The following is a 57671-nucleotide window of genomic DNA, read 5'->3' as shown; positions in this document are numbered from 1 at the left end:
CAGATAAGAAGGAGGTAGAAGAAGTAATTACTTAAATGAATACAGATAGAAAAGCGGCATTGTGCCGCTTTTCTTATGATTCAGTAATTGTGAAACTCGCAGTTAAGCCCACACTGAAGTTTCTGGGAAGTGATTGAACACCAAAAATAGCTCGACTATGGGTGCCTTTTTCTTCTAAAATTTTGACAAACAGATCAGATGCCCCATTCGCAACTTTGGGTGATTCATCCCAGTTCTTACTTGCTTGAAAGTAAATGTCAATATGGTTTAAACCCACTAGTCTGTTGAAGCCTACTTTGCTATTGATTTGAGCCAAGACATTCAGGGTGCATAATTCCATAGCATGGTAACCATCTTCCGTGCGGAGTTCGTCTCCTAACCGCCCTTGATATAGATACTCTTCATTTAGAATTGGAAACTGTATGGCCACATAGGCAATATTTGCTCGGATATTAACCGATACATAGTTGCCGCCAGGAGTAGAAACCTCTGGAAGCCTAAGCTTGAGTTTTTGTAAGTTTTCTAGTGGGTTCATCCGAGTTGGAAATTCTGATTGATTATCTCAAATTAAGAATACCGATCCATATCCTTCATAAAGCGTCTTCTGTCTTTACGTTGATTTCTGTTTATAATAAAGAATAGGAGTGGACCTATTAAAAAAGCTGTGAATAAAGGAAGTTGAAATACCCTGGATTGGTTGCTTTTACGGGCTGATCGCTGTTTTAAAAATTGAAGAAAACTAATGGTGTAAACCACCATAATCAGAACGCAAATAAGAATCCATGCCGTAGTGCTCATATTCAAAAATACAAACTTATTGTATTTGCGACTACACCAAAACTGTCGGATTTACATACTCTAAAGAATAGACCTTATGGCTTCCTTTCTTGCCTTTTACTTCAATTTCATATTCCCCGTTTACTACGCAGCAGGTCTCAAATTTTTTAAATAGCGCTTCGGAAATGAGGAAATCTGTATTGAGCGTTTTGTTCGCTTGTTCAATTCTTGACGCAAAATTTACAGTGTCGCCAATGGCCGCTTCTTTTTGCATGCCTTCTATGCCAATCGTGCCCCAAATTACTTTGCCCGTATGTGCACCTAAACGAATTTTAAAAGAAGAGTTCACCAAGTCATGAACTTCAGTATCAAATTTTTTTATGGCTTTTTGAAGTTCAAAACCCGCATTGATTGCATTTTTTGCATGGCCGGGTTGATGATCTAAACCGAAAATGGCCAAGAAACCATCGCCATAGTAGTCTAATATTCTGCCGTTATTTTTTTTAATAATATTGCCGGCAATGTAGAAATAGCGGTTGAGCACATGAACTACATCATAGGCGGGTGTACGTTCGCTAAATGCGGTGTAATCAGCAATATCTACAAAGAGTACCGAGGCATCAATTACTTCGCCCAAGCTTCGAGGTGCAATAGGATTGCCTGAACTTAAAATGATGTTTTCATCAATTTTGTCTAGAACTAGTCTTCTTGCTTCTACCGGTCCGCATACAGTAGTTTGGCATGCTAATCGGATTTCCGGGCCTAATTTGAGTGAATCCGCTAGTTGCTTCTCTTTCTCATTTCTAGGGCTTACATTTTCCAAACCTTTGTCGATATAAACCCTGCAGGTAGAGCATTTGGCATTGCCACCGCAGGCATGAGCATGGTTAATGCCTTTCTTAAGTGAAGCTTCTAGAATTGTTTCACCATGTTCACAATCAACCGTTAGATTATCAGAATTAAGAATTAGTTCAGCCATAAATAAGATTACATGTATTCGGAAAGCTCAAGCCAGCGCATTTCCTTCTCTTCTAAATCGTTATTTATTCTTTCTAGTTCCGTTGCCCAAGCAGTTAATTCTTCATGATTAGTAGAACCGTCTATTATTTTCTCATTCAGAACCGCTTTTTGCGCTTCTAATTGAGCCATTTCTTTTTCTAACGTATCGAATTCTAGCTTTTCCTTATACGATATTTTTCGCTGTTCTTTTTTAGGAGCTGGTGCTGCGGGCTTCTCAACAACTTTTGGCTTTGGAGCTTCTTTGGCTGCCACTTCTTCTAAACGCCAATCGGTGTAATTTCCGTTATAATCTCTGATGTCGCCTTGGCCATCAAAAACGAAAAGGTGATCGACTAATTTATCAACAAAATACCTGTCGTGAGATACAAGCACTAAGCAACCTTCAAAATTTTCAAGGAAGTTTTCTAGCGTGTTTAGTGTAATCAAATCAAGATCATTGGTAGGTTCATCCAGAATCAAGAAATTCGGACTTTTGATTAAGATTTTAAGCAATTGAAGCCTACGCTTTTCTCCGCCACTCAATTTGCCAATGGGTTTGTATTGCACTTCTGGCGGAAAGAGAAAACGAGTCAGGAACTGAGAAACAGGAATACTTTGTCCTTTTCCATATTCCACAAACTCGGCAATTTCTTTAGCGAATTCAATGACGGTTTGAGCATCGTTAAACCTTAATTCTTGCTGACGGTAGTAGCCAATTTTAGTGGTTTGGCCTAAATCAATTGATCCTTCATTGGCTTCTAAATCGCCTACAAGTAAACGAAGGAAAGTTGTTTTTCCACTTCCATTTGCTCCAACAATTCCTACACGGTCCTTTCTTGGAAAAACGTATGAGAAATTGTTGATCAGCTTTTTGTCGCCAAAACCGTGGCTAATTTCTTCAATTTCTAATACCTTTTTACCCTGACGTGACGCTGTGGCACCTAGTTCCATTCCAGTAGCTTTAGCTCCAGAGAAGGCTTTTGATTTGGTTTCTTCAAAGGCATCAACTCTGTATTTGGCTTTTGTGCCTCGGGCCTTGGGTTGCCTTCTAATCCAGTCCAGCTCTTTTCTGTAAAGGTTCTGCGCTTTTTCTATAGAGGATGCTTCAGATTCATGTCGTTCCGCTTTCTTTTCTAAGAAATGACCATAATCGCCTTTATACCGGTATAACTTCCCGTGGTCTAATTCTACAATTTCGTTGGTTACTTTTTCTAAGAAATACCTATCGTGAGTTACTAGAATCAAAGCCATATTGGCTTGGCTCAAATACCCCTCTAACCATTCAATACTGTCAATGTCCAAGTGGTTGGTAGGCTCATCCAAAATCAATAAGTCAGGTCTTTGAATAAGCACTTGCGCCATGGCCACTCTTTTCTGCTGACCACCCGATAGCTTGCTCACATCGGCTTCCAAATCCTTCAAACCTAGTTTACCTAAAACCTGCTTTATCTGGCTTTCTTGGTCCCAAGCATTCAAGGCATCAATTCGCTCGATAACAGTTTGCATTTCTTTGTCATCGTAGTCGCCACGTTCGGCTTGCAGCATTACTTTCTGATAACGACTTAAAAGCCTAAGGGCTTCGTCATCGCTATCGAATACAGCATCAAGTACGGTTTGGTTGGTTTCAAACTTTGGATTTTGTACCAATGAGCGCACCACAATGTCGTTTCGGAATACCACGTCTCCGGCATCTTGTTTTTCAACACCAGTAATGATTTTAAGCAGGGTAGATTTTCCTGAGCCGTTAACGCCCACGAGGGCAATCTTTTGGCCTTGGTCGATACCAATGGAAATGGCATCGAGTATTTTTCTGTCACCAAATGTCTTGGTGATATTTTCTAACGAAAGGTAGTTCATTCTTGAATGGAATTCTTAGTGGGCAAAAGTAACTAAAGAAATGGGTAACAGACTGATTTTGCAAAATGAAGGGATAATAATTTCATAGAAGTTAATGGGTAGGTAGTTATTGAATACAGGTTAAGAACCAGCCTACAAAAAAAGGCTACCGTTTCGGGTAGCCTTTCAATTTTATAAACTATTGAATCTTAGTTCAAGTCAGTCACTACTTCAGTAATTTCTACTGCTGGTTCTTCAATAATAATTTCTTTTACTTCAGCTTTAGTGTCGTCAGCAGACTCTGAATGACCAGCACCCAATAGAGGGGCAATCACCAAACCAACCAAACAAGTAAGCTTAATCAAAATGTTCATTGATGGTCCAGAAGTATCTTTGAATGGATCACCCACAGTATCTCCAGTTACAGCAGCTTTGTGAGCGTCAGAACCTTTGTAAGTCATTTCTCCATCAATCATAACACCAGCTTCGAAAGATTTCTTGGCGTTGTCCCAAGCACCACCAGCGTTGTTTTGGAAGATCGCCCAAAGTACACCTGATACTGCAACACCTGCCATATAAGCTCCTAGTGCTTCTGGCCCCATAATGAACCCTACAAGAATAGGGAAGATGATGGTGATCGCTCCTGGCAACATCATTTCTTTAATGGCTGCTTTGGTAGAAATTTCAACACACTTACCATACTCAGGAGTGGCAGTGCCTTCCATAATACCTGGAATTTCTTTGAACTGTCTTCTTACTTCTTTTACCATTTCCATGGCTGCTTTACCTACGGATTCCATAGCCAAAGCAGAGAAAATTACAGGAATCATACCTCCAATGAATAAGGCAGCGAGTACATCGGCTTTGAAAATATTGATACCATCAATACCAGTGAAAGTAACGTAGGCGGCAAAAAGTGCAAGAGCTGTTAATGCTGCAGAAGCAATGGCAAATCCTTTTCCGATAGCCGCAGTTGTGTTTCCTACTGAATCTAAAATATCTGTTTTTTCACGTACTTCAGAAGGAAGTTCACTCATTTCGGCAATACCACCTGCGTTATCCGCAATAGGACCGAAAGCGTCAATGGCCAATTGCATTGCAGTAGTTGCCATCATAGCAGAAGCAGCAATACCTACACCGTAGAAACCAGCCAATTCGTAAGCACCCCAAATGGCACCCGCAAAAAGAATAATTGGTCCGAAGGTAGACTTCATACCTACAGATAAACCTGCAATAATGTTTGTAGCAGCACCAGTAGATGAGTTTTGAATAATGCTCATTACAGGTTTTTTACCAATGGCAGTGTAGAATTCAGTTAGGTAAGAAATTAAACCACCAACTACTAAACCTACCAATACGGCTCCGAATACACGGATAGAGGTAATTTCTAAAATACCTTCGCCAAAGAACTTCATTTGCATAGTTTCAGGCAAAAGAAGGTCGATAAGGAAATAACAACCGATAGCAGTTAATATGATTGAAATCCAGTTACCACGGTTCAAAGCCGCCTGAACTTCGGCTTCTTTAGCGTTGTTATTTGTGATTTTAATAAACATAGTACCGATCAACGAGAAGATGATTCCGGCACCTGCAATTACTAAAGGAAGCAAGATTGGGCCAATACCGCCAAAAGCGTCTTCAACAGATCCGCCCATGTCTCTAATGATATAGTTACCCAATACCATAGAGGCCAATACGGTCGCTACATAAGAACCGAAAAGGTCGGCACCCATACCTGCAACGTCACCTACGTTATCACCTACGTTGTCGGCAATAGTTGCAGGGTTTCTTGGATCATCTTCAGGAATACCCGCTTCAACTTTACCTACAAGGTCAGCGCCAACATCGGCTGCCTTTGTATAAATACCACCGCCTACACGGGCAAAAAGTGCAATTGACTCAGCTCCTAAAGAGAAACCAGCAAGAGCTTCTAATACGATTGTCATTTGATAAACTCCACCATTTGCCATGTCGCTATCCATAAAGAAAGCAAACAATAGAATGAAGAGCATACTTAGTCCGAAGACGGCTAAACCAGCCACACCTAATCCCATTACAGTTCCGCCAGTAAAGGCTACTTTAAGGGCCTGCCCTAAACTAGTTCTTGCGGCTTGGGTAGTTCTTACGTTGGCTGCAGTTGCAATGCGCATACCAATGTTACCTGCCCAAGCAGAGAAAAATGCGCCAATAATAAACGCGAAGATGATAAAGTAGTGAGTGGTTTCAACCAAGGTAGAAATAACACCTAAAAGTATACCAGCAATCACTACGAAAATGGCGAGTACTCTATATTCTGCCTTGAGGAAAGCTAGCGCTCCTTCGCGGATGTATTTGGCAAGGTTTTGCATTTTTTGATCCCCTGCATCTTGCTTGTTTACCCAGTTCGATTTAACGATCATTACTAACAAGCCAACTAGCCCGAGAAGTGGGACTAAATAAATCAGATTTGACATTTTTATTTATCAGTTTTATAAAAGACGTGCAAAGATAGTAGATGCCTTTACAAAAAGAAAAACTATGTGAATTAAAGAATAGCGATCATAACATGGCTTTAAAGCCTTCAATAAGCAATTTAAAGATGCCATTCGGGATAAAGCTCAAAATGAAACTGGTAATTTGGAGGCCAGCAATTTAAAAAAGTGGCAGATGATGTTTTTAATCAAGTCTTTTTGGAGGAATATCTGGTTTAGCGTATGATAACCTATTGATGCCATTGGTGTCATGGTAGCTGTCCAAACCTGTCATGGCCAACGTGTTGGCGGCTTCAATATTTAAAAAACCATCAGAAGTAATAAGTTCCTCTTCTATAATTAACTCTTTAATTTCTCCGATTACCAAAATGGTCTTGTTGGCTGTTATTAAGTGTTGTTCTTTAAACTCTAAGCCTATTTTTATTTTGCTTTCGGCTACAAATGGTGCAAAATGATTACTTGAATAATATTCTGTTAGCCCTGTGGCCTCAAACTCACTTTTTTCCCAACGGGCGCTTGTCCAGTGCGCTTGTTCCATCATTGCCTTGTGAACAAGGTTAATGGTGAATTCTTTCGTTTCTAGAATGTTTTCTAAAGTATGACGAGGTACGGAATGAGGCCGAAAGAGTACACCCATTAAAGGAGGGTTAGCCCCTACGTGCATTACCTGAGTAAATAAACCCAAATTAGTAATTCCTGATTTTGACTTTGTACCTATTAAGTGCGGGGTTTTAAAACCCGAAAGACAATTGATCAGGTTGGTTCTAAAACGCTGTTCTAACTTAAGAATATCTGAAGAAGAAAGTTGCATTTAAGTTCTTAAAGTTGACATTCCTCCATCTACTCCAATGATTTGGCCTGTTATCCAACTTCCTTCATCTGAAAGAAGTAAAGTGGTTAAATGGCCTAAGTCGGCCGGTTGCCCAAACCGACCAATAGGATGTCTTTTATTAGAAGCTTCTTTCTTCTCGTCTGATGCTAATAACCGTTCTGCTAGAGGGGTATCGGTTAATGAAGGTGCCAACACATTCACCCTAATATTCATTCCGGCCCATTCTGCAGCAAGTGATTTGGCCAATCCTTCTACCGCCCCTTTTGCAGCAGCAATGGAGGAATGAAAGTTCATGCCTATGTTTACCGCTACTGTGCTATATAGAATTACCGAAGCTCCTTCGGCTTTCTTAAGTCGCCCCATGCAAGCTTGTAATACTTTTATGGCGCCAAAGAGATTTATATTCATGTCTGCTTGAAAGTCTTCAAGCTTAATTCTATGAAATGGCTTTAAGTTGATAGACCCTGGTGCATATACTACTCCGTGTAAAACTTCCGGAAGTTCGTCAAACTCAGTGCTCATTTGGTTAACATCCAAAGAAATATAATTAGCGCCTGAAAGCTTTGGGTCATTTCTGCCAGCCACAAAAACATTAGCACTTTTTTGTAAGCTCAGTTCCGCAACGCTTTTACCAATGCCCGAACTAGCACCTACTACAAGTATATTCTTGCCTGATAGACTCATTAAGATTTAGTGTTTATGTAGCTCATCAACTCTTTCTTCGTAGAGTTTTCTTGGAATTTACCGTGAAACTGAGCTGTTACAGTGCTGCTGTTTACATCTTTCACACCTCTTGACTGAACGCAAAGGTGATCGGCATCGATGATTACCGCCACATCTTCTGTTTCAAGCAAAGTTTTCAGCTCGTTTGCTATTTGCACAGTGAGCCTTTCTTGAACTTGCGGACGCTTTGCGTAATACTCCACAATACGGTTGATCTTCGATAGGCCAATTACTTTTCCGCTTGAAATATAGGCTACATGCGCTTTTCCAATAATGGGCACAAAATGGTGTTCACAATTAGAATAGAAAGTGATATTCTTTTCTACCAGCATCTCATTGTACTGATACTTATTCTCGAAAAGCGTCACTTTAGGTTTATTAGCGGGGCTTAGTCCGCTAAAAATTTCTTTGATATACATTTTGGCTACGCGTTTTGGCGTGCCCGAAAGACTGTCATCACTTAAGTCAAGCCCCATGATTTCCATGATCTCCTTAAATTTCTTTTCAATGAGCTCTTGTTTTAAGTCATCGTCCATATCGAAAGCATTCGGAACCATTGGCGTTTCATAAGAAGTGCCTACGTGCTCATCTCCAATTTCTTCAATTCTACTAAGTACGTTAAGCGGGGTACTCGACAAAGTTCCGTTCTGTTTCATAGAGTCTTATTTTCAATTCTAATTTTTGGTCAATTTCTGGGCGCAATAAGTTGTAGATTACCACTGCGATGTTTTCTGCCGTTGGATTCAGGTTTTTAAATTCGGTTACATCTAAGTTTAAGTTTTTGTGATCGAATTTATCTGTAACATGAGTTTTGATAATATCCTTTAGGATTTTCATGTCGCAGACATAACCTGTTTCTGGGTCTTGCTCGCCCACAACTTTTACAATGAGCTCATAATTATGGCCATGGAAAGAGGGGTTGTTACATTTCCCGAAAACCTCATCATTCTTCTCTTCACTCCATTTGGGGTTATAAAGTCGATGAGCAGCATTAAAATGCTCTTTACGATAAACAGCTATTTTCATTTTGGTAATTTAAAAATGAGTAAGAAGTGTGCTTACTACTTTTTTGTTTCGGGATGCCAACATTGGGTTCACCGATTTTGTTCAAAGAACGATATAAAATAATTGAACAAAAAATCTAAAATCTAATAAATGAGTTAGTTAAAGAGGTAAGAGGCTTTGTGTACATTAAATCTTCAGCTTTAACTCTGGAGCCAATTGTTTGCTGTCAGACCGTTTAGCATGATTCTTTCGCTGAATATTCCCAACCATGTTAGTCACTCTATTTCGGCTCAGAAGTCTAGGTAAAAAAGCACTTAATTTATTCCATACGCCAGGAACAGCCACAGGCTGACCTTTAATCATGCATGAAAACGCAAAGAGCGCTACGTCTTCGGCAGAAGCAATATTGAATTTAATGTTCGGGTCATCATTACCGTTGGCTTTGGCAAAACCCGTTTTTGTCATGCCAGGACATAATACCGTGGCGGAAACGCCAGTTCCTTTCAGCTCATTGGCCAATGCTTGAGTGAATGAAAGTAAATATGCTTTTGAAGCATGGTAAGTAGACATCAGTGGGCCTGGAACAAAGGCAGCTACGGAAGCATTATTTAAAATGTAGCCTTTTTTTCTCTGTATCATGCCAGGAAGCAGCAGCTTGGTAAGGTGAGTGGTCGTTACCATGTGTACGTTGAGCATGGCTTCATCCTTTGCCCAGTCGGTTTCCAGAAAGTGCCCAAAATTACCAAAGCCGGCATTGTTGAAAAGGATTTCAATAAGCAGTTGCTGTTCAATAATGTATTGATGAATTTTCTCTGCAATGCCCTTCTCTGCCAAATTACAAACCAGTAGGTGAATGTCCGTTTGAGGGAACATGATAGAAAGCTCTGCTTTTTTTTCTGCCAATAATATTTCATTCACATCAATAAGGAGTAATGAATAATTGGCTTGGGAGGCGATTTTGGCAAATTCAAATCCAATTCCACCGGCAGCTCCGGTAATTAAAGCAGTAGTTTTCATACGGTCAATCCTTTGCCAAACGGCATGGGTTAGCGAGAATAATAGTCAGCAAGAATAACCATTTTCTTTTTTTAAGTCTAAAATCCTGCTGTTAAATTGTTAGGGTAGAAACCTTATCCCTCCTCATTTTTATTAAAAAGTAGTTTCTCGATTTGAATATCTCTCCCACATTTAAAATGGCCTTTCGGACATTCTTTGAAGCCATGCAGTCCGCAAGGGCGGCAGTCTAGCTTTTCTGAAACTTCAGCAATTCTAGCGTTTTCGGCCAAAGGCCCAAAACCAAATTCAGGAACAGTAGAGCAGTAAATGGCCGTGGTTTTAGCGTTCATGGCAGAAGCCAAATGCATGGGGGCAGAGTCGTTCACATAATTCATTACTGCGTCTTTCATCAGTGCAGCCGACTGAAGTAAATTCATTTTTCCGCAAAGGTTCTGCGCCTTTGGGTTTCCGCCTTGCGCAATGATTTCATCACAAAGCGCCTCATCATTAGGCGCTCCAATCAAATAGATATTGCCAGAGAATTCAAGTGATTGAATCAATTCCACCCATTTCTCTTTTGGGAATTGTTTGGTAAACCAAACCGAGGCTGGTGCCATGCAGACAAAAGGTTCGGTTTTATAAGCGGCTACTTTTTTAAAGTCGGAAGGTGATGGATAAAGTACCGGACGCTGAAGTTGGCCATCGGTAATGGCTTTGATTAGCTCATTGTTGCGTTCCACCTCGTGCGTTCCTTCTTCAATTTTATGAGTTACCTTTTTAGTAAAAGCCCAGGCAAAAGGATTTTTATCGAAGCCAATCTTTTCCTTCGCGCCACTAAAAGCAGTAAGCATTCCTGAATTGGCAAAACGCTGAACGTTCACCACCAGGTCGTAGTTGCCCTTTCTGATTTTACTGAGGAGCTTAAAGAGGTTACGGTATTTCCCTCCTTTTTTATCCCAAACTAGCACCTCTCCAAGTTTCGGGTGATTGTTCAACAGGGCTTCATTGCCCTTGCGTAACAGAAAGTCTATTTTGGCTTCTGGATAATATTGGTGCAGTTTTTCGATCAGCGAAGTCGCCAGAATTACATCACCAATAAAGGCCGTTTGAATGATAAGGATCTTTCCGTAAGTCATAAGCTGGCAAATATAGTGCTTTCTTCAACTCTCCAAGGGATCAGAGTCTTTGAAGAGTTTAGGTAAGCTTGAGTGGTATGTTAAATTAATTACTTGACCTCTAATCTAAATATGCTAGAAATCGCATTAAAGTACGATTCATTCAGTGACTCAATGCCTCTAATTGGGATAAATGTATGGTTGACAATGTGATTTGAATTAATAGTGAAATAGTAAGGCGCATTGGCCTCATCTACGGGGAGTTTTAATTCTCCATAATCAATAGTGAAAATAGGTATGCCAGATCCTGAAAGACCTTTGGTCATAAGTTTTAAATTCCTCTCGGATTTAAATGTTGCAAATACGGCAATCTGATTTGTACCTAATTTTGTTTTGAATGCTAGAATTTCTTCAAGTTCAACTTCAATACAAAGACCACAATTACTGTCGTTAATTCTTAAAATAGCTAACTCATTATGTGCAGCCATCAATGAATCAAACCTAATCTTGTGATCAACAGATTCTAAACTGTCTTTGATATTCAAGATCACAGAATTTGTTTTCTGTTCAAAATACAAATCAGTTGCTATTGTCTCAATTAGACCTGATTCTGCTGAGTTGACCTTGTCTTCGTTGTTATTTGAAGTACAAGCCACCAGACAAATGAACAGAAGGACTATGGTTTTGTTATTGATCATCGATATTGTTGAAATCAGGTTCTACAAATACCAAAACGGGGTTGTCATCTGGGTCTAAGCTTTTTGCTAAGTCCAAGTAGTTAAAGCCGTTTTCTTGAATGTAATTGTTCAAGTAAAACTCATACTGTTCATCTATGCTCATCTCGGGGCGGCTTTTTCCGTTGTCAGCAATGAGAGCTTTGCGTAAGGCCGTGGTAAACTCTAGATATTTATCGACCGCATTTTTTGGTTCCATTACATAAATAAGAGAGTTCCCTTGGTATCCAATTGGAGAGTATGGTATTGCTCCTGCCACTTGCATGTTGTCATCTATATCACCAAAGGTGAATCCTTTTTTTAATTTCTTATTATAGAGTGTGTGGGTGAAAGCATTGGCGGTTTCTAAAGAACTAACGCTGTATGTGTAATCTTTAGTTTCTAAAAAAATATCTGGATAAGGAAGCTGTCTAAGGCGGTTCTTCCTATTTATTTCTCTTATATCTCCATTTTGGAATAAATTTTCAGGGATTGCCCACTTCCCATAGTCCATTACATATTTTGCATGAACGCCCTTTTCGCTAAATGAATATATAGTGTCATTAAAAACCATATTGATCAGAAAGTCACCATCACTTCCCTCTGATAAATTCTGACGGGCTCCCAAGTTGAGTAGTTCTGTATTCGGGGTATGAGGTAGATGTTGCGATATTATTTTCACTCTCTTGTCTTCAACTTCTTCAGCAACCAGTAACTGGTGCCCTAGACCATTAACCTGTCCGTATCGGTCTTCATTAAAAAGGTATGGACCTAGGAAGAATAAGTATTTATTTTCGTCCAATGGCGTAAATGCCTTGAGTAGAAAGCCAAGTTTCAAGGTAGATTGGTAAATTCCAGTATTAGCATCGTACCGTTGAATAATGCCCCTTGTATTATCAAGTACTTCTATCGTGTTTTTGAATTTATTAAACCCAATATACTTTATAGAACGGTATTCTTCAGGGCCACCGCCTGATCTGTCAATTTTAAAGTCAAATTTTCCATCATGAAAAAATACCAGAATAGAATTGGTACTGCGGTCTGCAATAATGTATCGAGAATCGGTTAAGATGAATTCATCTATTTTTCCGAAGAGTGATTCGTCATTAGTCTCCAAAGGAGTAAAGCGAGTATTTTTTTTGAATATGTCTTGACTTTTGATTTTTGGCGAATTACCATCTACTTTGATAGGGGTCGGGTCAAAGCGGATATCATTATACCTGTTCGTCTCAAGGCTATTTAGGTCTAGCTGATAGCTTAAAAGTTTCTCATTATTGGGTTTGCACGATGAGAGAAGACAAAAAAAGAGTAGAAGAGAAATTTTGGGTTGCATAAAAGAATATTTTAAGGGATGAAGGTAAAAACACAGTACTTAATTATCTGTTTCGATTTCAACTAAATACTAAGTACCGTGTAGTTGTCTTTAATCAGTTTATCCTTTTGTACCCGGGGTCAATTTCACAATGAGTTCGGCATGCGTACCAAATAGAAGCGTCTAAGCAGCCACCTTGGGTACCTTCAAAGAGTATTTCATAATCTCCACTTTTAAACCGAAAGCCTGTTCTGTCTACGGCAATCTCTTCTTCACCTCGTACTCTTTGAGTTACGATACACCTCTCATTATCACCACCCTCGTTTGCAAACCACTCTATCTTGGCATCAGCTTGGTTGATAAAGTTTAACCCTAAATAAGGAATTGATGTGCAGGTTACAATTAGTAACGCAATTAGTAACGCGATTTTCTGCTTGATTTTGTTTTTCATGGCTTTGTTTTTTGTGTTTTTACATATTGATAATTAATAATTACTGTATTTATGTTTAATTAATAGATCTGAAAAATGTATTGTGTGTTAAAAATAATACTTGTATATTATATTAATGATTTAAAAGATTAAATGTCACCCTTGAAAATTGATTTTTTTATTAACTAAAAAAGTATCTGATGACTTACCTCTTGCGTTAGCTTTGATTTGCGATTGGCTATAAGTGTCTGATATTGAGTTACTTGAATTTAAGTAGGTAATGTTGTTCTTAGAATGAGGTCAAGCGTGAATTTTTACAATAAAAAAATGATTTTGGTTGGCTGAAATAGAAAACTAGCACTCAATATGAGCTTCATATTCATGCCAAATGTTAGCTTATCTGGGGATAGGCTAGTCTGTTTTGATAGCTCATCCACAGACTCGGTCACCCTGCTGTTCTCCCTTATTCAATGAATGATGTATTACGGTACTTTTGTCTTGTAAAAGCTATAGCCTGATCTTTAATATTCTTTTCTGTTAAAACTTATACCTTTGTGGTTTTAAGGAGATGCTGCGATGGTCGATTATAATGTTTTTACTTTACCCAATGGCATTCGTGTAGTGCACAAAGAGGTGAGCAATACCAAGATTGTCCACTGCGGATTTGTGTTGGATATTGGTAGCCGTGATGAGCGAAAAGACCAATTGGGGATTGCCCATTTTTGGGAGCATATGGCTTTTAAAGGCACCAAAAAACGAAAGGCCTACCATATTCTAAATAAGCTCGATGCTGTTGGCGGAGAGTTGAATGCTTACACCACCAAAGAGAAAATCTGCTTCTATGCTTCTGTGTTAGATAAGCACATGGAGTCGGCTTTTGAGTTGCTACAAGACATCACTTTCGATTCTATTTTTCCTGAAAAACAAATTGAAAAGGAACGAGGAGTGATTTTAGAAGAAATGTCCTTGTACCACGATAGCCCAGAAGACGCTATTCAAGATGAATTTGATCGTGTAGTTTTTGGAGATCATCCGCTGGGTAAAAATATTTTAGGCACTTCCGATAGCGTGAAATCTTTTCAGCGAGAAGATTTCAAAGCTTTCTTGAAAACTAATCTCAATACAGAACGAATCGTTTTTTCTTGCGTAGGCAATGTGTCATTAAAGAAAATTCAGAAACTAGCCACCAAATACTTCGAACCAATACCACATCACATAGGGCAGAGAGAACGTGTGCTTTTTGGTGACTATGTTCCCAATACCGAAGTCATTACTAGGAATATTACTCAAGCCCAATGTGCCATTGGTTGCACAGCTTACCCCATTGGTCACCCCAAACGACTTCCTTTTTATATGTTGATGAATATTTTGGGCGGTCCGGGCATGAATTCTAGGTTGAACTTGGCGCTTCGCGAAAAATACGGCTTTGTATACAGTATAGATGCCAGTTATCATCCTTTTTCAGATACAGGCCTCTTTTCCATTTTCTTCGGTACAGAAACAGGCCAAGTGGAAAGGGGACGAAAGTTGGTATTAAAAGAATTACAGAAATTAAGAGAAGTCCCTTTGGGAACTATGCAGTTGCATATGGCCAAAGAGCAAATACTTGGTCAATTGGCCATGAGCGAAGAAAATAATACGGGCTTAATGCTGATGATGGGCAAAAGCATTTTGGATAAAAACCGAATTGACAGCCTAGAGTCAATCTTCGAAAAAATTAGAGCGGTGTCTTCATCTGATCTTATTGAAGTAGCCAATGAGCAGCTAAATGAAAATCAATTGAGCCATTTAACCTTTTTACCAGAGAGCTAATGGAGTTTATTCCCGAAGATATTCAGAAATACGTTGAAGCTCACACCGATCCCGAATCGGAGCTTTTGATGGATTTGAACCGCGAAACCCACGCCAAAGTAATGATGCCACGTATGCTTTCAGGGCATTTACAGGGCAGGGCTTTGTCGATGATCAGCCATATGATCAAGCCATCTCGAATTTTAGAAATCGGCACCTATACTGGCTATTCTGCGCTTTGTATGGCTGAAGGCTTGGCAGAGGGAGGAAAGCTAATTACACTCGATAAAAATGAAGAGTTGGAAGAAATGGTGCGCGGCTATTTCGAAAAAGCGGGTTATACAAATGCCATAGATTTCAGAATAGGGAACGCTATTGAACTAATTCCTGAAATTGAAGGGCCGTTCGACCTAGTTTTTATTGATGCCGATAAAGCTAATTACTACAATTACTTTAAATTAGTGTTTGAAAAAGTTCGCTCTGGAGGCTTCATCATTGCTGACAATGTGCTTTGGAGTGGAAAAGTTGTTCAAACGGAAAAGAAAATCGACAAGGATACGCAAGCAATCTTAGATTTTAACCGTTTGACCCATGAAGATGATCGTGTTGAAAATGTACTTTTGCCGATCAGAGATGGGTTAATGGTTTTAAGGAAAAAATAAACGTGGTAAAATACATAGCGTCAATCATCATCTTTTTGATGGCTTCGTTGAGCATATTCGCGCAAGCCCCAATGGTTGTCCCTTCTGAAATGGAGTTTGCAGGCGTTAAACTCAAAATTACCAACAGCGCAAAAAAGGAAATTGAGGAAACTCTCGATTTGCTTACGCGAAGTCAATATCACTTTCAGTTATTGGTAGATCGCTCTAACCTCTATATGGGAATGGTGGAAGAAGTACTGAAAAAAGAAGGAATTCCTGACGACTTCAAGTATTTGGCCATTCAAGAAGGTCAGTTTATATCCGATGCTGTGTCTACTTCAAATGCGGTAGGTTTTTGGCAGTTCAAAAAAGCTTCGGCACAAGAACTCGGGCTTAGGGTAGATGGGGTAGTGGATGAACGCAAGCATATTATTGCATCAACTGTAGGTGCTACCAAGTATTTCAAAAGAAGTAATTTCGTTTTCGACAACTGGCTGTGGACAATGCAGTCGTATTTACAAGGCTTGGGTGGGGCACAAAGAAGTATTCCCGAGAAAGATTACGGAGCGAAAAAGGTTGAAATTGATGGTAAAACACATTGGTATTTAAAAAAATACATTGCCCATAAACTGGCTTTTCAAGATTATGTAGGACGAGGAAGGAAGAATCCTGAATTGCAATTGGCTACTTATGAGGGGCGAGGTAAAACTTTGCGCGATGTAAGTAGAGAAGTAAACGTTGATTTAGAAGAATTAAAAAATCTGAACAAATGGTTGGTGGGTACAAGAATTCCAGATGAGAAATCGTACAAAGTAATTTATCCTGTTAAGTTAGGTAGCCGCCCCATAGCCCAAAATACAGAAGAACCTAAACGTGAAGAGGTGAAAAAGACCACTCAATCTTCCCAAGCAGGTGTAACGAAACAACCCACAAAAGAGAGTAATAGTAATCGAAGTACATATTCTGGTGTTCGACCAGTTGAAGGAAATATCGGTATTTTTCCTCGTATAACAGGAAATATAGCAAGCGCATATGAACCCGATCAAATCGAAATGAACGGAATTGATGCTATTCGTGCACGATCAAACGATAATGTAAAAACACTGGCAAGTAGGGTAGGAAAGAGTGAATCGAAAATAAGAAAATACAACGATCTAGGCGATAACAGCAGGCTGAAAAGCGGAGCTTATTATTACGTTAAGAATAAGAAAAATAGGGGTAAAGTGCATTACCATATTGTACAGCCAGGCGAAACCCTTTGGAGTATTTCTCAAGATTACGGGATAAAATATAAAAAACTTCTTCAGAAAAACAGAATGAGAGAGGCCGAACAGCTTAAAGTGGGCAGAGTACTTTGGCTGAGATTTATTCGTCCTGCCAATATCCCAATAGAGTATACAGATGTGATTCTTCCAGACGACCCTACCCCTGAAGATAAAATGATCAAAGAGGTGACTCCGCCAGAGCAACCGATTAAAAAGCAGACTCAAATTATTCCTGAGAAAAAAGTGAAAGTAGAAGAGGAAGAAACGGTGGAGGAAATTGAAATGGCGATTACAAAGAAGGCCCTAATTGCTACTTCATCTGATACTATAATTACTCATGTAGTTCAACCAAAGGAATCCTTTTTTGCTATTTCTCAAAAGTATGGCATTGAATTGGATGACATCATCGATTGGAATGGACTCAACGTAATGGATGGACTTCAGATAAACCAAGAGCTTAGACTTGTAGTACCTAAAGCTTATTTTTTGAAAAAGACGGATTTAAAACCAACCGCAACGGTTAGAGAAATTTATCATGAGGTTGAAAAAGGAGAGACACTCTGGGGGATATCAAGAAAATATGGAGTAACCATTGAGAATATTCTTAAATGGAATAATAAAACAGACAATAACCTTGATTTGGGTGAGCGTCTGAAAATTCTACAAGACAACTAAGGACTACTTAAAATCATTGAATAGTTTTGGGCGGATTTTGGAGATGAAGAGAAGAATGAATCGTTACCTACTAGTTATATTTATTTTACTTACCTCAATTTCGATTGTTAAAGGGCAAGACGAGATCGAGTTTTTGTTGCCTCCTGACTCTGAACCACCACCAGCTGATACCATCAATTACTGGAAAAGTGGAGGAACCTTCAATTTTAACTTACAACAAGTAGCCTTAACCAACTGGGCTGCTGGTGGTGAGTCTTCAATTGCGATTGGTACTAAGTTCGAGACCTTTGCTAATTACGAGAAAGAGGGGGCAGTTTGGCAAAACCGATTTAAAGTTAGTTATGGTTTAATTAGAAATGGAGATGCGAGAAATCGCTTTGTTAAAACCGATGACCAAATTATTATTAATTCTAAATACAGTCAGAAATTTACCGAAAAGGTGCTTTTGACTACTTCGATAAACTTCCAGACCCAGATGGACGAAGGATATAAGAATAAAAAAGTACCAGGTACAGATCAGATTGAGCGGACGTTGATATCTAACTTTATGGCGCCAGGTTATTTACAGGCCTCTTTGGGGCTTTCATATAGAGATGAAAAAACCGTAACCGCTACTTTGGCTCCTTTTACTGGTCGTTTTACCTTCGTATTGAATGATTCTTTGTCTAATGCAGGAGCATTTGGAATTAACCCAGGAGATCAAATTAGACCAGAAGCAGGTATTAGTTTAACAGGTACTTATAAAAAAGATGTAGTCGAAAATGTTTCATTTTTAGGGAATTTCAATCTGTTTTCTAATTATGAAAAATTCCCCAATACAGTAGTAAACCTCGAGGCTTCGTTTAGGCTAAAGGTGAATAATTATCTTTCTACCAATATTAGTTCTCAGTTGATTTACGATGACGACATTACGCTCACCAGAAATGATGGCACCAAAGGGCGCGATATTCAAATAAAGAATGTAATCAACGTAGGAGTTACGCTAGGTTTCTAGCTAAAACTCCGGATCTAAACCCAGTCGTTCTTGTAAATCTTTTAAAGCAGGATACTTCTTTTTAAGATGTTCAAACTTCTCTTTATCAGTATATAGCATTTTTTCTCTTGCCACATCAACAATTTCTGATTTGAGAAGAATACTGTCGTTTTCAAGGCCATCTCTCAAAGTCATTAAAAGGTCACCTCTAAATTTTTCAAAACTAGCCTCTGAAGCTCCGTTGGATATTTTAATGGTAACAATGTTGCCTTCCAGTTCATAGGGTTCTTGCAAAAGTAATAACTCTAACTTGTTATCTTCTGCCTCTCTTTTAGCTTTAAAAGCATTCCAAACTTTATCTAAATCATCAAGAGTAAAGCTCTTATTTCGGTTCGAAACTGGTTCTGTAGGAGTTTCACCTGCTGTTGGCTCTTCTTTTTTATTAAGTTGGTTTTTTAAATCGGAAAGAGAAGGAATACTAATCGTTTTTGAAGGCGCCCTTTTTGGAGCGGGGGCTACGGAAGGTTGCTCCGAATTTGTTTGGGCAGCAGGTGTTTCTGCTCGAACATCCTTTTTAATAGGTTCGGCTTGTGGTGTTTTAACAACAGGAGTCGATACGCTGTCTACTTGTTTTGGAGTAGACTCACCTTTTTTATCAGCAACCTCTTCAGTTAGGATTTTTTTTTTGAAGCGTCTTCTGGAGTGACGTGTGCCAAACGAATAGCAGATGTTAAGTGCGCCATTTTAACCAGAGCCAGTTCAACATGAAGCCTCTGATTTTTGCTTCCTTTATAACTCAAGTCGCATTGGTTTGCAATGTTGAGTGCCGTGAGTAAGAATGAAAGCGGTGTAGCATCAGCTTGTGCTTTATAGCGCTGCTTAATATTGTCAGAAACCTGAAGTAGCTGAATGGTGGCATTGTCTTTACACACCATCAAATCTCTTAAATGGCTAGCGAGCCCCACAATAAAATGATGGCCATCAAACCCATTTTTCAGAATCTCATCAAAAGTCAGTAATACATTAGAAGTGTCTTCTTTAAATAAGTAGTCTGTCATTCTGAAGTAATAATCGTAATCCAGAATGTGCAGGTTTGAAATTGTATTTTGATAGGTTACTTTCTGCCCGTGCGAGAAAGTGACAATCAGGTCGAAAAGAGAAAGAGCATCGCGCATAGCACCATCTGCCTTTTGAGCAATCAGATGCAAAGCCTCGTCTTCCGTGTCAATTCCCTCTTTATCAGCAATCATTTTTAGCTGGGTAGAAATATCACTGACTTCAATTCTATTAAAATCGAAAATCTGACAACGAGAAAGAATCGTAGGGATTACCTTATGTTTTTCAGTAGTCGCCAAAATGAAAATGGCGTATGATGGTGGCTCTTCCAAGGTTTTCAAAAAAGCATTGAATGCTTGATTAGAAAGCATGTGAACCTCATCTATAATATACACCTTGAATTTTCCTTGTTGCGGAGGGTAGCGCACCTGATCGATTAGATTTCTAATGTCATCTACCGAGTTGTTCGAAGCCGCATCAAGCTCATATATATTAAATGTGTCGTTGCCTTCTAAAGGGTTGTCAATGTTTTGGTCATTGATCATTCGGGCAACAATTCGAGCACAAGTAGTTTTACCAACCCCTCTTGGTCCGCAAAAAAGCAAAGCTTGCGCTAACTGATTATTATCGATCGCATTTTTAAGTGTAGTGGTAATGTGCCCTTGGCCAACTACTTCTTCAAAGCCAACAGGTCTATACTTACGTGCGGAGACAACAAAATTTTCCATCGCTGCAAGATATAAATCTTCGTTAAGATGTTTCAAAAAATGACTTCAAAGATTTCTCGACTTTTCCATTAAATTTGCGCCCGGATAAATAAGAGGTAGTTAAGTCTCTTTTTTTCTTTCAATAGAAAATGTTTCAATAGTTAATCCCAGTGCCTAATTCATGAGCAAATATTGGGAAGAGATGAGCTAAGGAACTAAAAACTGCTAATTTATTTACAGAGCAACGTTGGAATTAAAAAAGCAAACTTCTATCTTTGTGTCCCTTTTCAAGCTAAGGAAGAGGTAAAGTATTAAAAGTCAATTAAATATACCGAAGTGGATACACTAAGTTATAAGACGGTTTCGGCTAATAAAGCTACTGTAGAGAAGAATTGGGTAATCGTGGATGCGAGCCAAATGTCGCTAGGTAGATTATCAAGTGAAGTTGCAAAAATGATCAGGGGAAAACACAAACCTGGTTATACCCCAAATGTAGATTGCGGTGATAACGTGATTGTAATCAATGCCGACAATGTAAAGTTGACAGGTAAAAAATGGGATGACAGAGTGTATCTGCGATATACTGGTTACCCAGGTGGTCAAAGAGAAACAACTCCAAGACAACTAAAGGCCAAGTCATCTAGATTGTTAGTGGAAAGAGCAGTTCGCGGCATGTTGCCAAAAACAAGATTGGGAAGAGCCCTTTTCAACAACCTATATGTTTATGAAGGTGCTGAGCATTTACATGAGGCTCAAAAGCCACAGGAAGTTAAATTATCAATAAGCTAGTTAATGGAAATAGTTAACAAAATTGGAAGAAGAAAGACCTCTGTTGCAAGATTGTACATGGAGTCTGGAAAAGGTGAATTCAATATCAACGGAAAATCATTGGAGAGTTATTTTCCTTCTGATGTTCTTCAGATTATTGTAAAGCAGCCTTTGATGCTCGTGGAGCAAAATGGGAATTTCGATTTCAAAGTAAACGTTAATGGTGGCGGACCAAAAGGTCAGGCTGAAGCAATTAGACTTGCCATTTCTAGAGCGCTTTGTGAAATTGATGCTGAAAACAGACCTCCTTTGAAGAAGGAAGGTTTCCTTACTAGAGACCCAAGAATGGTTGAACGTAAGAAGCCAGGAAGAAGAAAAGCGAGAAGAGCATTCCAGTTCAGCAAGCGTTAATAAGAATTATTATACAAACTTATATATGTCTAACAAATTAGAGTACAAAGACTTACTTGATGCTGGTGTCCACTTTGGTCACTTAACGAGAAAGTGGGATCCGCGTATGGCGCCATACATCTTCATGGAGAGGAATGGTATCCATATTATCGATCTTAATAAAACTCTTAATTGCCTCGAAGAAGCATCATCTGCAATTAAGAACATTGTCCGCTCAGGAAGAAAGGTAATGTTTGTAGCTACTAAGAAACAAGCCCAAGGGATTGTTGCTGAAGAAGCCGCAAGATTGAATATGCCTTACGTAACCGAAAGATGGTTAGGTGGTATGTTGACCAACTTCGCAACGATTAGAAAGTCGTTGAAGAAACTTCAGGGTATCGATAAAATGATGAAAGAAGAGTCTTATAAAAACCTTGCGAAAAGAGAAAGGTTGATGAAGACTCGTGAAAAAGAAAAGCTAGAAAGAGTATTGGGCGGTATTACCGATCTTACTAGACTTCCTGCTGCCTTATTCATCGTTGATATCAAAAGAGAGCACATTGCAGTAAACGAAGCTAAAAAGCTTAATATCCCTGTATTTGCTTTGGTTGATACTAACTCTGATCCTAACAAAGTAGATTTCCCAATCCCTGGCAATGATGATGCCTACAAGTCTGTAGAAACTATCACTAAGGCTATTGGTAGAGCTATTGAAGAAGGATTGCAAGAGCGTAAGACTGAGAAAGAGGAGAGAGATAGAGAGAAAGCAGAGCAAGAGAAAATAGCTGCTGACAAGGCAGAGACTAAAAAAGAAGAAGCTTAAATCGATTAAGATTAACTCATATAAAAAATTGAACATTGAAGCTTTTTCGGTGTTCAATTTTTGTTTTAAACCGATAAGTTTGAGTAGCTTAAATAACTCAGATTTTAGGGTGCTAACTGATTTTAGGAATAATATTTAAAATATATACAAATGGCTATCACAGCAAAAGAGGTTAACCAATTAAGACAAATGACCGGTGCCGGCATGATGGATTGTAAAAAGGCATTAGTTGAATCTGAAGGAGATTTCGATAAAGCAATTGAAATTCTTCGTAAGAAGGGTCAAAAATTATCTGAAAAAAGAGCAGACAGAGAAACTTCTGAAGGTTCTGTATATGTAAGATCTAGCGAAGATGGCTCTGAAGCTATCCTTATTGCTTTTACATGTGAGACTGACTTTGTGGCAAAAAATGCTGATTTCCAAGCTTTAGGAAATGAGATTGCTGATGCTGCAATGGCCAACAAACCAGCCGACCTTGAGGCTTTAAGAGCACTTAGCTTAGGTAACTTAACTGTTCAAGATAAAGTAACTGAGCTTTTGGGTAAAATAGGTGAGAAGCTTGAAGTTTCAGTTTACGAAAAGCTTTCTGCTGACCAAGTGGTTTCATACATCCACTCAACAGGTAAATTAGGTGTTTTAGTGGCCTTAACTGGTGTTGGTAGTGCTGATGTTGCTGAAGCTGGTAAAGACGTTGGAATGCAAATCGCAGCTATGAATCCAGTTGCTGTTGATAAGGATGGTGTCGATTCTTCGATCATTGAGAAGGAAATTGAGATTGGTAAGGATGTAGCAAGACAAGAAGGTAAGCCTGAGGCGATGCTCGATAAGATTGCTGAAGGTAAATTGAACAAGTTCTTCAAAGAAAACACTTTGTTGAGCCAAGCTTTTGTTAAAGATCCAAAAGTGAATGTTCAGGAGTACCTAAATTCAGTAAACAAAGGTTTAACTGTATCTGCTTTCAAAAGAGTTGCTATAGGTTAATTCCTATTACTCATATAGAATTAGGAAAGCCCATCTATGATGGGTTTTTTGTTTTTATAAGTGTGCTACGGTCTATTTGTTTAAGTGTGTCTCGACAGTCTCTAATAATTCTGTCAGGTCAAAGGGCTTACATATATATGCATCAGCTCCAAATTGAAGTCCATGAACTAACTCCTGACCATGGTTTTTAACCGAAAGGAATATGATGGGGGTTTTTTGTATTGCTTCATCGTTTCTTATTTTATTTAGCATTTCATAGCCATTCATTAATGGCATATCAATATCGCTTAAAATAAGATCTGGTTTTTCTGATTTTGCAAGAGAAAGCCCCTCAATGCCATCTTTGGCTGTTATCGTTTGATAACCCTCCAATTCCAGTATCTCACTGACATTGTCTAGAATTATAGCGTTATCCTCAACTAGTAGTATCTTTTTCATATTTTGGCTTCTTGAATTTAAGCCTTTTGGCGTTAAAACCTTTAGGTTTTAGAAACTTCAATTAGGTATTTTTTTATTGTAATGAAATGTGATAACGTTTACTGATTTTTGTACAAAGAGAACCACGCATCTCCTTGAAATGGATTGAACGATTTAGTTCTTAACTGAAAGTGTATACTGAAATCAAAAGCTTAATCATTCTCATTTCCCTAGAGCCTGTAATCTCTTATTTAATTAATCTTTTATTAATATTGCGCATCCTTGGGGTATTAGCTCAGTTGGTTTAGAGCGCTGCCTTGACAGGGCAGAGGTCACTGGTTCGCCCCGAAGTTTCGGGGCAGTATGTCCTACACGGGATCATATTTTTTAATTGAATTGATATCAAAGACCTGTGAAATCCGAATGAGGGTTTAGGATCTCAAGCAAGATTTACTACTACTTTCTAATGGCTGCAATTTCTTATTAAATGAATCTTTTTATTAATATTGCAGCTTCTTGGGGTATTAGCTCAGTTGGTTTAGAGCGCTGCCTTGACAGGGCAGAGGTCACTGGTTCGAATCCAGTATGTCCCACTTAAATGTGACTAATATAAATGTCACTGGTTCGCCCCGAAGTTTAGGGGCAGGATGTCCCACTTAAAAAACCAGTCATTCGAAAGAGTGACTGGTTTTTTTGCGATAAAGCTATTGAGTTTTAGCTCAAAGATTTTTCTAATTAAGAGTGATGAACTTCTTGATTGGTTTTATAGAGGCTATTTTTTAATGCCTCATCTTTTAAATACTGGCATTGAATTTTTCATCTCTAGCATCTTCAAAAATATTTTTTCAACGGTCATGTTACTTTTTGAAAATGTTGCGTCTCATGATCAAAACTAAAACCATGTATGCCTTCGGGCAACAATCAACAATTAAAAAGAGAGAATAAACAATTATGAAAATTACAAACAAATTAATCGGTGCGTTAATCATTGGTATGGTGGCTGTGACTTCTTGTGCAGATGTGCCTCAAACTGAAATTGATGCCGCTACTGCTGCTATCGAAACTGCTAAAGCTGCTGGTGCAGAGGTGTATGTTACCGAACAATACAATGCTTTGAATGACTCTATGGCCGTAGCTATGGCGAGCTTGGAAGAGCAAAAATCTAAGTTTTTCAAAAAGTATACTAAAACAGTTGAGAAACTGACTCAAGTAACTGCTATGGCGAACGAAGTTTCTGCTAACACTGAAGCCACTAAAGAAGCTGTGAAAGCTGAAATTTTAGCTTCAATGGAAGAGGTTCAAACTTTGGTGGCTCAAGGTAGACAGTTGATTACTGAAGCGCCTAAAGGCAAAGAAGGAACAACTGCTTTAGAGGCTATTAAAACTGAATTAGACGTTGTTGAAGCTTCTATTACTGAGTCAAACACAATGTTTCAGAATGGTGAGTTGAAACCGTCATTAGAAAAAGTTAAAGTTGCTAAAGAAAAAGCCAGCTCAATCAATACTGAATTAACTGAGGTGATCAGCAAATACAAGGCTGCTCCAAGAAGAAAATAATTTTAGTAGAACGATAAAGGCAAAATCCCCTGAAGGTACCAAAGCCTGAAGGGGATTTTCATTTTCTGAATAGATATGAAATTTAAATGGCTGGCCATTGCGCTGCTTACCGTACTAACTCTCATAGTATTACTATTTCCTTCTTTTGTTTTTCCTCAGCCTCCTTTGTCTGAATTGACTGAGGCACGAGAAAGGCTATCGGAAGCGGAGAAGAATCAGGCGTCTGAATATGCCCCAGATTTATATAAAAAAGCAATGTCTCTTTACGATTCTGCCATGGTGGCTTGGGCCAATGAAAATGATCGTATTTTCTTTATGAAGGATTTTTCATCCACAAAACAACTTGCTTCTAAAGCATCGGAAACGGCAATTTTAGCCAAAAGTACTGCTCAAAATATGAGCAAAAAAGTATGGTCGAATTACAGCAAACGACTCGATTTAATTGATGATCAGTTTAAACGCTTTGACCTAAAGTATAAAAATATTCCACTGAACGAAGTTTCGGTGAAACAGCTTGCGCAAACTCGCTTGCTTTATCATGAAGTATCTGCTGCGTATGAAAAGGAAAATGCCGGATACCTTAAAGAAAACCTCAGCACACTAGAAGCGAATTTGACGCAAATTATTAGTTATGCTGAAACTACTATGGCAGATTTTTTCAAAGATTATCCGCTATGGAAACAGTGGGCGGCCGCTGGAATTGAAAGGTCAAGAAAGAGTAATGAAACCGTTTTCATTATCGACAAAATGGAGAGGCTTTGCTATGTGTACGCAAAGGGCAAGCTGACACATACTTTCAATATGGAGCTTGGCGCCAACTGGATGGGCGATAAGATGCTTTCTGGGGATAAAACTACACCTGAAGGCGTATATAAAGTGGTGAAGAAAAAAGGGAATGGGCAGACCAAATATTACAAAGCTTTACTGCTGAACTACCCGAACGCTGATGACCAAAAGCGCTTTAAAGAGAACAAAGCCAAAGGCATTATTCCCAAAAACGCTTCCATTGGCAACTTAATCGAAATTCATGGCGATGGTGGAAAAGGATTGGACTGGACCGATGGTTGTGTTGCGCTGAATAATAACGATATGGACAAGCTTTTTGCTTTAGCCTCTGAAAATACACAAGTAATTATAGTGGGATCGCTCAAACCGCTTCCGACAAAATAATGGAAAAGAAAAGGAACCTAAGAAAATGGATAATACTAGGGAGTACAGCTGTGCTTCTGTTTTTTGTATTGGCCAAAATACAGACCATCATGGTGAGTATTTCCACCCAAGAAAATGCAACAAAAGTAGATAAGGAAACCGAAGCTACTTTGCTGACCGACATGCAGAATCAATTGGCAGTTTTAGATAAAAAGCTATCGGCCAATATTCCTAAAAACAACTATTTAGTAGTGAACAGTACGGTTAATGAATTCTACTTGTACAAGGGAACGAACCTGATCAAGAGCGATATCTGCTCAACAGGAAGTTACATTCTCTTAAAAGGCAACGATAATAAAAAGCAATGGATGTTTAAAACACCAAAAGGTGAATTTAAAATACTGAATAAGACCAAGGATCCAGTATGGAAAAAACCCGATTGGGCTTTTGTTGAAGAAGGTTTACCTGTTCCTTCTCCAAATCATTCTTCCCGTTTTGAATATGGGGTTTTGGGAGATTATTCACTGAGCATTGGAGATGGATATTTGATTCATGGTACACTCTATCAGCGCTTTTTAGGTTTGCCGGTAACGCATGGTTGCATTCGTTTAGATGACGCCAACCTAGAGTTGGTGTATAAGTCGCTGCCCATAGGGTCAAAGGTTTTTATTTTCTAATTGAATGGAAGCACAAGAAAAAAGCCTGAACAAAGGTAGGAGGCCAACTTTGTTATACTTCGCTTTAGCGATGATACTAATCGTCATAATTTTTGGGCTGGTAAAATACGCCATGGCTCCAGTACATAAACTGGCAGTGTGGAAACAAACTCAAGAAACAATAGCGGTTTATGATGATGCCAAATTGGATTCAATTCAACGCTTGATTGCTTTTAGAAATGCCTTGTTAAGTCTTCCTAAAAAGGATTCTATTCATTTAATCGTTAATGTGCCTGATAGCACCCTTGGCTTGTTTATCAATGGCGTATTGATTTACAATGTGAAAATGACCCGAATGAAGCTAGACCCAGTGCTCAGAAAATTACCTCAGAGTATGTATGTACAAACGTTTTCGAAACCGCTGTCTGTAGCTGCGTCAGAAGCTAGTATTGTAAAGGAGCCTATTATAGAAAAAGTAGCACCTAAAACCCCAGAAGAACTAACGGCCTCTGTTACTTCGCCCGACACTTTGGTGCACCAACCTGTTTTCATCAGGTTAATTACCGACAACGGAATTCATTTTCTTATTACACAAAATGAGAACCTGACTTCTGTAGATAAAAAGGCCAACCGTAGTTTTTGGCGGGGTAGAAGAATGGAAAGAGCGAAGTCCTTTTTCACTGCTATGGTTAAATTTCAACCCTATGAATACCAGCCCTCGGTAATTTTAGAAGCCAATGATAAAGCATTGACAGCCATTTATAGAGCTTTACCAGAACAGCCTAAAGTGGTGGTTTATTATGAGTAGAAACTAGTCATTATTGTTCCCTTCTGCATTATGGTAGCGGAGTTTAACGAGTTTACTTTTTCTTCAATACTCTTCTTACCAATGGCCCTAAGGTTAAACCTTGACCAATAATAGAGAAGACCACAATGATATAGGTAACCGTAAGAAAAAGCTCGCGTTCCATGTTGGGTTCCAATGAAAGTGCCAAAGCAATTGAAATCCCGCCACGAATTCCGCCCCAAGTCATAATCAGATTGGTTTTTGGAATGAAATCTAGTTTCTTTTTAAATAGTGCCACCGGACCCGCCAAGGCCAAATACCTAGCAAGTAATGTAACAGGAATAGCGATTAATCCGAAGGTAATGTATTCGCCATTGATGGTAATGATCAATAATTCTAAGCCAATGAGTACAAATAGGATTGCGTTGAGCAAAACATCGAGCAGTTCCCAAAACTTATCTACATAATTTTGAGTAGTTTCTGACCAAGCAATTTTGGGCGACTTATTTCCAATAAAAATACCAGCTACAACTACTGCTAAAGGTCCTGAAACGTGAATTAAGTGCGCCAATGAAGAAAGTCCCATCACAAGAGCCAGGGTAATCATTACTTCAGTTTCGTAGTGGTCAATCACTCTCATTAATTGAAAAACCAACCAACCAGCTAACAAGCCGAGGGCAATTCCGCCTACTACTTCTTCAAAAAAGAGCAAGCCTACTTCACTGGCTTCAATAGCGCCTACTCCTTGCTGTGCAATTTTAAATATTACCAAAAATATGACCACACCAACCCCATCATTAAACAGTGATTCACCAACAATTTTAGTCTCTAATTTCTTTGGCGCATTGGCGTCTTTCAGAATTCCTAAAACTGCAATAGGGTCGGTTGGGGAGATAAGTGCACCAAAAAGTAGGCAGTAGATGTAGTCGATTTGATGTCCTAAAGCCTGCACAATGTAATACATGAGCGTACCGACAATGAAAGTTGAAACCAACACACCCATGGTGGCAAATAATGCAATTGGCATTCGTTGCTTCTTTAGTCCATCAATTTTGGTATGCAGTGCTCCCGCGAAAAGCAAAAAGCTTAGCATAATATCCAGCAAAGCGGTTTCAAAATCTATGGAGTCAATAATTAAATTGGCTTCTTCTAAAATGAATGGGTTGAAATTGCCAGCAATGGTAATCACCAATGTAAAACAAATGGCAATAATCATTAAGCCAATGGTGAAGGGCAGTTTTAGAAACTTTGTATTGATAAAGGCAAAAGCAGCCGAAAGAACTGTGAGAATGGTAATAACGGTGAATATGCTCATTGACTTGATGTATGTTTTGTCTACAATGGCAAAATAAAACCTTTAATCGAATTGTGTGATAAAGACATGGAATTATCGAAACGATTATTGTGACATTACTAGATTATAGACCGACTTAGGAAGAATACTTAAAGCGAAACCTTCTATTAAACCACCTGCGTACAGAGTAAGGTGGTCTTTGTACGGTGGTCGTTCAAACACGTATTCAACTGAGTCTGTTAAATTATCACCGCTTCCTCTATTCTTTTTTCTTGCAATAAGATTACCTAAGCCAGACTGTAACCAACGCTCATTATTTTGACTGTCTGTAACTTTTAATTTCAACCCCTCAAAATCTGATCTCATGGTTCCCCAGTTTTTTAATTGGTTACCTCTCCCTTCAAAATCAAGTCTATTGATTTGGCCCTCTGCTAATTTTACTCTTGTAAGGTTGGCAATTAGGGGATTAAGGCTAGTGAGTTTCATTGCTCCTATATGTCCATTGTAAGTATGGTTATTAGGATCGTTTAAAGGTAGCTTCGCCTGAAAGGTAAATGGTGCATCCTCCATGAATACACCTTTAAAACTAGCTGTGACTACATCTCTTTTACTCTTTTCTGTGTATAGGTTCACGATTGTGGCATTCAATTGGGTGAGCATTAAATTCCCTGGTTGCAGCTCCTTATCACTATGTATTTTATAATCAATACTGCCGTTCTTTAAATACACACTGTCTATTTCAACGGGAATGGAAATATTTAATAATGACTTATGAAATAATTCCTTGTACTGGGTTTCATCCAATGGAATACTCTTGTTTCTCACAAGGTCCAAGTTCAGGTTAACCAAATGCAAGGCACTACCTTTGATGGAAGAAAGGTCTTTCAATTCCTTGAAATTTCCCGACTGATAATTGAGGGTGTCTAAGGATATATTGAAAATGGTTTTTCGATACTGACTCTCTAAGGTCATTTTATAAGGATCCCTTTTTGCAGTTATTTCTACACCGAAACACTGAAGTAATTCGTCACGGTAGTTAAAATTGATGCCGCCAATTCTGTAGTCGTAGTCAGAGTCTTTTGGGCTCAATAAAATCTCATTTAAGGAAAAAGCTACCTGTTCAACTTTTGATGTTTTAATGATGTTTTCAGTAGAATTAAGGTCAACCATTAAGTCCTCCATTTTTAGGTTAACATTCTTACCAGCATAGAGTGTGTCGGCTAAATTTCTATTGAAAACGAAGGAGGCATTTCCATCGCTGAGTTCGAAGTTTGCTACTTGAATATTTTTAATTGTGTTCTCTCCAGACTCTTCACTATTGTTTTCTGTCAAATTTTCTTTTTCTGGTATAAAGAAAAGTAGCTCAGGTTTGTCGATAGCTACTTTTTTTAGGTCAATCACAGAGTCGAAGAATAGGTTACTTATGTTGATGTTGTCTATCTTAAACGAGTTGGTTTTGAAGAAAACAGCAGGGTATCTCATCATCATGAATTTGTTCGCAGTGTCTGTTTCAAATTCTACTTTCTCAAACTCTATATTAAAGCCATTCCACGATAAGGAGGTGTAGCTGTTTTCAAACGATAGGGTATAAAAATCCCCAAATGTATCATTGATTTCCTTTTTTAAACGGTTGTTTATGATGCCTTTTAAGAAGAATGAAACGAAGATTGACAGTAGGAAAACCACTGTCAATACAGTGATTCCCGTAATCTTAAATATTCTAAGCCAAGTTTTTGATGGTTTTTCCATAGTAGATACCCTTTTAAATTACACAAAGCGTTCCAGAATGTTTTGGTGAGGGGGATGAGTTTCTTTCTATTCTGAAACAGATGCTTACAGCATGACTTAACGTTGGATATTGTGCTAACGGTTTTGCGAATGTGGTAAAGCTAGCTACTCAGTCATCCCTTGGGGATCTTTTTCAGTATTCTAAATTGCTTGGATATTGTAAGTTGTGTTCTGTGTGTTTCTGAAAAAGATGCTTGCAGCATGACTTAACTTTAAAGTTTTGCGAATGATTGTCTTTATGTATTAAAGCAAACTACGAAGTCATCCCGTAGGGATCTTTTCCCGTAACGCAGTTGTCTGTTGTTCGCAACTTGTTCTCTTGTGTTGCTGAAAAAAATGCTTACAGCATGACTTAGCTTTGAAGTTTGCACTAATGATTTTGCGGATGCGTTAAGGTTAGCTGTTTAATCATCCTATTTTGGCTAAGAGTATCTCGTCCTGAAATAGGTTGACAGGTTTAATATTTAACCCTAGTACAAGTTAACAGCAGGGTCAAGGCTGCGTTTCAGCCAGCGCTGCTGTCCCGTAGGGTTATTTTTTAGATGCTAGATTTGAACACCCCTGTTGTTTTTAGATTATGCCAAAGAATGATAAGTGTGCTTAAGTTTTCTTATTCAAAGGTGAACTCTACATAATCAACAGTGCCCGACTCGGTAATGGTAATCTCTTTCTCAGCTTTGACCTCAGAATCTACACGAATCTGAAGGGTAATGTTATAAGGCTCAAATGGAACACCCACAGCTCCACCTGAATTGTCACGATAGGTGATATTTAATTTTGTGAAAAAAGGGATAGTTTTATTGCGGTAATTCCTACTGAAAGGTAAGTGGGAATCACTGCTTGAAAAGTCAGAGATTTCTATTCCACTACCATTTATGCTGAAGGTAATGTCGGACATTCTTTCATCGTCTGTTGAAGACACGGACATTGAAATATCTCTGGTTTGAGGGTAATTGTCCCTTGGGTCGTCATCTGAAGTACAGGAGCTAAACAGAATAAATATTGTAAGAATAGAAAGCAGTTGCTTCTTAAACATAAAGCTGGTTTTTTGTTTTGGGCAAAGAAAGAACAGCCTTTTAGTTTATCAAAATCATACGGCCAGAAATTGAGAATGATAAAAGCTGTGACTCACTATGATCTCTAGGACTCTCTCCGGAGTATACCAAAGTAAAATTGCTAAACCTTGCTTGGCATACTTAATGATGAACGTTACGTTCTGGCAGGGCTGCTGCTCGGTAATAGTTTGAAATCAATGTCTTCAAATGATTGAACTTCAAGATATGTTTCTTCTACAATCATACTGCTATATTTACTGAAGGCAATTACTTTTAATCCAGCTGTTTTGGCGGCTCTTATGCCTGAATTAGAGTCTTCTATAGCAATACATTGATCGGCAGTTAAGTTCAGCTTTTTCAAAGCATTAAGATATACATCTGGTTGTGGCTTGCCGTTTTCTTCAAACTCCGCAGAAGAAATGGTATCAACCAAATGTGAGATGTTGGCTTTTCTTAATACTGCGGGAATTACACTATAGGGAGAGTTGGTTGCTACACCAATTTTGAAGCCTTCTTTTGTGATTTTCTCCATGAAATTTTTGATGCCTGAAATAACACAGTCTTCTTCGTTAATGAGTTGTATTACTCTGGCTATTACCATTTGTTCCACCTCTTCCTCGCTTTTGTGCAGCCAAGGAAATCGTTCGTACCAAAATTTGGTAACCTCAGTAGTGGTCATGCTTTGTGTAAGTCTACTTAAGTCATTGGTAACCTGAACTCCTAATGAACCAAACACTTCTCTTTCTGCTTGAGACCAAAGTTTTTCAGAATCAACAATGACCCCATCCATATCAAAAATAATCGCTTTCATGTGATTATATTACCTTGTTAAAATGCTTAAGTAGTTAATCCAAGGGCCTACTTCGTGTGTGTATTGTTTTGCCATAACTCGAGATATTTGTGCAATATGTCCTAAATCATGTACTGCCCATGTGGCAAGGAGTTGTTTTAAAGTAACCTCACCAAACTCAGGATGAACTCCGGTTTTTAAAAAATCTTTATCGCTCAAATGAAGTGACTTAATGTAGTCTAAACTTTGGTTTCTTTGATAGTTAAACTCAGCAATGAGTTCTTTTATAGATTTATCACCATTTGACTGTATCGAAGCTGCTCTATCAAAGGTTTTAAAGTTCTTTTCTTTTTCATCAGATAAAATAATCTTAACCCTTTCTATCCAATCTGTTTTTTCACCATGTATCAGGTGAGAAATTACATTAATAGGACACCATGAATCTCCGCCTTCATTTTTTTGTAGCCATTCGTCTGGTAGTTCATTTAGCATAGCTGCTAAAGTAGAAGGGGTCTGGGATAAAATACTTATTGTCTTCTCTAAATCGAATTCCATTTTTATGATCCTTTTACTCAGGTTGAATTTCCCCTCCCTCCAAATTAATACAACTCATTGAAGGAGACAGGACGATTGAGGCGAATTTAAGTAATGTTAGGCTATTAGCTTAGGCATTATCTGTTGTCAATACGGCAATACTCAACTGTCGCAGGTTTTCCAAACCTGTGGATGGAATGGCTCTTAATAAAGCGGACAGCATCCTTGAGTTCATATGAAGTCACAGTTTCTGGCTAAGGGCAGATAAACTGGTGAATCTGGGACAGTGATTTAGCAACTAAACTTTCTCAATATGCCAATTCCCAAGCTCGTTTTAATGACTCAAATATTATTGGCATTTCTCCTTCAAACTGTATTTGGGTAATCTTTTCTCCCACGGTTTTAGCTAACTGTCTTTTTCTTTTCCCAGTGAATGATTTATTTCCTCCTTCACTTATAGCATCTAATTCAGTTTGTGTTTTTCTCCAATTCCCGTAAACTGGATCATGTTGATTTGGGTAATATTGTTCTAAGTCCCGGTTTGGTATTTGGAAGAACTGATTGTTTGAGTTTAGATTCGGATACCTTTGAAGAAAGTCAGTTACACCCCCTTGTGTTTGCGCGCTTGGTAAGTCGATTAGGATAATATGTTTATCGCCATAGATGCTTGAGTTCAGAGGTGTAAATACTTTCTCTATTGCGTTTATGGTTCTTTCGGCTTGGTCCATGTCTCCATTAGCCTTAATTATTTGAACCTTCGGTTTGTCTGGGTAAAAACGTTTAATTACTCGAGTTAGAAACTCAAATTCACTTAAGCCCTCTACAATAAGGAAGTTTCTTGGTAACAGCAAATCTGACGGACTCCCACCTAAAAGTTCAAATACAATGTACGGTTTTGTAAAATCGTCTGCCGACTCAAAAATAGTTTCCCCCTCAGTTTTCTCAGCTTTAAATATTTTTTGATTAGGATAGTTGTCTGCTACAAATACCGATGAATGTGTGTTTATGAAAACTTGGTCTGTGGATTCAGAAAGTTGATGTAACACGTTCTTTAGATTTCTTTGAGCTGTTGGATGAAGATGTAGCTCTGCTTCGTCAATAAAAAACAGAAAAGATTTACCTTGGTCTTCATTTTCTTTTCTGAATTCTGAATATGTTTGAATAATCGCTAGCATTAAGGCTCTTTGCATTCCATCTCCTTTCTCTGCTGCTGTTGTTTCGATTCCGTCATCGATGGTTGTTTCAAAGTTTCTTAACAAATCATCAAACACTGGGGGAGTAACTTCAAAATTTACTTTTGATGTATCTGGGAACTGTTTTTGAAGGTTTACTTTGACCTTACCACCAACTAAATCAAACTGAGTCTTGATTTCCGAGTCTTCTCCTTCAAAAAGTTGAGTAAATTTTTGTTGAAAGTCTTGGTATTGATCGTTTGACTCAAGAATGGCTGATAAAACACCAGAAAGCATTATCCCAATGGGGGTAGTTTTAGAGTATTTCGCAACAGAATCGTAGTATTGTTTGGTATTTATATACTCAAACTTTGGTAAAAAATCATTTAAGGCTGAGTCAAAGCCTGTCCCTGGGTTTACTTCTTTACCATTGACAACAACCTTACGTTTTCTAACATCCTGACTTGAACGAGAAATTATAACTGTATCTGAATCGCCTAGAACCTTTTGAATTTTAGTTTTATTTACATCGTTTCGCATTTTATCAGCACCTTCTTGTGCTCCAGAAAATTCAATTTCTACTAAAATCTCTAAATCTGTTAGTCTTTTGAATTTTAGATCGTTTGAAAGTCCCCCTCGACCTGCTCCATTAAAGAAAAATTCTATTGCTTCAAAAAAATTGGTTTTTCCACAGTTATTTTGCCCAACCACAATATTGAAATTATTTGTGGTAAATTCTGTAGACTTGATTGACCTAAAATTCTCAATCTTGATTTTTGATATTTTCATGAGTTGTACTTTTTACTTGTTTTGAGAATTGAGAAAAATATGGTTGGGTATAAGATGCGTTTTGTAAAGGTGCTCAACAAACCTACCCCGCAACCTCCCTATTCACTTTTTTATCAAGCTGAATAAAAAAGAGAGCCAATAGATTAACCACAAAGCTGATCAGCATCAGCTGCAAAAAGTCACTGTGCTCGTAAATCATAAAGGTCATAAGAGTATAAAAAATGGTCAGCCCAATAATGGATTCCTTCATTGGGTTAGTGCTTTTAAAAACTTTTCTCGGAATCAGATGGCTTACCAAAGGAATTACTACAAACCAAAAAACAACCATGCTGGCCATGTTCCAACCAATTAAAAGTGAGAATGGGATTAGGATAATAGCCATTGCCAAAGGGATGGTAAACGTACTTTTGAGGCTTGAGATATTTTGGTTTTTCATTGGGCTTGGTTAATCAAATAAACAGATCCTGAAACTAGTTCAGGATGACTAATGTAAGGAATATTATGCTATTATTTATAGGAATAGATTTCCTTCTCCTTTCAATAAGCCAAACAGCAATTCAAGTCGGCTTCTTTTAACCATTGAACATTAAACACTGAACTAATACCACTTTCTATAATTTGCCCACTGGCTTGCTGCTGTAAATTGGGTTGGCCTACTACCAATTGGTCGGCAAAAATAAGTTGAGTACGGCCATGCAGCTTGTATAAAGCCTCTTTAGCGCACCAAATTTGGGTCAGCTTATCTACTCGGTTTTCAGCCCAAGGCTTTTCAGTAGGGTGAAGGAATTTATGGGCAATGCGAGTAATCTGATCACGGTCGTGCTCAATGTCAATACCGATGGGGCCGTTTAAGCTGTAGGCAGCAGCACCAAAACTCTTTGCATGGGAAATTGAAATTTCAACGCCTGCTAAACTAATGTGCGGTTTGCCGAAGGCATCTTTGTTCACTTCATAGTCTTGATAGGGGAAAAGCGTTTTCAAAGCTAATCGGGAAGAAAGCCACTCTCTTCTTTTGATTTCAATCTTAAAACCCGATAATACCCTAATTTCGGCCGCACTGGGCTGGTATATGTGCATTAATTCCTCTTCCGATTCCTCAATTTTCCATATCGCGAAGCAAACTTCTTCTGTAATATTTGCTTTTAGAAATAAAGGCATGAATTATTAATTGGCTTAGCAGGTTGAATACTTAGTTTTGTATCAACGCGAAAGATAATTGTTTTAAAAACCTATGACACAAGTAAGCGTCAAAAAACTGAATACCGTAGGCGGACACCAAGACTGTGTTTATACACTGGCGCCTGGTCCTGAATCACACCAGTTTTTCTCAGCTGGAGCAGATGGCGTAGTAGCGCTCTGGGATTTGAATGATATGGAAACAGGTCGAATGATTGCCAAAGTGCCTAATTCGGTGTATGCGTTGTGTTATTACCCAGAAAGAAATGCGCTGATTGTTGGTCAAAATATGGATGGCTTGCACATTATTGACTGGGAGAATAAAAAGGAATTGGGTTCGATCAAACTTTCCGCAGCGGCAATTTTCGATATAAAGGTATTGAAAGACAGAATCATTGTAGCCCAAGGAAATGGCGAAGTGCATATTCTAGACATCAAAACTCTTGAGACCATACATGTCATTCGTAATTCAGAAAAAAGCGCACGAACGCTAGCCGTTTCGGAACTCAGTGGTCATTTGGCTGTTGGCTATAGCGACAATAAAATAAGGGTGTTTTCATTAAGAGATTGGAAATTGGTGCATGAAATTGATGCACACAAAATTTCGGTTTTTTCGGTACGATACAGCCCCGATGAACGTTTCTTAATCAGTGGAAGTAGGGATGCGAAGTTGAAAATTTGGGATGTTATAGACGGTTATACCCTTAGGGAGTCCGTTGCAGCCCATATGTATGCAATAAACCATATTGAATTTAGTCCTGATAACAAACATTTTGTAACTTGTAGCATGGATAAGTCTATAAAGGTCTGGGATGCCTCGACTTACCAACTTCTAAAAGTTATAGACAAAGCACGGCATGCGGGTCATGGAACCTCTGTAAACAAGCTGCTTTGGACTGCTCATAACAACCTATTAATTTCGGCCAGTGATGACCGTAGTATTTCCATCTGGGACATCAAATTTTAATTTTTCCAAACAATGAACATTACACCCTTAGAAATTAGGCAAAAGGTTTTCGAAAAGAATTTTCGCGGTTACGATAAAGATGAAGTAACTGCTTTTCTAACATCCCTGTCGGTGGAGTGGGAGAAACTTCAAGACCAAACTAAGGAGCTAAAATATAAATTGGAGGCTGCTGAAAAAGAAGTGCAGAAGCTTCGCGAAGTGGAAAATTCACTCTTCAAAACCCTAAAAACGGCAGAAGACACAGGCGCCAACATGATAGAGCATGCCACCAAAACGGCTGAACTACACATGAAGGAAACTGAAATGAAAGCCGATGCTTTAATGAGCGAAGCCAAAAGTAGAGCTAAAAATATTATTGAAGACGCTGAGAACAGAGCCAGTGAAATTGTAGAAGACATGGAGGATGAAATCCGACAGTTGGAACAAGTGTTCAAGAGCCTGAGCGCCAATAAAAATTCAATGATGGCGGAGTTAAAAATGTTAACTTCTGATATACTCGAGAAGATTAAGAGACACGAGGAATTTCCGGCAGACATTAAACCGATTTTAAAGGAGGCTAAAAAATTTAGTAGAGAGGTAAATGAAAGCCCGCGAAGCTTCGGAGGTGAAGAAAAACCAGTAAATGAAACAATGGCGGCCAAAGCTCCTGAAAAAGCAGCTGAGGTAGTTATAGAGGAGGTTGAAGAAGAACCGATTGATGAAAATTTGTCTAATCTAGATTTGGCTGATGTTTCGGAAGATTTTGAAGAAGAGGCCAACGAATCTGCAGAGGGTTTTCTTGGTGCTAATGTTTATCAAGATGAAACACCTAAAAATGCTGCTGCGCCAGCCCCCACAGAAGATAAGAAAGGCTCATTTTTCGACCGAAACGATTAAGCTGTGAATACCGATAAAGTAGCCTTAGAGGGCATGGAGTTCTATGCCTATCATGGTTTTTATGAGGAAGAACGCAAAATCGGGAATCGTTATTCTGTGGATATAGAGGTGACTACCAACTTTGAGAAGGCGGCTCAGCAAGATGATTTATCTGGTACCGTTGACTACGTTCAGCTTTATGAGATTGTCAAAAACAGGATGGCCACTCCAGCCAAACTACTTGAAAAACTAGGCCAAGAAATTATTGATGGCATTTTTGAACGATTTTCATCAGTTTCAGAAGTGAAAGTAAGCGTAGCCAAACACAATCCGCCTTTTGGCGGTATCTGCGCCAAATCAAAAGTTACTTTGGAAAGAGCAAGAAGCTAGTAGTTTAGCCAGTATGAAGTAAATTCCCCTCGTTTCCGTCATTGCGAACCTGCTAATGTTTATCGAAGTGAATAAATAAACGTGAAGCAATCTCACAGTTTTTAATGAAGAGACTGCTTCGTTACAGCCTATTGCTAACGCATGGCCTGCGTCTCGCAGTGACGATCCTATTTTACGTTTTGCGTTTCTTCGTGCCCTCTGCGGTTAAAACCTCTCCGACATTGCGAACCTGCTAATGTTTATCGAAGTGAATAAATAAACGTGAAGCAATCTCACAGTTTTTAATGAAGAGACTGCTTCGTTACAGCCCATTGCTAACGCATGGCCTGCGTCTCGCAGTGACGATCCTATTTTACGTTTTGCGTTTCTTCGTGCCCTTTGCGGTTAAAACCTCTCCGACATTGTAAACCTGCTAATGTTTATCGAAGTGAATAAATAAACGTGAAGCAATCTCACAGTTTTTAATGAAGAGACTGCTTCGTTACAGCCCATTGCTAACGCATGGCCTGAGTTTCGCAGTGACCATTCTATTTAAACTTTGCTATGCTTTGTGCCCTCTGTGGTTAAATCAGCTAACTTTACCCTCCCAAACAAAACGCTTATCCTTTTGACCGAAGCCCAAAAATCCATTCAACATCTGATACAATTATTAAAGGTTGAAAAAGATGAAGATTACGCTCAATATGAGCGAAAAATGCTCAATACATCCATCGAAGAACGTAGAAGACAAGGCGTAACCTGGTACCCTGTGCAGTTGATGAATCGCTACATAGGAACTGGCGAACGCTATACGTTAGAACTTGATCGCACTACACATTTAGATCAAAATCACTCTTTTCAGGTGGGAGCGGTAGTCAGTGTTTTTTCGGGTCATGGAAATGAAGCCGAAGCGGTTTCTGGTGTAATTAGTTTTCTGAGGCGGGAAAAAATGCGTGTGGCCTTGAACGTAAGCGATCTTCCAGATTGGTTGAAGCAAGGGAAAATCGGGGTCAACTTACTTTTTGATGAAGGCTCTTACCGCGAGATGAATCGTGCTTTGGAGTTAGTGCTTAAAGCCGAAACAGGTAGAGTAGCGGACTTACGAGAAGTAATATATGGCGCTAAACCTGCAGAATTCAAATCGGGCTTTGAATATCAGTCGGTAAACCTAAACGCCAAACAAAACGAAGCGCTTACCAATATTTTTCATGCGCGCGATGTAGCTATTATTCACGGCCCTCCAGGTACGGGAAAAACCACTACTTTGGTTAATGCCATAAAAGAAGTAGTGAAAACCGAGCGGCAAGTATTGGTTTGCGCACAAAGTAATGCAGCTGTGGATTTGATCGTAGAGAAACTCGATAATCTCGGTTTAGATGTGTTACGCTTAGGGCATCCTGCCCGATTAACTCCAGAAGTAATTGAGAATAGTTTGGATGTGAAAATTTCCAAACACAACTATTTTAAAGAATTAAGAGAGGTAAGAAAGAAGTCGGAAGAATACAGAAAGCTAGGAACTAAGTATAAACGCCAGTTCGGGCGAGAGGAAAAACTTCAGCGTGATTTACTCATGAAAGAATCACGTTTGCTTCGCCAAGATGCCGATAGAATTGAATCGCAAATTACAGAAGACCTGATGGGGCGGGCAGAAGTGGTGGCTTGTACTTTGGTTGGGTCTACGCACCCTTTAGTGCGCGATCGGGTTTTTAAATCTGTATTCATTGATGAGGCCAGTCAAGCGCTAGAGCCGGCCTGTTGGATTCCAATTCTGAAATCCTACCGCGTAATTATGGCGGGAGATCACTTACAATTGCCTCCCACAGTGAAATCACTTCAAGCTGGAAAAGATGGTTTGGAAGAAACGCTTTTCAAAAAGGCGATAGAACGCACAAAAAGTGATGTAATGTTGGAAACCCAATACCGAATGCATCCGCACATCATGAAATTCTCCAGCGACTATTTTTATGAAGGCAAATTGGAAGTAGCGCCAGAAATTTTGCTTCGAGACAGTGAGTTGGAAGGAGCGAGGTTTGAGTTTATCGATACCGCTGGTTGTGGTTTTTCGGAAAAAGTGAAGAAGGAAACGCTTAGCACTTATAACGAAGAAGAAGCAAAACTCGTCATACAGCTTTTGAGTAAGTCGGTTACAGAAGGACAACGTATCGGAATTATTGCGCCTTATAAGGCACAAATCGAGTTACTTCGCGATTTACTTCATGCCGAAGAATTACTAGATCCATTTAAAGAAGATATTTCGGTCAATACGGTAGATGCTTTTCAAGGCCAAGAGCGCGATGTGATTTTCATCAGTTTGGTTCGCTCTAATGATAAAAACGAAATCGGATTTTTGAAGGAGTACCGCAGAATGAACGTAGCCATCACTCGAGCCAAATCAAAGTTGGTAGTAGTAGGCGATTCGGCCACTTTGGGAAAGGATACTTTCTATAATGCTGTGCTTGATTACGTGCAAAGCATCGGTGGCTACAGAAGTGCCTTTGAATTTCTTTACGATTAAGGGTTGAAATACATATTTTGGTTTTTTATTCTAATGTTTGGTCAGAATAATAATATGTAGAATTGTTTAATGTTCTATATTTATAGAATCAACCAAATCTAAAACCAAAACCATGGAACCAGAAAAACCATCTACTGACATTCCAATACCCCAAAACGAAACCCTCAAAGGCTCAATTTATCATGAATGCCGAATAATGTTCGACTATGTTTTGAAGAATGGCAAGCAAATCGATGTGCAACAGGTAGCACCATTAGAACAAGATGAGAAGACTTTAGATAGTGCTACATTAATAGGAGTCTATAACTATTTGGCCGAACAGGTGAAGCCTGCTTTGCCCGGTACTTTAATTTTGTTTGCTAAGAATAAAGCTTCCATCAACCGCTTTAAGTTTTTAGGTCCTTTGCCCATTGTAAGGCAGTTTATGGTGCTCTGTATTCTTTCGCTGATATCCCTCATTCTCACCAGTTTGTCTGGGTTAGTGAGCATCGATAACATTCAAATGAGCATGTTACAAGGCGAGGGCTGGAGTCAGGCTGTACGATTTTTATTTCTAATGTCTGCGGCAAGTGTAGGGGCAGGCTTTTATGCCTTGTTTGAAATGAACAATTACATCAGCGCAGGCACCTTCGATACCAAGTATTCATCAACTTATTGGTCAAGATATGTACTGGGAATTGTAGCTGGTATTTTACTTTCAGAGTTATTCGTAGTGTTTATTGGGCCAAATGAGCAAACCAAGGATTCAACAATGGCATTAGATTCAGCTACTTATTTACTGAAACCAATTTTGGCCATTTTGGGTGGTTTTTCTGCTAGCTTGGCTTACCGAATTTTAAACCGATTGATTTCTGCGGTTGAATCTATTTTTACAGGATCAGCCAATCAAATGATCGCTCAAAAAAAGCAAGAGTTCGATTTGCAAAATCAGGCCAATGAGCAACAACTAAAGACAACTTCGGCACAAAATCTTTTGGCTTTAAAAGCCACTTTAATCGCTAATAAAGTACCTCAAAGTGTTTTAGATCAGGTGGACGCGGCCTTAGGGCAAATTATAACGGTGCCACCAACTCCTGCTCCTACACCAGTGGCTCCGGCTCCTGCCAAGTAATTAACTCAAAATATACAGGTCAATGTAGAATGAGATCGCTCAAAAGGGTGGTCTCATTTTTTTTTTGAATCATTTTTTTAATCTCGTGCAACCCCACATATAAGTAGGTAGTCTTTCGGAAAACTCAAACAACAAACATGATGAAATCACTTAAAATCTCAATTTTAGCTTTTTTGGCTTTAGTATTTACTACAGCGGCTTATGGTCAAGAAAGAATCACTAAAACTTTTTCAGGAATTGAAAATGTTAACCTTTCTACCGCTTCAGGAAATGGAACCATAAAAAGAAGCGACAATAATGAAGTTACCGTTACTGTGGAATACACTTTCGATGAAGATATTTATAAGCCCATTTTCGAGCAAAACGGATCTTCTTTAAGAGTGGAAGAGAAATTTGAAAGAAGCCGTTGGAACAGAGGGTACGCCAGATGGACTTTGGAGGTTCCGAATGGAATTGACTTGAATTTCAAAACAGGCTCTGGAAACATTGAAGTTTCGGGCGTGAACATTAACGTAACGGCCAAGTCTGGTTCAGGCAATATAAACATCAGCGATTTGGAGGGTACAGTTTCTTCAAATACTGGTTCTGGCAATCTCGAATTTTCAAATATCAAAGGCACCCACAATGGAAATACAGGCTCTGGAAACATTAGAGTCGACAGGTCTGAAGGTGATTCTGACATGAATACTGGTTCTGGAAATGTTCGATTAAGAGATGTTTCGGGGGTATTTAAAATGAGTTCGGGTAGCGGTAATGTGATTGTAGAAGGTGCTGCGATCAAAGGTGCTTCTCGCTTTAGCACAGGTTCTGGTAATGTAGAGGTTGAACTTTCTTCGGCTTTAGATTATGATTTAACTCTTGGAACAGGATCGGGAAATGCTACACTGGATTTCAATGGTAGCCAAATTGCTGGTGAATTTATTATGGAAGCTTCTTCTAAAAACAGCATTCAAGCACCTTTTAGCTTCGATAGAATTTCTGAAAAAGGAAGACGCTACGTGAAAGAAGCCAAAGTAGGAAACAAAAACATATTAGTTAAAATTAGCTCAGGCTCAGGTAGAGCTGCAGTGAGGGACTAATATCAAATTATTTGAATCAACAATCTGATAATAAGGGTTGTTGATTCAATTCTTATTTTAATTGCCTTGGTTGGGCGATTTTCAAAAAAGTTAGAGACCAAGTGTAACGCTCACTTACTTTTTAAGTCTTTAAACAAACATTACCTCAAAACAACGGTCAAAATGCTCAAAAACTTCATTTTGGTTACCCTGCGCAATTTGCGTAGGAATAGCCTCTACTCATTTATTAATATTTCTGGTCTTTCAATTGGTATTGCCTGTAGCATTCTCATTCTACTTTGGGTGAAAAACCAAACCTCGTTCAATAAATTCATTCCTAAAGCAGATCGCCTTTATCAGGTTTGGGTCAATGCCGATTTCAACGGAACCATCAATAGTTGGAATTCTGTGCCATTGCCTACCTATGAGGCCATGAAAAATGCGGACGCTAATATTGTTAATTCGGCAGTTACTGGTTGGGGAGGCAATAGGCTTTTGACTGTAGGCGAAACCCGTTTAATGCAGCGTGGCTATTTCGCTAGTAATGAATTTCTAGAAATGTTCGAATTCCCAATGGTCATGGGTGATCGCACTGAGGTTTTGGATGAACCTGCTTCTATAGTAATTTCAGAAAAGCTGTCGGACCTGCTATTTAAAGGTGCAGACCCAATTGGAGAATTAGTGCGTTTAGACGATGCCAGTACATTAAAAGTAACTGGGGTGTTTAAAGATGTACCTCAAAATTCGTCCTTTCAATTCGATTACATTATTCCATGGAAACATAGAGAAGCCATAGAAGAATGGGTAAGGAATAATACAACCAACTGGGGAAACTATTCTTTTCAGGTATATGTGGAACTGACAGACGCTGCTTCTGAAGATAAAGTGGAGGCCAGTATTAAAGATATTCTCACCGAAAACGGACAAGACGACATGCCCCGTGCGTTTTTTCTTCACCCAATGTTGCGCTGGAGGTTACACACAAGTTTCGAAAATGGGAAAGAATCTGGTGGAATGCACGAATACGTGACTTTGTTTACGGTGATCGCATTGTTCATCATTATTATCGCTTGCATTAACTTCATGAATTTGGCTACTGCTCGTTCCGAAAGAAGAGCAAAAGAAGTTGGGGTGCGGAAAAGCTTGGGTTCCACCCGATCGCAACTGATTTTTCAGTTTTATGGAGAATCGCTTGTTATTTCATTGATCTCCTTCGTGTTGGCGCTTTTCTTAGTGCAATTGGCCTTGCCTGCTTATAACAATTTGGTCGACCTGAAACTTTCAATCGATTATGCTTCTTCAGAGTTTTGGCTTTTTGCATTGGCCATAATATTTCTTACCGGTGTGATTTCAGGAAGTTACCCCTCCTTATATTTATCTTCTTTCAACCCTGTTAAAACCTTAAAAGGGAAAGTAAATATTGGGAAGAATGCCAACACACCACGAAAGGTTTTGGTAATGCTGCAGTTTGGTTTTGCGGTAATTTTGGTCATCAGCACCATTGTAATTGTAAAACAGATTGACTTGGCAAAGAATAGAGATTTGGGCTACAATCAAGAAGGGCTAATTACCGTGCCTTATACCGATGCCCTAGCAGAAAATTATGATGTGCTGAAAAATGATTTGTTGGCCTCTGGAGTTGTGGAGTCCATTACACGTTCAAATAGTGATGTAACAAGTATAAATTCTAACAACTTTTTAGGTTGGCCGGGAAAACCAGAAAGTCAAAGGGTGATTTTTGTAACCATTGCTACGGAATATGATTATGCAAAAACCATAGGTGCCGAAATGCTTTATGGAAGAGATTTCTCAAAAGAATTTGCTTCAGATTCTAGCGCCATTATCGTTAATAAAGCAGCACTTGATTTGATGGAGCTTGAAGATCCTATTGGAACACAATTAGATTTATGGGGTGGAAAAAGAACCTTGATTGGGGTAATTGACAATGTATTAATGGGTTCGCCTTATGATGAGGTGCGGCCATTGTTCATGGTAATGGATCCTGAATGGATTAGCGCCATAACTGTTCGGTTAAGTGCCACCAATGATTTATCAGGAACGATGAATACAGTGCAAGAGATTTTTGAAAAGCACAACCCTGCCTACCCATTTGAATCACGTTTTGTAGATGTAGATTTTGAAAGAAAGTATACGGAAATCAACCTCACAAGAGAGCTTTCTATGCTTTTTGCGGGTCTCACAATTTTCATCACAGGCCTTGGTCTTTTCGGATTGGCTTCCTACACTGCCGAACAGCGCATTAAAGAAATTGGAATCAGAAAGGTTTTAGGTGCTTCGGTGGGTAATTTAGTTGGATTGATGTCTATCGACTTTGCTAAGCTTGTGCTTATTGCTTTTGCTGTAGCGGCTCCTGTTGCTTATTTCTTGCTCGATAGTTATTTGCAGCGCTATCCAATTCGAACTTCAATTGATTGGTGGATTTTTGTATTGACCGGAGTGGTGGCCTTGTTGTTTGCTTTGGCAGTAGTCATTAACCAAGCCAGAAGAGCAGCTTTGGCAAACCCAGTAAAATCATTGAGGAGTGAGTAAGCTAATGAGAGAATGAGTGAATTAATAAAAGAAGGAAATAGTGAATTAATGTTGGAATGAGAAGAGAAGTGAAGGAATGGGTTAAGGTGTAAAACCGAATCTGTTCCTTTATTTCTTTCTCTTTTTTGGAGGTTTGCATTCCTTGCAAAAATCAGCGAATGACTCAATTTCGAGCAACACTTTCTTATGTTCTATTTTTAACAATTCTAAATCCTTACCAAACTCTGTGGATTTTAACATTCTAGAGTTTTCAGCATCCATTTCTAGCTGAAGTTTTTTAAGAATAGGTTGATAAAAGCTGATATCGGAGAAAGCACCTTTGTTTTCATAAATCTCCTTTCTAAACTTCCTGGAGTAGAGTTCGGTTAAGTCAAAGCTATATTGCCCAAACTCCACTAGTTGGTTTGCAATAGTTGAATCGGGAGCTATAATTGCACCTAAGTCTCTATTGAAAGTAGTACTCACTTTATCGTTGAAGTTCTTCTTAAACATAAAAGCATAAGAACTCATCTGAAAAGAAAAATCGATATTCGTACCAGGGAATAACGTGTAACCACTCAGTTGATTATTGATTTCTGTTTCTGGCGATTTAAAATCTGTTAACTTCAACTTATACTCTGGGCTCCACTCTATTACATTTTGACTAAAGCCTAGATTCAGGATTAGCATAAACCCTAGGGTTAAGATTAATTTCATGTTGAAATCAGGTTATATTATTTGGGCGAATTTAATTCATTTCCCCAACTCATTAACTGCCTGATATATTAATTTCTCCATTCTTTCCTTAACCCCCTAGTTCATTTATCCCTTAAACCATTCATTCATTCTTTCATTTATCCCTGTAACCAATATTATCCACTGCAATTACGCCTTTAGACGATTGATCGAAAACCAGCCTTAAGCTGCTCCATTCAAAATTACCGAGGTCGGAGAATTCGGAGAACGGAATTTCGAAAGTTTCCATGGCCAGTTCCCAATTATTACCAAAGCTGACGTTCATTGCCTTAAACTTCATGTATTTGACCTTAATCTTTGGTGCTATTTTTTTATGTTCCGAAAGGGTAGTAGAAACCATATCTCCATTTTGGCTGAAAAGCTCAATGGTGAAATTCAGTTCATCATTATCTTCCATTTTGATTTTGCTATCATCGGCCCGGGCAAATGAGAATAGCAAAGTGGAAGTGGAGTCAAGCGACACTGGTTCATTGAAGCTAAGTGTATAGCTCTTTTCAACAGTAGAAGAATCATTGTTCCAACCAATAATGGCTGCGTTGGTGCCTTGCAAACCATTGTCTCGCATTTTTAAATCTTGCTCGTACCAAACGTCTAAGTTTTGAGCCGAAATAGTAGCGATATTATTCTTGGTCGTAGTAACAACAATGTCTTCTTCATAGTCAACCAAAATCTGGTTTTCCGAAGCCTCAAAATTGTTGACATAAACGACTTCGGGCAACCAGTCTTTCGCAGTCGCACTATTATTAAATAGCGGAGCGTATTCAGTTTTTTGGTTGAAAACATATTCTGTGAACGCGCCAATATAGGTTTTAGCAATTTGACGTTGTTCTTCACCCGTCATGAGCGGTGCCGTATTCATAAACCAGCTGGAAGTTCCTCCAAAATCATGTCTTCCCCAAATGGAGTTGAACTGACCATGATTGGCCTGGTTTGCATATAAACCTGCCTTTATACGATGAATAGAATCCGTGTAGCTAATGCGTTGGTACTGACGAAGTCCAAAGAAACTGGCTTCATCGGCATCATAAGCGCCTTGAATTGAAAGGAAGTTAATGTTTTCTAAGTCCAACCTTCTAAAATAGCGGGCATCGGTAGGGGCAATGGCAACAATACCTTGAATTCTAAAATTGAAATCGAATTCAACCAAAGCGTTATCTGGGAAGTGACTCAGTTTGTTGTAAGCCGCAGCAATCGAAACGGCTTCTCCACCGCGTGAATGACCCATAAGGATGATATTATCCATGTCGATTTTTTCGAAAAAATCAGAATCCTCATCACTGTTCCAGGCCCTCCATTGGCTGAGGTGTTTCAAAAGCAACCATGCCCTGGCTGGCATTTCTTTCCCTCCAAAATCACCCGACCAGGTGCCGTTGATGAAATTCTCATCTACAGAAACCGTGATAAATCCTTTGCTGGCCAATAATTCACCCAAATAAGCATAACCAGGGTCTGAGTAATGTTCCATGCCATGGTTTCCGTGAACGATTAAAACCAGAGGCAGCTTACCTTTCTTTTTCGGCATCCATGTGCGGCCATTGATGGGAAATTCCTTCATTCCAAAACCCCAATAACGCTCTCTCCATTTCGCTTTTTTTCCTTTCCACTCTGGAATTATGAGCGAAGCATCAACCGTTTCTGTTTTGTATTTTACTTCTTCCGCATATTCTGGCCTGCGCTCATCTGTTCCGTTTCCGTAAGTGAAGTAGTCGAAATGATAAGTACCTTTTTCTCCCGGGTTGTTAATTCCCATTTCTGAAAGTAAAGGAGCTTTGGTTTGCTCAAAGTCTATAGGGTGCGGGTTCGATCCTTCGTCCATCAATAAACAGACAGGATAAGCAATGATGACCAGTGCAATTATGACGAATAGGCTATAAAGTCCTTTGTTTCTAGTGCCTCGAATGAGGTTCATTAATGAACCCGCCAAAAGCACCATGGCGAAAATGGCAATGATCAATGAATTTTGCACCAAGACTCCAGGCCAGCTAAAACGCATGTAATCGGCCAAGTGAAAAGTAAGTAGGGTGGCTAAAATCAAAGAAACAGCAATGGTCGGTATTCCTTTCACCACTAAGTGTAAGGCTGAGCCCACCCATCGGAAAAGGTAGAATCCTAAAACACCAGCAATGATGTAGACTGGAATTTGCAGGTAAGGCGATATTCCATTTCTGAAAAATAGTCCTCCAATAACCATGAACGACAGTGAAAGTAGGAGTAATCCGTAGAAAGCGCCTTTAATAAAGAGTTGGGTTTGAGATAGGTTTGAGCCTTTTGGTAATTGATTTACTGACCGTAATCGATTGAAGAAGGATGCCATTCGCTAAATTTTAAAGTCTAAGGTTGTCGTGTTCTGGGTTAAGCGGTTTGAAAAAATAGGCTTAAAACGAACTTAAAACTTAATATAAGTGATTGACTTTATTGTGCTTAGCGAAAAGCTGTAAGCGGTATTGAGGGAAGGGGTTTTTAATTGTTTGAGGTCAATTTAATGTCATGACTCAAATCTTGAAGTAATTCGACCTTGCTTTCAAAAACTTCGACCTTACTTAAAAGTACTTCCACTGCCATACTACAAGTAATTTCAAAGGTCTGATTGGTGATTTCTAAATCCAGCTCTTTTACCAAGCGTTGCACCTCGTTCATTTCTTCATAGGGAAAATCAAGAGTGAAACTTTGAGTGATAGGTTTCTCGATGATCTCATTTAGATCGAGCGCTTCGGCAGTAGCAATTTTATAAGCACTGATCAATCCACCAACCCCTAATTTGGTGCCGCCAAAGTAGCGTACGACTACCACCAAGGTATTGGTAAGCTCCTTCGATTTTATTTGTCCAAGAATGGGGTCTCCAGCGGAATGGTTAGGCTCTCCATCGTCATTGGCACGGTAGTGTTCTCCATTTACACCATATATATAGGCATAGCAATGGTGGCGTGCATCGTAATACTGTTTGCGGAGGGCTTCTAAGTTTTCCTTCACTTCTTCTTCGTTCCGAACGGGAAAAGCAAAAGCCAAGAATTTGCTGCCTTTTTCTTTATAAAGCGCTTCTGAGGTTTTGGAAATGGTTTTGTAATAATCGGCACTCATGCCCAAAACTAGCAATAGATTTTTGGTCTGCTTTACAAAGTGACTAAAAAGAGAGTTTGAGCTTAAGAAAATTAGTTCAGGCTAAACTCGTCTCCGTCTAAATAGATGCTCAAGTTGATATCCTTTGCACCCAACTTAGAGCCTTGTAACTGAGCGGCCTGGCCTTTCGCATCAAACACTAATACTTGAGAAAGACCGACCACTTTAACCTTGTTTCCCGAAACCACAATGGCTGTGGATTCATCAATGCCAATACATTTAAGATTCGGATTTTCCATAGTCAGGCTGAGTAAGCGATTAAAGCGACTGCGTACAACAAAGTGCTGATCTATGATGGCATTTTTAATAAAGCCGAGCCCATCAGCCAAATCCGTATTTCCCTGTTCTATTACTTTGAATCCGCTATCGTCAGGGCGCAAAAGTTGCGTGCCCGTAATCATTTTTTCGCTCATCACGGCTGCCCCAGCACTAGTGCCAGCAATCATATTCCCGTTGTTAAAGCTTTCCCAAATGGCTTTTTCTATTTCCGTACCGGCCACTACACCCATAAAACGGTTTTGACTTCCGCCAGGAATGTAAATTAGTTTTGCGTTCCGAACTGAATCTAGTTGGGCTTTAGTAGGCGTTTCGCCTTCAATAAAGTTAATGGCGCCTACGGCCGAAATTCCATTATCTGTAAATTGCTTTTTCCCTGATTCAATTGCGCGGTCGGGCAATGTGGTGGCCATGGGTAAAACCAAGGCATAACCTCCTTCGCGAATCCCAGATTCATCAATCATGCTATTAATTAGTGAGGCAGGTCTTGAACCACCACCAATAATAAAGAGCTTTCCGCCAGAGTATGCAGATTCAGGTTTAGAGGATGTTTCTGTTTTGGAGCAAGCCCCAAGCGCAGCAATGAATAAACCAAAGAATAATATTGAGTAAGCTTTTTTAATAAGAATGAAAGGTAGAATTATCCTAGATGCATAACAATCAATCCTTTACCAACGGTTTGTTGTGCTTATTCCCCCAGCCATCGTGTTAGTTCGCTATTCCCTTTGATTTCCTCTACTTGGTAAATGGAAAAATAATTCTCGCCATTGGGGTTAAGTTCTGCTTTCAATTTTCTTCCAAAGCGGTTGACTTCAATTTCTATATTATTTTCACTTTTGAATAAATCGGGGCTGTAATTTAAAACTTCATCTTTCAAACTCAGTACTTGCTCTGCCGGAGAATTTGCCGCAATCGCATCAATAAAATACCGACCTTCTTGTTCTGCTAGCTTCAATCCATAGATTTTCTCTTCTGGTTTTTCAGCAGGTTTTAGATTGAAACTCAATCCAAACTGAGGAAACAATACTTTCAATTCCTTTTCAAGAGGGGAGGTGCCAGAAACGTAATTCTCAAAGTAATACTGAAGAGAGTCTCCGTAAACTTCCTCACATACATTTTGGTAATCTTGGTAAATGTACCCTGCTTGGTTCTTCCCAAACTTTTGCCACATCAAGCGCATTACATCATCCAAACTCCTTTGGTGTCCGGAACGCAATCGAATCTTCAAATCGAGAATCAAAGCCAATAAAGCACCTTCATTATATATAGATACTTTTCTTCCGGGTACGCCTTTCTCATAACCGTCTAGCCATAAGTCGAACGATGAACTTGCCACGGACATGTTGTTTCTGCCTTCATTGAGGTAATGTCGCTCCAGTAGTTTGTTCAGCTCTCCAAGGTATTCTTTGAGATTAAAAACGCCACTTCGTTTTAAAAATAAGTCACCATAATAGGTAGTCACACCTTCAGTGACAAAACCAGTTTCATGATAATTTTCATGCTGAAAATCGTAAGGTGTCATTTCTTTAGGTCGAAGTCTAATCACATTCCATGTATGGAAGAGTTCATGGCTGCTTACGCCCAAAAACTCTTTATAGAGAGGTCGGTCTTTTAATTCTTCCGCAGGGCCAGTCGTAATCATGGTAGAATTCCAGTGCTCAACTCCGTGGTAATGTTTGTAGGGCAAACACTGATAAATGAAATGGTAATCTGGTGAAGGGAATTCACCCATTACTTCAATTTGAAGCTCTGTGAACTTGTGGAAGTCCCGAATCACTTCATCATCTGTTCTTGGCAATTCGCCAATAATCCATAAATAGAATGTAGTCGAAGAAACTTGATATTCAATTTTTCGGATCTTTTTGGCTGCCACCAGTGGGCTATCTACTAAATGATAGAAGCTGTCTGTCTCAAATTTCCGAACCCCTGTTTGCGTCAAGCCCGTAGCAAATTGGTAATCCACTGGTACATGAATTTCTACTTCGCATTTGTCATTTAATTGGTCTTCAGCATAAATCAAGCAATTGATAAAGTTCAGGTAAAGTTGCTCATCGTCAAGCCATGAATTACCCGCATCCATCTGAAATGCATAATAGCTGTATTTTACTTCAACTGTTTTTGAAGAACCTGCTGCAACACGCCATTGGTCTTTTGTTACTTTCTCGCAGCTTAACTCAATACAATTTTCATTATAAGCTTTCAGGTTAAGAATATGCTTCGCGAAGTTTTGAATGGTGTAGCGCCCCGGTCGCCATGAGGGTAAGAATAGATTCAGTTCTTTGCTATTAACATTACTCAGGCTGAGTGCGATGTCAATAATATGCCGATTAGGGTTGGTGTATGAGATTGAATATTGCATAGCCGAAAGATAAAGCACCTAAATATAATATCAATTTGAACCTAGATTTACTTTACTACATCGGTGTGAATAGCGATGGAATCGCTAATTTTGCCCCTTGAGAAGCGAATTAGCATTAATGTCAAACAATTTAAAACTGACGTTGGCAAATCAAAAAAAGCTACCTATCTTTGCATTCCTTTTTGGAACAGATCAAAAGAATTTAAAATATAATGAAAAGAACATTCCAACCTTCGCAGAGAAAAAGAAAGAACAAGCACGGCTTCAGAGCAAGAATGGAATCGGCTAATGGTAGACGCGTTTTAGCTAGCAGAAGAGCTAAAGGCAGACATAAGCTGACTGTTTCTGACGAGAAAAAGGGCAAGAGGTAATCTTTTCCTAGGTTGAGGTTTTGTTCATTTAGAACCTCTAAGTCATAGAAACTACCAAATTGACATACAACTTCCCGAAAGAGGAAAGATTGCATAGCAAAAAACTAATTCAGGAGCTTTTTGAAAAAGGCTCCTCTTTTTATTTGTACCCTTTTAAGGTAATGTATTTGCCTTATTCTCCCGAAAAACCTGTCAATCAATTTTTGGTTTCCGTAGCTAAGCGAAGATTCAAAAATGCTGTTGATAGAAATCTAATTAAACGCAGGGTAAAAGAGGCCTATCGTTTAAATAAACACCTTCTTTTTCAAGCCAAAGATCAGCCAACGCCTTCTTTATTGATAGGGCTGGTATATACGGGTAAGGAAATCCACGACTCCAAAATGATCGATTTCAGAATGAAGAAATTGATTACTCAACTCGCTAAAATACACATTTAGTGCGCTAAACTCCCCAGTGGTGTAGAGGTATATACACACTTGATTTTATTTTTTGGTTTAAAATCGGTGTTTAATCGGCTTGAGTGAGCTTTTTAAGTATTGGTACGTTATTCTCTATATAGTTAAGCGAAAATCAATTACACTTAACTTAAATTTTTAGAACATGAATAATACAGCAAAAATAATAACGGGAGTAGTAGCAGGTGCAGCAGCAGGATTAATTACAGGTGTTTTGATGGCGCCAGATAGCGGAAAGAAAACACGCAAAAAGATTGCAAAAGGAACTAAGGAGCTGGCTTCGTCTGCCAATGAAGCAATATCTGAACAAGTAGATAAAGCAAAAGAGAAGTACGCTGAAACTTTAGAAACAGCAAAAGGAAAGTATAACGCTTCTCTTGAAACTGCCGCGGAGAAAACAAAAAATGGTGTAGATAAAGCAAGCAAAGCACTTCACGCCTAATTGATCAAGATTTTAAATACACATATAAAACCTTAGCCATTCGCTTGGGTTTTTTTATGCTTTCTAGTCGCTAAGCTATATATTGAGGCATTCAGCCGAATAAGTAATTAGAATAAACAAGAGTAGCATTCCTCCGTTGTAATGCAAATTAACAAACAGTGTATGGCAAAGGTCAAGTTTAAGAAAGGGTATCTGGCACTTTCAGCAGTGATGATTTTCGGTCTGTGGTCATTTACCGCCCCACAGAACGATAAATATTTCGAGATCCTTAAAAACCTCGACATTTTCGCCACCATGTTTAAGGAGGTGAATGCTAAATATGTAGATGACATCAATCCCAATACTTTTATGAGAAATGGAATTGATGGTATGCTGTCCAAACTTGATCCCTATACTAATTATTATTCTGAAGATGAGATTGAAGATGTGCGCACCGAAAACACAGGTGAATATGGCGGTATAGGCGCGCAAGTGGTTTTTTTAGATGGAAAAGTGATGATTGTTATGCCAGATAAAGGCTTTTCTGCCGATAAAGCAGGCCTAAAACGTGGTGATGAAATCATATCAATCGATGGTCTGGATGTAAAGGGGAAATTCGATCGGGCTAGTGAATACATTAAAGGACAGGCTTCAAAAAAGGTAGCTATTGAGGTGCTCCGCGAAAATGTGGGTAAACTCAGTTTTACTGTCGGTTTGGAAAAAATAGACTTGCCAAATGTTCCTTATTTTGGAATGGTCAGTATCGATGTTGGGCTTATTAAACAAACAGGCTTTACTCCTGATGCATCGAAAGAAGTTAAAGCTGCCTTAAGGGAATTGAAGAAACAAGGGGCTTCTAAAATCATCTTGGACTTGCGAGGTAATCCTGGCGGTCTACTAAGCGAAGCGGTAAATATTTCTAATATATTCATTCCGAAAGGTGAATTGGTAGTTACAACAAAAGGTAAACTCGAGGAAACTAACGCAACCTATAAAACACTAAATACCTCAACGGATGAAGAAATTCCTTTGGTGGTTTTAACTTCAAGCATGAGTGCTTCGGCAGCTGAAATTGTTGCTGGGGTAATGCAAGATTATGACAGAGGAGTGGTGATTGGTCAAAAATCTTATGGAAAAGGCCTAGTTCAGCAAACCTTACCGCTTTCATACAATTCCCAAATGAAAGTTACAATTGCAAAATACTACACACCTAGCGGTAGGTGTATACAGGCACTTGACTACACACATCGAAATGAAGACGGAAGCGTGGGTAAGGTAGCAGACTCGCTAAAAACCCTTTTTCGTACAAAAAATGGGAGGCCAGTGTATGATGGCGGAGGGATTGATCCTGATATTTTGGTAGATAGAAAGGACTACGCTCCAGTTACCAAAGGTATTCTTTCAGAAAATTTGTTACTCAAATTTGGAAATGCCTACGCGGTAAAACTTGATTCCATAACCAGTATTAAAGATTTTAAAATTACCGACCAGATCTTTAATGATTTTAAACACTGGGCATCTAGTCAAGAATTCGATTATTCTAGCCCTTTAGAAATCCAACTTAGAAAACTTAAGGAAGTAGCTGAAGAAACAGGAGGACTGGAAAATATCAGTGCTGAACTTTCGGCTTTAGAGGCTAAAATGGCTCACAGTAGATCCAACGATATCGAGCTGGCAAAAACAGAAATTAAACAATTGCTAAAAGAGGAATTTGTCATGAGAACATACTTAGAAGAAGGGCGTCTTCTCGCTTCTTTTGAAAATGACCTCGATCTTAGTAAGGCACTTGAGTTGCTTTCAAACCAAAGCTTGTACGAAAGAACCTTGGCAGGAAACTAACTTTAAATAAATCACCTCTTATTATATCCCCACTGAATGATTGAATTTATACTCCTGTTTTTAATGGGGTTGCTGGGCGGCTTTTTGGCCGGCCTTATCGGAGTTGGCGGAGGAGTCATGTACATTCTTGTGTTACCGTATGTCTTAGTGAATATGGGGTATCCAGATTCCGAAATAGTTCAGTTTACCATTGCTAATTCTTTAGTCGGAACCATGTTTGCTGCGTTATCAGGAAATGTAGCGCTTATCATAAAGAAGGAATTCTTTTGGAAGGAAGTTTTGATAGTCGGGTTCTTCGGTACAGTCATCTCACTTTTGGTTTTACAGTTCATTGTTCAAACGGATTGGTATCAGCGCGATAAATTCAATATGGTTATTATTCTACTGATGTCTTTTATCGTGTTCCGAACACTAAAGAGCAATCGTACTTCTGATAGTGAGAATAAGGAAAAGAAGTCAACAAACGGGCAACTTGGAGTAACCGGGGCTTTGGCAGGAAGTATATCTGCCTTGTCGGGGCTTGGTGGGGGAGTTGTAATTATTCCAATTCTTAACTTACGCTTGAAGCAAAGTATGAGAAAAGCCAAGTCTATCTCCCTTGGTGTAATATTTATTACTTCGATGGTAATGACGATCTCAAATTTAATAGCACAACCAACCGTAAATATTGAAGGGCAAAATATAGGGTATGTGGTTTGGCCTTTGGTACTTGTACTGTCTTTTGGTGTGGTCACCGGTTCTCCTTATGGAGTAAGAATTGCCAGAAAGCTTTCCAATCGAACCATCAGTTATATCTTTGTGTCGTTTTTAGGAGTAGTAATTATTGATAAGTTGATTCAACTTCTCTCCTGAAAAACACTTTATAATCACTTTATCTAAGAATCCGTGCCGAAAATTTTAAGCATAGAAACGTCTACAACCGTATGTTCAGTAGCTTTAACTACTGATGGAAACACTTTGGCGAGTCAGAAACTGTTTCTTGAAAAATCTCACTCCACTCTACTAACAGTGGTTATTGAGCAAATAATGAAACAAGTCGGAATGGAAATGTCCGAGTTGGATGCAATAGCCGTCTCGAAGGGCCCAGGTTCATATACTGGGTTACGAATTGGAGTTTCAACCGCTAAAGGACTTTGTTACGCTTTAGATAAACCGCTTATAGCTGTCAATACATTGTTGGCAATGGCCAATGAAGTGAATCGTCAAAATCACAGCGGAGCATTGCTATGCCCAATGATTGACGCCAGAAGAATGGAGGTGTACACGGCTTTGTATGATGGGAAACTCAATGAGTTGAAAAAAACTTCCGCTAAAATTCTTGAAGAAAACTCTTTTCATGAAACGCTGATGCAAAATCAAATGTTGTTCTTCGGAAATGGAGCTGGAAAGTTCAAGGACTTAAAAAATAATGTGTCGAATGCCGTTTTTATAGAGAACATAACACCTTCCGCCTGGAGCGTAGGGATGTTAGCAAACCAAGCATTTCTCAAAGGTGATTTCGAAGATGTGGCTTATTTCGAGCCATTCTACTTAAAAGACTTTGTGGCAACCAAACCAAAAAGAGTTTTATAATGGAAGAAAAAGAAATTGTTAATCGCGTAACAAATAGTTCAATCGTCACCATCGACCTTGAGGATTACTATCATAAAGGAGAAAGAGTGAGGTATGATATTGCCCAACACCTCTTTCAAGGATTAATTTTAAAAGAGAAGGATTTTAGAGTCTTTGTTAAAGATCATGATTGGTCTTTATATAAAGGGAAAAATATCGCGTTGTTTTGTTCTGAAGACGCAATCGTACCTACTTGGGCCTACATGTTATTGACAACAAGACTTCAGCCATACGCCAACAAAGTCGTATTTGGAGGCCTTGATGTACTTGAGTATGCCCTTTTCAAAGAAGCGCTTTCAAAAATTAATCTTGAAGAATTGAAAAGTCGTCCCGTAGTGGTAAAAGGTTGTGGTGATTTACCGATCCCAGAATCTGCTTTTATAGAACTTACTACTTTACTTCAGCCAGTAGTTAGGTCACTCATGTACGGAGAGGCATGTAGTAGTGTACCATTGTGGAAGTTTTCTCGGGTTGTTTCTAGTTGAGGTTAAGGGAGTTATAAAATACTTAAAAAAATAGTGATAAATCGTTAGGAAAGGGGTGAATAAGGGTGCTACATTTGCATCCCGTTTAAGCGGAACGGAGGTTATTTGAAGAGATGGAGAGTAGGTTGAATTAG

General features: G+C 39.0%; 57 protein-coding genes and 2 tRNA genes (1 of these 59 running past the window's edge). 30 read left to right on the top strand and 29 right to left on the bottom strand.

The window, feature by feature from the left end; genetic code table 11:
* Positions 1–18 carry the 3' portion of a M28 family peptidase gene (locus tag OB69_RS05865; protein ID WP_082338096.1) on the top strand. Its footprint begins 1356 nt before the window's first position, so only the last 18 of its 1374 coding nucleotides appear in the window; the start codon falls outside the window, past its left edge; the stop codon is at positions 16–18.
* A gap of 55 nt (positions 19–73) precedes the next feature.
* Here the strand turns inward: OB69_RS05865 and OB69_RS05860 are convergent, their stop codons facing one another.
* The 13 genes from OB69_RS05860 to OB69_RS05800 form a co-directional block, all read right to left on the bottom strand.
* On the bottom strand, positions 74–535 hold the full coding sequence (locus OB69_RS05860; protein ID WP_053222776.1) for a RidA family protein: 462 nt from the start codon (positions 533–535) through the stop codon (positions 74–76).
* A gap of 294 nt (positions 536–829) precedes the next feature.
* Positions 830–1756 carry an adenylate/guanylate cyclase domain-containing protein gene (locus OB69_RS05855; protein WP_053222775.1) on the bottom strand — a complete coding sequence of 309 codons (927 nt, stop codon included), beginning with the start codon at positions 1754–1756 and terminating at the stop codon, positions 830–832.
* Between the two features lie 8 nt (positions 1757–1764).
* On the bottom strand, positions 1765–3633 hold the full coding sequence (locus tag OB69_RS05850; protein WP_053222774.1) for an ABC-F family ATP-binding cassette domain-containing protein: 1869 nt from the start codon (positions 3631–3633) through the stop codon (positions 1765–1767).
* A gap of 188 nt (positions 3634–3821) precedes the next feature.
* Positions 3822–6065 carry a sodium-translocating pyrophosphatase gene (locus OB69_RS05845; RefSeq protein WP_053222773.1) on the bottom strand — a complete coding sequence of 748 codons (2244 nt, stop codon included), beginning with the start codon at positions 6063–6065 and terminating at the stop codon, positions 3822–3824.
* A 202-nt stretch (positions 6066–6267) separates the two neighbouring features.
* On the bottom strand, positions 6268–6894 hold the full coding sequence (locus tag OB69_RS05840) for a flavin reductase family protein (RefSeq protein WP_053222772.1): 627 nt from the start codon (positions 6892–6894) through the stop codon (positions 6268–6270).
* Positions 6895–7599, bottom strand: coding sequence for an SDR family NAD(P)-dependent oxidoreductase (locus OB69_RS05835; RefSeq protein WP_053222771.1), 705 nt, complete (start codon positions 7597–7599; stop codon positions 6895–6897). It abuts the gene before it with no gap.
* Complete coding sequence (folE, locus tag OB69_RS05830) at positions 7599–8294, bottom strand: GTP cyclohydrolase I FolE (RefSeq protein ID WP_053222770.1); 696 nt, start codon at positions 8292–8294, stop codon at positions 7599–7601. Before folE ends, OB69_RS05835 begins: the two co-directional genes overlap by 1 nt.
* A complete protein-coding gene (locus OB69_RS05825; RefSeq protein ID WP_053222769.1) occupies positions 8257–8664 on the bottom strand; it encodes a 6-pyruvoyl trahydropterin synthase family protein in 408 nt (135 codons plus the stop codon). Before OB69_RS05825 ends, folE begins: the two co-directional genes overlap by 38 nt.
* A 165-nt stretch (positions 8665–8829) precedes the next feature.
* Positions 8830–9660 carry an SDR family NAD(P)-dependent oxidoreductase gene (locus tag OB69_RS05820; protein ID WP_053222768.1) on the bottom strand — a complete coding sequence of 277 codons (831 nt, stop codon included), beginning with the start codon at positions 9658–9660 and terminating at the stop codon, positions 8830–8832.
* A gap of 113 nt (positions 9661–9773) precedes the next feature.
* Complete coding sequence (locus tag OB69_RS05815) at positions 9774–10775, bottom strand: glycosyltransferase family 9 protein (RefSeq protein WP_053222767.1); 1002 nt, start codon at positions 10773–10775, stop codon at positions 9774–9776.
* Positions 10776–10864: 89 nt separating this feature from the next.
* The gene (locus OB69_RS05810) at positions 10865–11452 is read right to left on the bottom strand and encodes a hypothetical protein (RefSeq protein WP_053222766.1); all 588 of its coding nucleotides are present in this window, start codon (positions 11450–11452) and stop codon (positions 10865–10867) included.
* The gene (locus OB69_RS05805; RefSeq protein ID WP_053222765.1) at positions 11442–12800 is read right to left on the bottom strand and encodes a 6-bladed beta-propeller; all 1359 of its coding nucleotides are present in this window, start codon (positions 12798–12800) and stop codon (positions 11442–11444) included. Before OB69_RS05805 ends, OB69_RS05810 begins: the two co-directional genes overlap by 11 nt.
* A gap of 94 nt (positions 12801–12894) precedes the next feature.
* Positions 12895–13230, bottom strand: a complete 336-nt coding sequence (locus tag OB69_RS05800) for a hypothetical protein (RefSeq protein ID WP_053222764.1) — start codon at positions 13228–13230, stop codon at positions 12895–12897.
* Positions 13231–13785: 555 nt separating this feature from the next.
* Here OB69_RS05800 and OB69_RS05795 point away from each other — a divergent pair.
* From OB69_RS05795 to OB69_RS05780, 4 genes are read left to right on the top strand one after another with little or no spacing between them, the layout of a single operon-like run.
* Entirely contained in the window at positions 13786–15021 is a 1236-nt protein-coding gene (locus OB69_RS05795; RefSeq protein ID WP_053222763.1) for a M16 family metallopeptidase, read from the top strand.
* A complete protein-coding gene (locus OB69_RS05790) occupies positions 15021–15662 on the top strand; it encodes an O-methyltransferase (RefSeq protein WP_053222762.1) in 642 nt (213 codons plus the stop codon). The genes OB69_RS05795 and OB69_RS05790 overlap by 1 nt, the downstream gene beginning before the upstream one ends.
* A gap of 2 nt (positions 15663–15664) precedes the next feature.
* Positions 15665–17581, top strand: coding sequence for a LysM peptidoglycan-binding domain-containing protein (locus OB69_RS05785; protein WP_082338095.1), 1917 nt, complete (start codon positions 15665–15667; stop codon positions 17579–17581).
* 43 nt (positions 17582–17624) lie between these two features.
* The gene (locus OB69_RS05780; RefSeq protein WP_053222760.1) at positions 17625–18575 is read left to right on the top strand and encodes a DUF3078 domain-containing protein; all 951 of its coding nucleotides are present in this window, start codon (positions 17625–17627) and stop codon (positions 18573–18575) included.
* Here the strand turns inward: OB69_RS05780 and OB69_RS05775 are convergent, their stop codons facing one another.
* Both OB69_RS05775 and dnaX read right to left on the bottom strand, forming a co-directional pair.
* Complete coding sequence (locus OB69_RS05775) at positions 18576–18848, bottom strand: hypothetical protein (protein ID WP_053222759.1); 273 nt, start codon at positions 18846–18848, stop codon at positions 18576–18578.
* A gap of 377 nt (positions 18849–19225) precedes the next feature.
* A complete protein-coding gene (gene dnaX, locus OB69_RS05765; protein WP_053222757.1) occupies positions 19226–20338 on the bottom strand; it encodes a DNA polymerase III subunit gamma/tau in 1113 nt (370 codons plus the stop codon).
* A gap of 315 nt (positions 20339–20653) precedes the next feature.
* Between dnaX and rplM the strand changes: the two genes are divergently transcribed.
* From rplM to tsf, 4 genes are all read left to right on the top strand, one after another.
* Positions 20654–21106, top strand: a complete 453-nt coding sequence (gene rplM, locus OB69_RS05760; RefSeq protein ID WP_053222756.1) for a 50S ribosomal protein L13 — start codon at positions 20654–20656, stop codon at positions 21104–21106.
* A 3-nt stretch (positions 21107–21109) separates the two neighbouring features.
* Complete coding sequence (rpsI, locus tag OB69_RS05755) at positions 21110–21496, top strand: 30S ribosomal protein S9 (protein WP_053222755.1); 387 nt, start codon at positions 21110–21112, stop codon at positions 21494–21496.
* A 25-nt stretch (positions 21497–21521) separates the two neighbouring features.
* Entirely contained in the window at positions 21522–22298 is a 777-nt protein-coding gene (rpsB, locus tag OB69_RS05750) for a 30S ribosomal protein S2 (RefSeq protein WP_053222754.1), read from the top strand.
* A gap of 150 nt (positions 22299–22448) precedes the next feature.
* Complete coding sequence (gene tsf, locus OB69_RS05745) at positions 22449–23279, top strand: translation elongation factor Ts (RefSeq protein ID WP_053222753.1); 831 nt, start codon at positions 22449–22451, stop codon at positions 23277–23279.
* 72 nt (positions 23280–23351) lie between these two features.
* On the opposite strand, the gene OB69_RS05740 is transcribed toward tsf, so the two are convergent.
* The gene (locus OB69_RS05740; RefSeq protein ID WP_053222752.1) at positions 23352–23717 is read right to left on the bottom strand and encodes a response regulator transcription factor; all 366 of its coding nucleotides are present in this window, start codon (positions 23715–23717) and stop codon (positions 23352–23354) included.
* 263 nt (positions 23718–23980) lie between these two features.
* On the opposite strand from OB69_RS05740, the gene OB69_RS05735 reads away from it, so the two are divergent.
* From OB69_RS05735 to OB69_RS05705, 6 genes are all read left to right on the top strand, one after another.
* A tRNA-Val gene (locus OB69_RS05735) sits at positions 23981–24067 on the top strand.
* A gap of 147 nt (positions 24068–24214) precedes the next feature.
* Positions 24215–24289: transfer RNA gene (locus OB69_RS05730), tRNA-Val, on the top strand.
* A 358-nt stretch (positions 24290–24647) separates the two neighbouring features.
* On the top strand, positions 24648–25253 hold the full coding sequence (locus OB69_RS05720) for a hypothetical protein (protein ID WP_053222750.1): 606 nt from the start codon (positions 24648–24650) through the stop codon (positions 25251–25253).
* A 75-nt stretch (positions 25254–25328) separates the two neighbouring features.
* The gene (locus OB69_RS05715) at positions 25329–26423 is read left to right on the top strand and encodes a L,D-transpeptidase family protein (protein WP_053222749.1); all 1095 of its coding nucleotides are present in this window, start codon (positions 25329–25331) and stop codon (positions 26421–26423) included.
* On the top strand, positions 26423–27079 hold the full coding sequence (locus OB69_RS05710) for a L,D-transpeptidase (RefSeq protein ID WP_053222748.1): 657 nt from the start codon (positions 26423–26425) through the stop codon (positions 27077–27079). The genes OB69_RS05715 and OB69_RS05710 overlap by 1 nt, the downstream gene beginning before the upstream one ends.
* A 4-nt stretch (positions 27080–27083) precedes the next feature.
* Complete coding sequence (locus OB69_RS05705) at positions 27084–27866, top strand: hypothetical protein (protein ID WP_053222747.1); 783 nt, start codon at positions 27084–27086, stop codon at positions 27864–27866.
* Between the two features lie 52 nt (positions 27867–27918).
* Here OB69_RS05705 and OB69_RS05700 read toward each other — a convergent pair whose 3' ends face one another.
* From OB69_RS05700 to OB69_RS05665, 8 genes are all read right to left on the bottom strand, one after another.
* Positions 27919–29160, bottom strand: coding sequence for a cation:proton antiporter (locus tag OB69_RS05700; RefSeq protein WP_053222746.1), 1242 nt, complete (start codon positions 29158–29160; stop codon positions 27919–27921).
* A gap of 84 nt (positions 29161–29244) precedes the next feature.
* Positions 29245–30888, bottom strand: coding sequence for a DUF748 domain-containing protein (locus OB69_RS05695; RefSeq protein ID WP_053222745.1), 1644 nt, complete (start codon positions 30886–30888; stop codon positions 29245–29247).
* 649 nt (positions 30889–31537) lie between these two features.
* A complete protein-coding gene (locus OB69_RS05690; RefSeq protein ID WP_053222744.1) occupies positions 31538–31963 on the bottom strand; it encodes a hypothetical protein in 426 nt (141 codons plus the stop codon).
* 173 nt (positions 31964–32136) lie between these two features.
* Positions 32137–32793: an HAD family hydrolase gene (locus tag OB69_RS05685; RefSeq protein ID WP_071426727.1), complete on the bottom strand. Its 657-nt coding sequence runs from the start codon at positions 32791–32793 to the stop codon at positions 32137–32139.
* Positions 32794–32802: 9 nt separating this feature from the next.
* Positions 32803–33327, bottom strand: a complete 525-nt coding sequence (locus tag OB69_RS05680) for a DinB family protein (RefSeq protein WP_053222743.1) — start codon at positions 33325–33327, stop codon at positions 32803–32805.
* 287 nt (positions 33328–33614) lie between these two features.
* Positions 33615–35267 (bottom strand): ATP-dependent nuclease, encoded by a 1653-nt coding sequence (locus OB69_RS05675; RefSeq protein ID WP_053222742.1) that lies wholly within the window; start codon positions 35265–35267, stop codon positions 33615–33617.
* Positions 35268–35349: 82 nt separating this feature from the next.
* Positions 35350–35703, bottom strand: coding sequence for a hypothetical protein (locus tag OB69_RS05670; RefSeq protein WP_053222741.1), 354 nt, complete (start codon positions 35701–35703; stop codon positions 35350–35352).
* Positions 35704–35804: 101 nt separating this feature from the next.
* Positions 35805–36425: a 4'-phosphopantetheinyl transferase family protein gene (locus OB69_RS05665; protein WP_053222740.1), complete on the bottom strand. Its 621-nt coding sequence runs from the start codon at positions 36423–36425 to the stop codon at positions 35805–35807.
* Between the two features lie 73 nt (positions 36426–36498).
* On the opposite strand from OB69_RS05665, the gene OB69_RS05660 reads away from it, so the two are divergent.
* From OB69_RS05660 to OB69_RS05630, 7 genes are all read left to right on the top strand, one after another.
* On the top strand, positions 36499–37410 hold the full coding sequence (locus OB69_RS05660; protein ID WP_053222739.1) for a WD40 repeat domain-containing protein: 912 nt from the start codon (positions 36499–36501) through the stop codon (positions 37408–37410).
* A 12-nt stretch (positions 37411–37422) separates the two neighbouring features.
* Entirely contained in the window at positions 37423–38286 is an 864-nt protein-coding gene (locus OB69_RS05655; protein ID WP_053222738.1) for a DivIVA domain-containing protein, read from the top strand.
* A gap of 3 nt (positions 38287–38289) precedes the next feature.
* Complete coding sequence (folB, locus tag OB69_RS05650; protein ID WP_262501303.1) at positions 38290–38655, top strand: dihydroneopterin aldolase; 366 nt, start codon at positions 38290–38292, stop codon at positions 38653–38655.
* Positions 38656–39262: 607 nt separating this feature from the next.
* Positions 39263–41149 carry an IGHMBP2 family helicase gene (locus OB69_RS05645; RefSeq protein ID WP_071426731.1) on the top strand — a complete coding sequence of 629 codons (1887 nt, stop codon included), beginning with the start codon at positions 39263–39265 and terminating at the stop codon, positions 41147–41149.
* Between the two features lie 112 nt (positions 41150–41261).
* The gene (locus OB69_RS05640) at positions 41262–42260 is read left to right on the top strand and encodes a hypothetical protein (RefSeq protein ID WP_053222737.1); all 999 of its coding nucleotides are present in this window, start codon (positions 41262–41264) and stop codon (positions 42258–42260) included.
* A 137-nt stretch (positions 42261–42397) separates the two neighbouring features.
* Entirely contained in the window at positions 42398–43339 is a 942-nt protein-coding gene (locus tag OB69_RS05635) for a DUF4097 family beta strand repeat-containing protein (protein ID WP_053222736.1), read from the top strand.
* 162 nt (positions 43340–43501) lie between these two features.
* Entirely contained in the window at positions 43502–45868 is a 2367-nt protein-coding gene (locus tag OB69_RS05630; protein WP_053222735.1) for an ABC transporter permease, read from the top strand.
* Positions 45869–45976: 108 nt separating this feature from the next.
* Here OB69_RS05630 and OB69_RS05625 read toward each other — a convergent pair whose 3' ends face one another.
* The 4 genes from OB69_RS05625 to OB69_RS05610 form a co-directional block, all read right to left on the bottom strand.
* On the bottom strand, positions 45977–46564 hold the full coding sequence (locus tag OB69_RS05625) for a hypothetical protein (RefSeq protein ID WP_053222734.1): 588 nt from the start codon (positions 46562–46564) through the stop codon (positions 45977–45979).
* 133 nt (positions 46565–46697) lie between these two features.
* Positions 46698–48917, bottom strand: coding sequence for an alpha/beta hydrolase (locus tag OB69_RS05620; RefSeq protein ID WP_157608497.1), 2220 nt, complete (start codon positions 48915–48917; stop codon positions 46698–46700).
* Between the two features lie 146 nt (positions 48918–49063).
* Complete coding sequence (locus tag OB69_RS05615; protein WP_053222732.1) at positions 49064–49681, bottom strand: IMPACT family protein; 618 nt, start codon at positions 49679–49681, stop codon at positions 49064–49066.
* A gap of 71 nt (positions 49682–49752) precedes the next feature.
* Complete coding sequence (locus OB69_RS05610) at positions 49753–50460, bottom strand: cyanophycinase (RefSeq protein ID WP_053222731.1); 708 nt, start codon at positions 50458–50460, stop codon at positions 49753–49755.
* Here OB69_RS05610 and OB69_RS18565 point away from each other — a divergent pair.
* Positions 50459–50608, top strand: coding sequence for a hypothetical protein (locus tag OB69_RS18565; RefSeq protein WP_157608496.1), 150 nt, complete (start codon positions 50459–50461; stop codon positions 50606–50608). The genes OB69_RS05610 and OB69_RS18565 overlap by 2 nt on opposite strands.
* Before the next feature lie 76 nt (positions 50609–50684).
* Here OB69_RS18565 and OB69_RS05605 read toward each other — a convergent pair whose 3' ends face one another.
* Positions 50685–52355: a M61 family metallopeptidase gene (locus OB69_RS05605; protein WP_053222730.1), complete on the bottom strand. Its 1671-nt coding sequence runs from the start codon at positions 52353–52355 to the stop codon at positions 50685–50687.
* A 212-nt stretch (positions 52356–52567) separates the two neighbouring features.
* On the opposite strand from OB69_RS05605, the gene rpmH reads away from it, so the two are divergent.
* The 7 genes from rpmH (at position 52568) to OB69_RS05575 (ending at position 57537) form a co-directional block, all read left to right on the top strand.
* Positions 52568–52726, top strand: a complete 159-nt coding sequence (gene rpmH / locus OB69_RS18430; RefSeq protein WP_062299350.1) for a 50S ribosomal protein L34 — start codon at positions 52568–52570, stop codon at positions 52724–52726.
* A 59-nt stretch (positions 52727–52785) separates the two neighbouring features.
* Positions 52786–53163 carry a ribonuclease P protein component gene (gene rnpA, locus OB69_RS05600; protein WP_053222729.1) on the top strand — a complete coding sequence of 126 codons (378 nt, stop codon included), beginning with the start codon at positions 52786–52788 and terminating at the stop codon, positions 53161–53163.
* Positions 53164–53326: 163 nt separating this feature from the next.
* Positions 53327–53623 (top strand): YtxH domain-containing protein, encoded by a 297-nt coding sequence (locus OB69_RS05595; protein ID WP_053222728.1) that lies wholly within the window; start codon positions 53327–53329, stop codon positions 53621–53623.
* A gap of 162 nt (positions 53624–53785) precedes the next feature.
* Complete coding sequence (locus OB69_RS05590) at positions 53786–55441, top strand: S41 family peptidase (RefSeq protein WP_053222970.1); 1656 nt, start codon at positions 53786–53788, stop codon at positions 55439–55441.
* 36 nt (positions 55442–55477) lie between these two features.
* Positions 55478–56293, top strand: a complete 816-nt coding sequence (locus tag OB69_RS05585) for a sulfite exporter TauE/SafE family protein (protein WP_053222727.1) — start codon at positions 55478–55480, stop codon at positions 56291–56293.
* A gap of 33 nt (positions 56294–56326) precedes the next feature.
* The gene (tsaB, locus tag OB69_RS05580; RefSeq protein ID WP_053222726.1) at positions 56327–57013 is read left to right on the top strand and encodes a tRNA (adenosine(37)-N6)-threonylcarbamoyltransferase complex dimerization subunit type 1 TsaB; all 687 of its coding nucleotides are present in this window, start codon (positions 56327–56329) and stop codon (positions 57011–57013) included.
* A complete protein-coding gene (locus OB69_RS05575; RefSeq protein ID WP_053222725.1) occupies positions 57013–57537 on the top strand; it encodes a DUF2480 family protein in 525 nt (174 codons plus the stop codon). Before tsaB ends, OB69_RS05575 begins: the two co-directional genes overlap by 1 nt.
* The last annotated feature ends 134 nt before the right edge of the window (positions 57538–57671 follow it).

This window comes from Roseivirga seohaensis subsp. aquiponti (assembly GCF_001267955.1).
GTDB classification, from domain to species: Bacteria; Bacteroidota; Bacteroidia; order Cytophagales; family Cyclobacteriaceae; genus Roseivirga; species Roseivirga seohaensis.
This window is presented reverse-complemented; position numbering and strand designations above follow the sequence as displayed.

Excerpts from the sequence above, each read along its gene's own strand:
- OB69_RS05795 (WP_053222763.1), top strand. The coding sequence starts at position 13,786 with ATGGTCGATTATAATGTTTTTACTTTACCCAATGGCATTCGTGTAGTG.
- folE (WP_053222770.1), bottom strand. The coding sequence starts at position 8,294 with ATGAAACAGAACGGAACTTTGTCGAGTACCCCGCTTAACGTACTTAGT.
- OB69_RS05635 (WP_053222736.1), top strand. The coding sequence starts at position 42,398 with ATGATGAAATCACTTAAAATCTCAATTTTAGCTTTTTTGGCTTTAGTA.
- OB69_RS05710 (WP_053222748.1), top strand. The coding sequence starts at position 26,423 with ATGGAAAAGAAAAGGAACCTAAGAAAATGGATAATACTAGGGAGTACA.
- OB69_RS05695 (WP_053222745.1), bottom strand. The coding sequence starts at position 30,888 with ATGGAAAAACCATCAAAAACTTGGCTTAGAATATTTAAGATTACGGGA.
- OB69_RS05800 (WP_053222764.1), bottom strand. The coding sequence starts at position 13,230 with ATGAAAAACAAAATCAAGCAGAAAATCGCGTTACTAATTGCGTTACTA.
- OB69_RS05610 (WP_053222731.1), bottom strand. The coding sequence starts at position 50,460 with ATGATTGATGAATCTGGGATTCGCGAAGGAGGTTATGCCTTGGTTTTA.
- OB69_RS05595 (WP_053222728.1), top strand. The coding sequence starts at position 53,327 with ATGAATAATACAGCAAAAATAATAACGGGAGTAGTAGCAGGTGCAGCA.
- OB69_RS05605 (WP_053222730.1), bottom strand. The coding sequence starts at position 52,355 with ATGCAATATTCAATCTCATACACCAACCCTAATCGGCATATTATTGAC.
- OB69_RS18565 (WP_157608496.1), top strand. The coding sequence starts at position 50,459 with ATGCTATTAATTAGTGAGGCAGGTCTTGAACCACCACCAATAATAAAG.
- OB69_RS05715 (WP_053222749.1), top strand. The coding sequence starts at position 25,329 with ATGAAATTTAAATGGCTGGCCATTGCGCTGCTTACCGTACTAACTCTC.
- OB69_RS05660 (WP_053222739.1), top strand. The coding sequence starts at position 36,499 with ATGACACAAGTAAGCGTCAAAAAACTGAATACCGTAGGCGGACACCAA.
- OB69_RS05720 (WP_053222750.1), top strand. The coding sequence starts at position 24,648 with ATGAAAATTACAAACAAATTAATCGGTGCGTTAATCATTGGTATGGTG.
- OB69_RS05685 (WP_071426727.1), bottom strand. The coding sequence starts at position 32,793 with ATGAAAGCGATTATTTTTGATATGGATGGGGTCATTGTTGATTCTGAA.
- OB69_RS05860 (WP_053222776.1), bottom strand. The coding sequence starts at position 535 with ATGAACCCACTAGAAAACTTACAAAAACTCAAGCTTAGGCTTCCAGAG.
- OB69_RS05740 (WP_053222752.1), bottom strand. The coding sequence starts at position 23,717 with ATGAAAAAGATACTACTAGTTGAGGATAACGCTATAATTCTAGACAAT.
- OB69_RS05670 (WP_053222741.1), bottom strand. The coding sequence starts at position 35,703 with ATGAAAAACCAAAATATCTCAAGCCTCAAAAGTACGTTTACCATCCCT.
- OB69_RS05815 (WP_053222767.1), bottom strand. The coding sequence starts at position 10,775 with ATGACTTACGGAAAGATCCTTATCATTCAAACGGCCTTTATTGGTGAT.
- tsf (WP_053222753.1), top strand. The coding sequence starts at position 22,449 with ATGGCTATCACAGCAAAAGAGGTTAACCAATTAAGACAAATGACCGGT.
- OB69_RS05630 (WP_053222735.1), top strand. The coding sequence starts at position 43,502 with ATGCTCAAAAACTTCATTTTGGTTACCCTGCGCAATTTGCGTAGGAAT.
- OB69_RS05590 (WP_053222970.1), top strand. The coding sequence starts at position 53,786 with ATGGCAAAGGTCAAGTTTAAGAAAGGGTATCTGGCACTTTCAGCAGTG.
- OB69_RS05675 (WP_053222742.1), bottom strand. The coding sequence starts at position 35,267 with ATGAAAATATCAAAAATCAAGATTGAGAATTTTAGGTCAATCAAGTCT.
- OB69_RS05665 (WP_053222740.1), bottom strand. The coding sequence starts at position 36,425 with ATGCCTTTATTTCTAAAAGCAAATATTACAGAAGAAGTTTGCTTCGCG.
- OB69_RS05690 (WP_053222744.1), bottom strand. The coding sequence starts at position 31,963 with ATGTTTAAGAAGCAACTGCTTTCTATTCTTACAATATTTATTCTGTTT.
- OB69_RS05805 (WP_053222765.1), bottom strand. The coding sequence starts at position 12,800 with ATGCAACCCAAAATTTCTCTTCTACTCTTTTTTTGTCTTCTCTCATCG.
- OB69_RS05810 (WP_053222766.1), bottom strand. The coding sequence starts at position 11,452 with ATGATCAATAACAAAACCATAGTCCTTCTGTTCATTTGTCTGGTGGCT.
- OB69_RS05845 (WP_053222773.1), bottom strand. The coding sequence starts at position 6,065 with ATGTCAAATCTGATTTATTTAGTCCCACTTCTCGGGCTAGTTGGCTTG.
- OB69_RS05585 (WP_053222727.1), top strand. The coding sequence starts at position 55,478 with ATGATTGAATTTATACTCCTGTTTTTAATGGGGTTGCTGGGCGGCTTT.
- OB69_RS05850 (WP_053222774.1), bottom strand. The coding sequence starts at position 3,633 with ATGAACTACCTTTCGTTAGAAAATATCACCAAGACATTTGGTGACAGA.
- dnaX (WP_053222757.1), bottom strand. The coding sequence starts at position 20,338 with ATGGAAAATTTTGTTGTCTCCGCACGTAAGTATAGACCTGTTGGCTTT.
- OB69_RS05625 (WP_053222734.1), bottom strand. The coding sequence starts at position 46,564 with ATGAAATTAATCTTAACCCTAGGGTTTATGCTAATCCTGAATCTAGGC.
- OB69_RS05700 (WP_053222746.1), bottom strand. The coding sequence starts at position 29,160 with ATGAGCATATTCACCGTTATTACCATTCTCACAGTTCTTTCGGCTGCT.
- OB69_RS05790 (WP_053222762.1), top strand. The coding sequence starts at position 15,021 with ATGGAGTTTATTCCCGAAGATATTCAGAAATACGTTGAAGCTCACACC.
- OB69_RS05575 (WP_053222725.1), top strand. The coding sequence starts at position 57,013 with ATGGAAGAAAAAGAAATTGTTAATCGCGTAACAAATAGTTCAATCGTC.
- OB69_RS05855 (WP_053222775.1), bottom strand. The coding sequence starts at position 1,756 with ATGGCTGAACTAATTCTTAATTCTGATAATCTAACGGTTGATTGTGAA.
- OB69_RS05620 (WP_157608497.1), bottom strand. The coding sequence starts at position 48,917 with ATGGCATCCTTCTTCAATCGATTACGGTCAGTAAATCAATTACCAAAA.
- rpsI (WP_053222755.1), top strand. The coding sequence starts at position 21,110 with ATGGAAATAGTTAACAAAATTGGAAGAAGAAAGACCTCTGTTGCAAGA.
- rpsB (WP_053222754.1), top strand. The coding sequence starts at position 21,522 with ATGTCTAACAAATTAGAGTACAAAGACTTACTTGATGCTGGTGTCCAC.
- OB69_RS05820 (WP_053222768.1), bottom strand. The coding sequence starts at position 9,660 with ATGAAAACTACTGCTTTAATTACCGGAGCTGCCGGTGGAATTGGATTT.
- OB69_RS05705 (WP_053222747.1), top strand. The coding sequence starts at position 27,084 with ATGGAAGCACAAGAAAAAAGCCTGAACAAAGGTAGGAGGCCAACTTTG.
- OB69_RS05615 (WP_053222732.1), bottom strand. The coding sequence starts at position 49,681 with ATGAGTGCCGATTATTACAAAACCATTTCCAAAACCTCAGAAGCGCTT.
- OB69_RS05840 (WP_053222772.1), bottom strand. The coding sequence starts at position 6,894 with ATGCAACTTTCTTCTTCAGATATTCTTAAGTTAGAACAGCGTTTTAGA.
- OB69_RS05835 (WP_053222771.1), bottom strand. The coding sequence starts at position 7,599 with ATGAGTCTATCAGGCAAGAATATACTTGTAGTAGGTGCTAGTTCGGGC.
- OB69_RS05655 (WP_053222738.1), top strand. The coding sequence starts at position 37,423 with ATGAACATTACACCCTTAGAAATTAGGCAAAAGGTTTTCGAAAAGAAT.
- OB69_RS05780 (WP_053222760.1), top strand. The coding sequence starts at position 17,625 with ATGAAGAGAAGAATGAATCGTTACCTACTAGTTATATTTATTTTACTT.
- OB69_RS05825 (WP_053222769.1), bottom strand. The coding sequence starts at position 8,664 with ATGAAAATAGCTGTTTATCGTAAAGAGCATTTTAATGCTGCTCATCGA.
- OB69_RS05680 (WP_053222743.1), bottom strand. The coding sequence starts at position 33,327 with ATGGAATTCGATTTAGAGAAGACAATAAGTATTTTATCCCAGACCCCT.
- OB69_RS05640 (WP_053222737.1), top strand. The coding sequence starts at position 41,262 with ATGGAACCAGAAAAACCATCTACTGACATTCCAATACCCCAAAACGAA.
- rpmH (WP_062299350.1), top strand. The coding sequence starts at position 52,568 with ATGAAAAGAACATTCCAACCTTCGCAGAGAAAAAGAAAGAACAAGCAC.